Source organism: Amycolatopsis sp. NBC_01488, from assembly GCF_036227105.1.
Taxonomy (GTDB): Bacteria; Actinomycetota; Actinomycetes; order Mycobacteriales; family Pseudonocardiaceae; genus Amycolatopsis.
Map to the genome: position 1 here is coordinate 3,367,233 of NZ_CP109434.1, position 57,671 is coordinate 3,424,903.

The 57,671-nt window shown below is 69.6% G+C and carries 49 protein-coding genes and 2 pseudogenes (2 of these 51 cut by a window edge); 37 read left to right on the forward strand and 14 right to left on the reverse strand.

What is annotated here, in order from left to right:
• The 6 genes from OG738_RS16370 to OG738_RS16395 form a co-directional block, all read left to right on the forward strand.
• Positions 1–1,113, forward strand: partial view of an ABC transporter ATP-binding protein gene (locus OG738_RS16370; RefSeq protein WP_329054883.1) — the 3' portion only. It extends 3 nt beyond the left edge of the window; only the last 1,113 of its 1,116 coding nucleotides appear in the window; its start codon lies beyond the left edge, outside the window; the stop codon is at positions 1,111–1,113.
• Positions 1,110–2,090, forward strand: coding sequence for an ABC transporter permease (locus OG738_RS16375; RefSeq protein WP_329054885.1), 981 nt, complete (start codon positions 1,110–1,112; stop codon positions 2,088–2,090). The genes OG738_RS16370 and OG738_RS16375 overlap by 4 nt, the downstream gene beginning before the upstream one ends.
• Before the next feature lies 1 nt (position 2,091).
• Positions 2,092–3,084 carry an ABC transporter permease gene (locus OG738_RS16380; protein WP_329054887.1) on the forward strand — a complete coding sequence of 331 codons (993 nt, stop codon included), beginning with the start codon at positions 2,092–2,094 and terminating at the stop codon, positions 3,082–3,084.
• On the forward strand, positions 3,081–4,076 hold the full coding sequence (locus OG738_RS16385) for an ABC transporter ATP-binding protein (protein ID WP_329054889.1): 996 nt from the start codon (positions 3,081–3,083) through the stop codon (positions 4,074–4,076). The genes OG738_RS16380 and OG738_RS16385 overlap by 4 nt, the downstream gene beginning before the upstream one ends.
• 41 nt (positions 4,077–4,117) lie before the next feature.
• Positions 4,118–5,521 (forward strand): GH1 family beta-glucosidase, encoded by a 1,404-nt coding sequence (locus OG738_RS16390; protein WP_329054891.1) that lies wholly within the window; start codon positions 4,118–4,120, stop codon positions 5,519–5,521.
• Between the two features lie 121 nt (positions 5,522–5,642).
• Positions 5,643–6,353 carry a DUF2306 domain-containing protein gene (locus OG738_RS16395; RefSeq protein WP_329054892.1) on the forward strand — a complete coding sequence of 237 codons (711 nt, stop codon included), beginning with the start codon at positions 5,643–5,645 and terminating at the stop codon, positions 6,351–6,353.
• Here the strand turns inward: OG738_RS16395 and OG738_RS16400 are convergent.
• Entirely contained in the window at positions 6,298–7,464 is a 1,167-nt protein-coding gene (locus tag OG738_RS16400; protein WP_329054895.1) for an acyl-CoA dehydrogenase family protein, read from the reverse strand. The two genes, OG738_RS16395 and OG738_RS16400, sit on opposite strands and share 56 nt — an antisense overlap.
• Positions 7,461–9,803 (reverse strand): bifunctional salicylyl-CoA 5-hydroxylase/oxidoreductase, encoded by a 2,343-nt coding sequence (locus OG738_RS16405; protein ID WP_329054896.1) that lies wholly within the window; start codon positions 9,801–9,803, stop codon positions 7,461–7,463. Before OG738_RS16405 ends, OG738_RS16400 begins: the two co-directional genes overlap by 4 nt.
• Before the next feature lie 67 nt (positions 9,804–9,870).
• Between OG738_RS16405 and OG738_RS16410 the strand changes: the two genes are divergently transcribed.
• A complete protein-coding gene (locus OG738_RS16410; RefSeq protein WP_329054897.1) occupies positions 9,871–10,269 on the forward strand; it encodes a RidA family protein in 399 nt (132 codons plus the stop codon).
• A gap of 50 nt (positions 10,270–10,319) precedes the next feature.
• On the opposite strand, the gene OG738_RS16415 is transcribed toward OG738_RS16410, so the two are convergent.
• The 3 genes from OG738_RS16415 to OG738_RS16425 form a co-directional block, all read right to left on the reverse strand.
• Positions 10,320–11,174: a PaaX family transcriptional regulator gene (locus tag OG738_RS16415; protein ID WP_329054898.1), complete on the reverse strand. Its 855-nt coding sequence runs from the start codon at positions 11,172–11,174 to the stop codon at positions 10,320–10,322.
• A 131-nt stretch (positions 11,175–11,305) separates the two neighbouring features.
• Complete coding sequence (locus tag OG738_RS16420) at positions 11,306–11,545, reverse strand: helix-turn-helix transcriptional regulator (protein ID WP_329054900.1); 240 nt, start codon at positions 11,543–11,545, stop codon at positions 11,306–11,308.
• A gap of 470 nt (positions 11,546–12,015) precedes the next feature.
• Positions 12,016–12,234 carry a hypothetical protein gene (locus OG738_RS16425; RefSeq protein ID WP_329054901.1) on the reverse strand — a complete coding sequence of 73 codons (219 nt, stop codon included), beginning with the start codon at positions 12,232–12,234 and terminating at the stop codon, positions 12,016–12,018.
• Positions 12,235–12,799: 565 nt separating this feature from the next.
• Between OG738_RS16425 and OG738_RS16430 the strand changes: the two are divergent.
• From OG738_RS16430 to OG738_RS16450, 5 genes and pseudogenes are all read left to right on the forward strand, one after another.
• Positions 12,800–12,949: pseudogene (locus OG738_RS16430) on the forward strand (helix-turn-helix domain-containing protein); the annotation flags it as partial.
• Positions 12,950–13,839: 890 nt separating this feature from the next.
• Positions 13,840–14,399: pseudogene (locus OG738_RS16435) on the forward strand (HD domain-containing protein).
• 291 nt (positions 14,400–14,690) lie between these two features.
• Positions 14,691–15,365 carry a GNAT family N-acetyltransferase gene (locus OG738_RS16440; RefSeq protein WP_329054903.1) on the forward strand — a complete coding sequence of 225 codons (675 nt, stop codon included), beginning with the start codon at positions 14,691–14,693 and terminating at the stop codon, positions 15,363–15,365.
• 43 nt (positions 15,366–15,408) lie between these two features.
• Positions 15,409–16,179, forward strand: a complete 771-nt coding sequence (locus OG738_RS16445) for a hypothetical protein (RefSeq protein WP_329054904.1) — start codon at positions 15,409–15,411, stop codon at positions 16,177–16,179.
• 36 nt (positions 16,180–16,215) lie between these two features.
• On the forward strand, positions 16,216–16,575 hold the full coding sequence (locus tag OG738_RS16450) for a PLDc N-terminal domain-containing protein (protein ID WP_329054905.1): 360 nt from the start codon (positions 16,216–16,218) through the stop codon (positions 16,573–16,575).
• A gap of 5 nt (positions 16,576–16,580) precedes the next feature.
• Here OG738_RS16450 and OG738_RS16455 read toward each other — a convergent pair whose 3' ends face one another.
• On the reverse strand, positions 16,581–17,045 hold the full coding sequence (locus OG738_RS16455) for a MarR family winged helix-turn-helix transcriptional regulator (protein ID WP_329054907.1): 465 nt from the start codon (positions 17,043–17,045) through the stop codon (positions 16,581–16,583).
• Positions 17,046–17,148: 103 nt separating this feature from the next.
• Here OG738_RS16455 and OG738_RS16460 point away from each other — a divergent pair, with 103 nt between their 5' ends.
• On the forward strand, positions 17,149–17,571 hold the full coding sequence (locus OG738_RS16460) for a nitroreductase family deazaflavin-dependent oxidoreductase (RefSeq protein ID WP_329054908.1): 423 nt from the start codon (positions 17,149–17,151) through the stop codon (positions 17,569–17,571).
• Between the two features lie 48 nt (positions 17,572–17,619).
• Here OG738_RS16460 and OG738_RS16465 read toward each other — a convergent pair whose 3' ends face one another.
• The gene (locus OG738_RS16465) at positions 17,620–18,897 is read right to left on the reverse strand and encodes an FAD-binding oxidoreductase (protein WP_329054909.1); all 1,278 of its coding nucleotides are present in this window, start codon (positions 18,895–18,897) and stop codon (positions 17,620–17,622) included.
• Positions 18,898–18,985: 88 nt separating this feature from the next.
• Here OG738_RS16465 and OG738_RS16470 point away from each other — a divergent pair, with 88 nt between their 5' ends.
• From OG738_RS16470 to OG738_RS16480, 3 genes are all read left to right on the forward strand, one after another.
• Positions 18,986–19,864 carry a LysR family transcriptional regulator gene (locus OG738_RS16470; protein ID WP_329054910.1) on the forward strand — a complete coding sequence of 293 codons (879 nt, stop codon included), beginning with the start codon at positions 18,986–18,988 and terminating at the stop codon, positions 19,862–19,864.
• Between the two features lie 32 nt (positions 19,865–19,896).
• On the forward strand, positions 19,897–20,694 hold the full coding sequence (locus OG738_RS16475; protein ID WP_329054911.1) for an oxygenase MpaB family protein: 798 nt from the start codon (positions 19,897–19,899) through the stop codon (positions 20,692–20,694).
• 82 nt (positions 20,695–20,776) lie between these two features.
• Positions 20,777–21,736: a DNA polymerase domain-containing protein gene (locus tag OG738_RS16480; protein WP_329054912.1), complete on the forward strand. Its 960-nt coding sequence runs from the start codon at positions 20,777–20,779 to the stop codon at positions 21,734–21,736.
• Here OG738_RS16480 and OG738_RS16485 read toward each other — a convergent pair.
• Entirely contained in the window at positions 21,733–22,491 is a 759-nt protein-coding gene (locus OG738_RS16485; RefSeq protein WP_329054913.1) for a CDP-alcohol phosphatidyltransferase family protein, read from the reverse strand. The genes OG738_RS16480 and OG738_RS16485 overlap by 4 nt on opposite strands.
• Positions 22,492–22,569: 78 nt before the next feature.
• Between OG738_RS16485 and OG738_RS16490 the strand changes: the two genes are divergently transcribed.
• From OG738_RS16490 to ribA, 6 genes are read left to right on the forward strand one after another with little or no spacing between them, the layout of a single operon-like run.
• A complete protein-coding gene (locus OG738_RS16490) occupies positions 22,570–23,532 on the forward strand; it encodes a zinc-dependent alcohol dehydrogenase (protein ID WP_329054915.1) in 963 nt (320 codons plus the stop codon).
• A gap of 31 nt (positions 23,533–23,563) precedes the next feature.
• Positions 23,564–23,962, forward strand: coding sequence for a 6-pyruvoyl trahydropterin synthase family protein (locus OG738_RS16495; RefSeq protein ID WP_257920749.1), 399 nt, complete (start codon positions 23,564–23,566; stop codon positions 23,960–23,962).
• On the forward strand, positions 23,959–25,026 hold the full coding sequence (locus tag OG738_RS16500; RefSeq protein WP_329054920.1) for a glycosyltransferase family 4 protein: 1,068 nt from the start codon (positions 23,959–23,961) through the stop codon (positions 25,024–25,026). The genes OG738_RS16495 and OG738_RS16500 overlap by 4 nt, the downstream gene beginning before the upstream one ends.
• On the forward strand, positions 25,023–25,853 hold the full coding sequence (locus tag OG738_RS16505; protein ID WP_329054921.1) for a class I SAM-dependent methyltransferase: 831 nt from the start codon (positions 25,023–25,025) through the stop codon (positions 25,851–25,853). Before OG738_RS16500 ends, OG738_RS16505 begins: the two co-directional genes overlap by 4 nt.
• A complete protein-coding gene (locus OG738_RS16510) occupies positions 25,850–26,869 on the forward strand; it encodes a lysylphosphatidylglycerol synthase transmembrane domain-containing protein (RefSeq protein ID WP_329054922.1) in 1,020 nt (339 codons plus the stop codon). Before OG738_RS16505 ends, OG738_RS16510 begins: the two co-directional genes overlap by 4 nt.
• Entirely contained in the window at positions 26,866–27,519 is a 654-nt protein-coding gene (gene ribA, locus OG738_RS16515; RefSeq protein ID WP_329054923.1) for a GTP cyclohydrolase II, read from the forward strand. The genes OG738_RS16510 and ribA overlap by 4 nt, the downstream gene beginning before the upstream one ends.
• Here ribA and OG738_RS16520 read toward each other — a convergent pair.
• Complete coding sequence (locus tag OG738_RS16520) at positions 27,508–28,206, reverse strand: creatininase family protein (RefSeq protein WP_329054924.1); 699 nt, start codon at positions 28,204–28,206, stop codon at positions 27,508–27,510. The genes ribA and OG738_RS16520 overlap by 12 nt on opposite strands.
• 28 nt (positions 28,207–28,234) lie before the next feature.
• Between OG738_RS16520 and OG738_RS16525 the strand changes: the two genes are divergently transcribed.
• The 5 genes from OG738_RS16525 (at position 28,235) to OG738_RS16545 (ending at position 33,363) form a co-directional block, all read left to right on the forward strand.
• A complete protein-coding gene (locus tag OG738_RS16525) occupies positions 28,235–29,035 on the forward strand; it encodes an inositol monophosphatase family protein (protein WP_329054925.1) in 801 nt (266 codons plus the stop codon).
• Positions 29,036–29,175: 140 nt separating this feature from the next.
• Positions 29,176–30,660 (forward strand): serine/threonine-protein kinase, encoded by a 1,485-nt coding sequence (locus tag OG738_RS16530; protein WP_329054927.1) that lies wholly within the window; start codon positions 29,176–29,178, stop codon positions 30,658–30,660.
• Between the two features lie 39 nt (positions 30,661–30,699).
• Entirely contained in the window at positions 30,700–31,839 is a 1,140-nt protein-coding gene (locus OG738_RS16535; protein ID WP_442875942.1) for a glycosyltransferase, read from the forward strand.
• 39 nt (positions 31,840–31,878) lie between these two features.
• The gene (locus OG738_RS16540) at positions 31,879–32,403 is read left to right on the forward strand and encodes an SLATT domain-containing protein (protein ID WP_329054928.1); all 525 of its coding nucleotides are present in this window, start codon (positions 31,879–31,881) and stop codon (positions 32,401–32,403) included.
• Between the two features lie 36 nt (positions 32,404–32,439).
• Positions 32,440–33,363 (forward strand): RNA polymerase subunit sigma-70, encoded by a 924-nt coding sequence (locus OG738_RS16545; protein WP_329054929.1) that lies wholly within the window; start codon positions 32,440–32,442, stop codon positions 33,361–33,363.
• A gap of 39 nt (positions 33,364–33,402) precedes the next feature.
• Here the strand turns inward: OG738_RS16545 and OG738_RS16550 are convergent, their stop codons facing one another.
• Entirely contained in the window at positions 33,403–36,642 is a 3,240-nt protein-coding gene (locus OG738_RS16550) for a GH92 family glycosyl hydrolase (RefSeq protein WP_329054930.1), read from the reverse strand.
• A 360-nt stretch (positions 36,643–37,002) separates the two neighbouring features.
• Here OG738_RS16550 and OG738_RS16555 point away from each other — a divergent pair, with 360 nt between their 5' ends.
• On the forward strand, positions 37,003–37,179 hold the full coding sequence (locus OG738_RS16555) for a hypothetical protein (RefSeq protein ID WP_329054933.1): 177 nt from the start codon (positions 37,003–37,005) through the stop codon (positions 37,177–37,179).
• Positions 37,180–37,221: 42 nt separating this feature from the next.
• Here OG738_RS16555 and OG738_RS16560 read toward each other — a convergent pair whose 3' ends face one another.
• Positions 37,222–40,119, reverse strand: a complete 2,898-nt coding sequence (locus OG738_RS16560; protein WP_329054934.1) for an AfsR/SARP family transcriptional regulator — start codon at positions 40,117–40,119, stop codon at positions 37,222–37,224.
• Positions 40,120–40,329: 210 nt separating this feature from the next.
• Between OG738_RS16560 and OG738_RS16565 the strand changes: the two genes are divergently transcribed.
• The 5 genes from OG738_RS16565 to OG738_RS16585 all read left to right on the forward strand — a co-directional run bounded on the left by OG738_RS16565 (position 40,330) and on the right by OG738_RS16585 (position 48,093).
• Complete coding sequence (locus OG738_RS16565) at positions 40,330–40,866, forward strand: vWA domain-containing protein (RefSeq protein WP_329054936.1); 537 nt, start codon at positions 40,330–40,332, stop codon at positions 40,864–40,866.
• A 41-nt stretch (positions 40,867–40,907) separates the two neighbouring features.
• The gene (locus tag OG738_RS16570) at positions 40,908–41,834 is read left to right on the forward strand and encodes a hypothetical protein (protein ID WP_329054938.1); all 927 of its coding nucleotides are present in this window, start codon (positions 40,908–40,910) and stop codon (positions 41,832–41,834) included.
• Between the two features lie 185 nt (positions 41,835–42,019).
• Positions 42,020–44,542 (forward strand): SEC-C metal-binding domain-containing protein, encoded by a 2,523-nt coding sequence (locus OG738_RS16575; protein ID WP_329054939.1) that lies wholly within the window; start codon positions 42,020–42,022, stop codon positions 44,540–44,542.
• A 411-nt stretch (positions 44,543–44,953) separates the two neighbouring features.
• The gene (locus tag OG738_RS16580) at positions 44,954–47,341 is read left to right on the forward strand and encodes a type ISP restriction/modification enzyme (protein WP_329054941.1); all 2,388 of its coding nucleotides are present in this window, start codon (positions 44,954–44,956) and stop codon (positions 47,339–47,341) included.
• Complete coding sequence (locus tag OG738_RS16585; RefSeq protein WP_329054943.1) at positions 47,338–48,093, forward strand: type ISP restriction/modification enzyme; 756 nt, start codon at positions 47,338–47,340, stop codon at positions 48,091–48,093. Before OG738_RS16580 ends, OG738_RS16585 begins: the two co-directional genes overlap by 4 nt.
• Positions 48,094–48,190: 97 nt before the next feature.
• Here the strand turns inward: OG738_RS16585 and OG738_RS16590 are convergent, their stop codons facing one another.
• Positions 48,191–48,682 (reverse strand): DUF5710 domain-containing protein, encoded by a 492-nt coding sequence (locus OG738_RS16590; protein WP_329054944.1) that lies wholly within the window; start codon positions 48,680–48,682, stop codon positions 48,191–48,193.
• Positions 48,683–48,862: 180 nt separating this feature from the next.
• Between OG738_RS16590 and OG738_RS16595 the strand changes: the two genes are divergently transcribed.
• The 4 genes from OG738_RS16595 (at position 48,863) to OG738_RS16610 (ending at position 56,178) form a co-directional block, all read left to right on the forward strand.
• Positions 48,863–50,152: an IS256 family transposase gene (locus OG738_RS16595; RefSeq protein ID WP_329054946.1), complete on the forward strand. Its 1,290-nt coding sequence runs from the start codon at positions 48,863–48,865 to the stop codon at positions 50,150–50,152.
• A 101-nt stretch (positions 50,153–50,253) separates the two neighbouring features.
• Positions 50,254–51,000, forward strand: coding sequence for a C-terminal helicase domain-containing protein (locus OG738_RS16600; protein ID WP_329054947.1), 747 nt, complete (start codon positions 50,254–50,256; stop codon positions 50,998–51,000).
• Positions 51,001–51,047: 47 nt separating this feature from the next.
• Positions 51,048–53,588, forward strand: coding sequence for a GmrSD restriction endonuclease domain-containing protein (locus OG738_RS16605; protein ID WP_329054948.1), 2,541 nt, complete (start codon positions 51,048–51,050; stop codon positions 53,586–53,588).
• Between the two features lie 1,981 nt (positions 53,589–55,569).
• Positions 55,570–56,178, forward strand: a complete 609-nt coding sequence (locus tag OG738_RS16610; protein ID WP_329054950.1) for a hypothetical protein — start codon at positions 55,570–55,572, stop codon at positions 56,176–56,178.
• Between the two features lie 642 nt (positions 56,179–56,820).
• Here the strand turns inward: OG738_RS16610 and OG738_RS16615 are convergent.
• Entirely contained in the window at positions 56,821–57,492 is a 672-nt protein-coding gene (locus OG738_RS16615; RefSeq protein WP_329054952.1) for a YdcF family protein, read from the reverse strand.
• Between the two features lie 17 nt (positions 57,493–57,509).
• Positions 57,510–57,671, reverse strand: partial view of a GntR family transcriptional regulator gene (locus OG738_RS16620; RefSeq protein WP_329054953.1) — the 3' end only. It continues 603 nt past the right edge of the window; only the last 162 of its 765 coding nucleotides appear in the window; its start codon lies beyond the right edge, outside the window; it ends in the stop codon at positions 57,510–57,512.

The window sequence follows — 57,671 nt, forward strand, 5'->3', positions numbered from 1 at the left end:
ACGGAACACGGGGACGGCCGCGGCGACGCGGCCGCCCCCGCCCCCTCCGACCCCATCGCCGTCGGGTCGGAGGGGGACCTCCCCGTGGTGCTCGAAGCGGCGGGGCTCACCAAGCACTTCCCGGTCCGGCGAAGCGGGCGTGCGGCGCTCACCGGCCCGCGGCGCGCGGTCCAGGCCGTCGACGACGTCAGCCTGACGCTGCGGCGGGGCCGGGTGACGGCGCTGGTCGGCGAGTCCGGCTCGGGCAAGTCGACGGTCGCCCGCCTGCTCGCGGGGCTCTACCCGCGCACCGGCGGCGACATCCGGTTGCACGGCGAGACCGTGAACGTCAAGCACGGCAAGGCGTTCCGCGCCTACGCCCGCCGGGTGCAGATGATCTTCCAGGACCCGTTCGCGTCGCTGAACCCGGTGCACACCGTGCGCTACCACCTGACGCGGGCGCTGAAGATCCACGGCCGCGCGGGCGACGATCTCGAGAAGTCGTTGCACGACCTGCTCCTGCGAGTCCAGATGACACCGCCGGAGCGGTACATCGACAAGTTCCCGCACGAGCTGTCCGGTGGGCAACGCCAGCGCGTCGCGATCGCGCGGGCGCTCGGCGCGGACCCGGAGGCGCTGCTGGCCGACGAGCCGGTGTCCATGTTGGACGTCTCCATCCGGCTCGGCGTGCTGAACCTGCTGCGGGACCTCAAGGAACGCCTGCACCTGGCGATCCTGTACATCACGCACGACATCGCGTCGGCGCGCTACTTCGCCGACGAGACGATGGTGATGTACGCGGGCCGGATGGTCGAAGGCGGCGACAGCGAGACCATCACGCAGAACCCGGCGCACCCGTACACCCGGCTGCTCATCGACTCCGCTCCCGACCCAGACCGGCTCCAGGCCGGGGCCGGGAGCGGCTCCACCGAACTCGCCCCGGGCGCGGTGCCCGCCGAGCGCGGGGCCGGCGAGCCGCCGAGCCTGATCGACCCGCCGTCCGGGTGCCGGTTCCACCCCCGGTGCCCGGTCGCGATGGAGCGGTGCAAGACCGAGCTGCCGCCGCGGTTCGAGGTCGACGACGCGCCCGGCCACTGGGCCGCGTGCTGGCTGTACGACGGGGCCGCCCGATGAGGTACCTGCTGCAACGGCTGGCCTTCTACGTCTTCACGGCCTGGGCCGCCGTCACCATCAACTTCTTCATCCCGCGGATGATCCCGGGCGACCCGGTGCAGTCGCTGATCGCGAAGAACCAGGGCATGATCAGCGCGGACGCGATCCAGTCGCTGTATGTCCTCTTCGGACTCGACAAGAACGAAAGCCTGATCTCCCAGTACTTCGACTACTGGGGTCAGCTCTTCCGCGGCGACCTCGGGATTTCGTTCACGTTCTTCCCGACACCGGTGTCCGACCTGCTTTCCGACAGTCTGCCGTGGACGATCATCCTCGTCGGCATCACCACGATCGTCGGCTTCGCGCTCGGCACCGGGCTCGGCGTGATCGCCGGCTGGAAGCGTGGCTCGTGGGTCGACGGCCTGCTGCCGGTGACGACGTTCCTCTCGTCGATCCCGTACTTCTGGCTCGGCCTGATCGCGCTGACGATCCTGGCCGGCCCGGGCAGTTTCTTCCCGTCGTCCGGTGGGTACGACCCGGGCGTGGTGCCCGGCTGGGACGGTGGGTTCATCGGCAGCGCGATCCAGCACAGCCTGCTGCCCGCGCTCACCATCCTGATCAGCTCGATGGGCAGCTGGATCCTGGGCATGCGCAACATGATGGTCACCGTCGCGTCGGAGGACTACGTCACCGTCGCGCACGCCAAGGGCCTGCCCGAGCGCCGGGTGATGGTCGGGTACGCCGCCCGCAACGCGCTGTTGCCCAGCGTGTCCGGCTTCGCGCTCGCCCTCGGGTTCATCGTCGGCGGCACGCTGCTGGTGGAGATCGTCTTCTCCTACCCGGGCGTCGGCTACCAGCTGTTCCAGGCGGTCGGCTCGCAGGACTACCCGCTGATGCAGGGGATCTTCCTGATCATCACGCTGTCGGTGCTGGTGGCGAACCTGTTCGCCGACGTCGCCTACCTCGCGCTCGACCCCCGCACCCGGAAGGAGGGCTGACATGGCCGTACCCGCGGCGGACGTCAAAGCCGCCCAGGCCCTCCCCGTCGACGCGATCGCCGGGCGCGCCAAGCGGCGCCGGTTCCGGTTCCTCACCGGCGGCAAGGCGGTCACCGGCCTGAGCGTGCTCGTGTTCTTCGTCGTGATCGCGGTCATCGGCGAGTGGATCGCGCCGTACGACCCGTCGGCGCGCAGCAACGACCTGCTGGAGGGGCCGTCGGGCCGGCACTGGTTCGGCACCACCCACCTCGGCCAGGACATCTTCAGCCAGGTGGTGGTCGGCACCCGCAGCGTCATGCTCGTCGGGCTGACCGCCGGGATCGTGGCGACGATCCTCGCCGTGCTCGTCGGCGTGACGTCCGGCTACCTCGGCGGCACGCCCGGTGAGGGGCTGTCCGCACTGTCCAATGTGTTCCTGGTGATCCCGGCGCTGCCGCTGATCATCATCATCGGCAGCGCGGTCCCCACCGGTGGCGACTACCTGGTGGCGGTGATCATCGGGTTCACGTCGTGGGCGTGGGGCGCGCGCGTTCTCAGAGCACAGACGCTTTCGTTGCGTGGCCGGGAATACGTCGAAGCGGCCCGGGCGACCGGCGAGTCGACGTGGCGGATCATCTTCTTCGAGATCCTGCCGAACCTGACCGCCGTGATCGCGTCCAGCTTCGTCGGCACGGTGATCTTCGCCGTGATGTCGGAGATCACGCTCGCGTTCGTCGGCGTCTCAGGACTGTCCAACTGGAACTGGGGCACGATCCTGTTCTGGGCGCAGAGCCAGCAGGCCCTCGCGCAGGGCGCGTGGTGGTGGTTCGTGCCGGCCGGGCTGGCGATCGCGATCCTCGGCACCGCGTTGTCCCTGCTCAACTTCGGCATCGACGAGTTCGTCAGCCCGCGGCTGCGCGGCAGCGGCAAGGCCCGCGTCAAGGGCGCCGACGGGCGGACGCATCGCATGCGCGTGGGCTTCACGCCCGTGCTCGGGCGGGAGGAACAGCCATGATGGACCCGGTCCTGGAGATCAAGGGCCTGGACGTCGACTACGGCGTCGGCGACGAGGCCGTGCGCGCGGTCCGGGACGTGCACCTGACGCTGCACCGCGGCGAGGTCCTCGGCCTGGCCGGGGAAAGCGGCAGCGGGAAGTCCACTTTGGCCTACGGGCTGACGCGGCTGCTCGCGCCACCGGGTGTGATCCGTGGCGGCCAGGTCATCTACCACCCGGCCGATGGCGAGCCCTACGACGTCCTGCAGCTGACGGACAAGCAGCTGCGCGACTTCCGGTGGGCGGAAACGTCCATTGTGTTCCAGGGCGCGATGAACTCCCTGAACCCGGTGCACAAGGTCGTCACGCAACTCGTCGACGTCATCAAGGCGCACGAGCCGCGGTCGACGAAGGCCGGCCGGCACGCGCGGGCGAAAGACCTGCTCAAGCTGGTCGGGATTTCGGCCGACCGGCTGGAGGCGTACCCGCACCAGCTGTCGGGCGGCATGCGCCAGCGCGTGATGATCGCGATGGCGCTCGCGCTCGAACCGCGGGTCGTCATCATGGACGAGCCGACCACCGCGCTCGACGTCGTGATGCAGCGGCAGATCCTGGGCCAGCTCGTGGAACTGCGCGAACGGCTGGGCTTCTCAGTCCTGTTCATCACGCACGACCTTTCGCTGCTGGTCGAGTTCTCGGACCGGATCGCGATCATGTACGGCGGCCGGATCGTCGAGCAGGCCCCGGCGTCGGCGCTCTACCGGGACGCGCTGCACCCGTACAGCTTCGGTCTGCTGAACTCGTTCCCCGCGCTGCGGGGTCCGCGCCGCGAGCTCAGCGGGATCCCGGGGTCACCGCCGGACACGCGCGGGATGCCGGCCGGCTGCGCGTTCCACCCGCGGTGCCCCAAGGCCTTCGAGCCGTGCGACTCGAAGGTGCCCGTGCTCGGCCTGCCCGGCGGGGACCCGTCGCGCGAAGTGGCGTGCTTCCTGCATCCGGTCGCCACCCCCTGAACGCCGTCTGTCCTATCCGGTCCACCTGGAGGAGACCCGCCTTGACCGAGACCACAGCCGCGACCGCCGAACAGCAGGCGCTGATCGACACGCTGCCGCCGGACTTCCGCTGGGGCGTGGCCACCGCCGCGTACCAGATCGAAGGCGCGGTCGCGGAAGACGGGCGTACTCCGTCCATTTGGGACACTTTCTGCCAGGTCCCGTGGGCGATCGACAACAATGACAACGGTGACATCGCCTGCGACCACTACCACCGGATGCCGGCGGACATCGAGCTGGTCGACGAGCTCGGCGCGGACACCTACCGGTTTTCCGTGGCGTGGCCGCGGGTTCAGCCGCGCGGGCGTGGCGGCGTCAACGAGGCGGGTCTCGGGTTCTACGACCGGCTGGTCGACGAGACGCTCGGCAAGGGCATCACGCCGTGGCTGACGCTGTACCACTGGGACCTGCCGCAGGAGCTGGAGGACGCGGGCGGCTGGCCGGCGCGCGACACGGCGTACCGGTTCGCCGACTACGCGATGCTGGTGTTCGACCGGCTCAAGGATCGAGTCCGCCACTGGACGACGTTGAACGAGCCGTGGTGCTCGGCGATGCACGGGTACGTCCACGGCGTGATGGCGCCGGGCCGCCGTGACTACACGGCCGGGCTGCACGCGGTGCACCACCTGCTGCTGGGTCACGGCCTCGCGACGCAGCGGATGCGCCAATCAGCACAGCTCCCCACCGAGTTCGGCATCACGCTCAACATGTGCACGGCCGACCCGGCGACGGATTCCCCGGAGGACGTCCGCGCGGCGCGGCAGGCGGACGCCCTCGGCGTCCGGATCTACCTGGACCCGCTGGTCCACGGCCGCTACCCGGCGGACGTGGTGGACGACCTGGCCGCGCGCGGCGTCAAGCTGCCGATCCAGGACGGCGACCTCGACGTGATCTCGACCCCGCTGGACTTCCTGGGCGTGAACTACTACTTCGGCCAGCAGTTCTCGGGCGTGGACGAGACGGGCCGCGCGGTGGACGACGACGGCGTCCCGGCGTCCCGCACGATCCCGTTCGGCGAGCCGACGACGGCGATGGGCTGGGAGATCCTGCCGGACAAGTTCACCGAGCTGCTGACCCGCCTCGGGCGTGACTACCCGGGCCTCCCGATGTACATCACGGAGAACGGCTCGGCGTTCGACGACGACCCGGACTCGTCCGGCTTCGTCCGCGACGAGCAGCGCACGGCGTACCTGGCTTCGCACATCGCGGCCGTGGCGGCGGCGCGCAATGCCGGGGCGGACGTCCGTGGGTACTTCGCATGGTCCCTTTTGGACAACTTCGAGTGGGCGTACGGGTACGCGAAGCGGTTCGGCTTGATTCGCGTGGACTACGAGACGCAGGAGCGGACGATCAAGCAGAGCGGCTACTTCTACCGCGACACGGTCCGGCGGGTCCGCGGCAGCTGACGATCACCCGGTCGGGGGTGGGGTACGCCCCACCCCCGCGGCGGTGGTGCGCACCATGGTCCGCCACCCCTGGACACCCCTAACGTCGGCGGGGACAGATCCCGAACGGCGGAGGGGAACCATGGCGGTCCGAACTGAGGTCAGGCCCGTACCTCGAACGGCGCAAAAGGCCTGGTGGCGGCGGCCGTGGATCGGGCCGCTGGCGCTCGTCGTGCTCGCCTTCCTCTCCTTCTCGCTGCCGCCCTACCTGGCGCTCGACCCGGCGCAGTCGCGGGTGCCGGCGCCCGCGGGGTTCCCGGCGCACTACTGGTTCCTGGTCGGGCACGTCGTCTTCGGCTCGGTCGCGATGATCGGCGCCGTGCTGCAGATCTGGCCGTGGCTGCGCCGGACGCACCCGGTGATCCACCGCTACGCCGGCCGCGCGTACGTCTTCGCCGGCGTGCTGCCGTCCGGGCTGATGGCCCTGACGATCGGGTCGCAGAGCCCGTTCGGTCCGGCGACCCGCGTCAGCGACGTGCTCGGCGCGGTGCTGTGGATCGGGTGCACCATCGCGGGCTGGCGGGCGGTGCGCGAGCGGCGCTTCGGCGACCACCGCAAGTGGATGATCCGCAGCGTCACGCTGACCTTCTCGATCATCGTCAACCGGGTGATCTCGCCGATCGCGATGATCGTGCTGGCCCCGCAGATCCCGACCACCTTCGGCGGCAGCGAACTCGCCTACGGCCAGAGCGTCGCGGCCATCTCCGCCTGGGGCGGTTTGGCGTTCGCGCTGATCGTCAGCCAGCTGTGCCTGGAGCGGCGGCCCGCGCGGAAGCCAGCCAGCGTGCGATGATCGTCCGCTGGATCTCCGACGCGCCTTCGTAGATGCGGGGCGCCCGGACTTCGCGGTAGAGGTGTTCGAGCAGGTGTCCGCGACGCAGGGCGCGGGCACCGTGCAGCTGCACGGCGGAGTCGACGACGAACTGGGCGGTTTCCGTGGCGAACAGCTTCGCCATCGCCGCGCGGCCGCCGAGGTTCTGCTCGCCCGCGTCGTACGCGCCCGCCGCCGCGTAGACCAGGAGCCGCGCGGCTTCCGTGCGCGTCGCCATCTCCGCCAGCGCGTGCGCCACCGCCTGCTGCTTGATCAGTGGGCCACCGAAGGCTTCCCGCTCGCCCGTGTAGTCCACAGTGGCCTCGAGCGCCGCCTGGGCCATCCCGACGGCGAACGCGCCGACGCTCGGGCGGAACAGGTCGAGCGTCCGCATCGCCACCGCGAAGCCACGGTTCTCCTCGCCGAGCAACTCCTCGCGCCGGACCTCGACGCCGTCGAACGTGACCGTGCCGATCGGGTGCGGGCTCACCAGGTCCAGGTGCTCGCCACCGAGCCCCGGCCGGTCAGCGGGGACGACGAACGCGCTGACTCCGCGTGAACCGGCCCCGGGAGTGGTCCGCGCGAAAACCGTGTAGAAGTCGGCCTCGGGGGCGTTCGAGATCCACATCTTCTCGCCCGTGAGGCGCCAGCCGTCGCCGTCGGGTTCCGCGGCCAGCGACAGCGCGGCCGCGTCGGAACCGGCGTCCGGCTCGGTCAGGGCGAACGCCGCCACCGCGTCCCCGGCCGCCACAGCGGGCAGCCACTTCGCGACCTGATCGTCCTGTCCGGACTGGAGGATCGGATAACTTCCCAGGCCCTGCAACGCCAACGCGGTCTCGGCCTCGGTGTTCACCGTGGCCAGGTTCTCCCGCAGGATGCACAGGTCGGTCGCGGCCGCCTGCCGTGACGGCTTGCCGGAAGCGACGCCGGGGAAGAGTCGCGCGAGCAGGCCGAGTGCGCCCATCTCCTTGAGCAGTGGGCGGTTGACCGCACCCTCCACTCCGGACTCGGCGAGCGGGCGCAGCTGCTCCGAACCCAGCCGCCGCACCTGCGCGGCGAATGCCTGCTGAGCAGGATCGAGGGCGAAAGTCATGACGAAGCTCCCGGTCGCCAGCGGGCATGGGCGGTCCCGGTCGGCCCCGACCGGACGAGGTCGAGCCGCGGTTCCGGGCCGTCGGTGCGGCCGGACTGCGGCTTCCGGCTGCCCGCGGCGAACGGCTTCGGCCACGGCATCGGGTAGCCCTGCTCGGCCGCCGCGTGTAGTGTCCACTGTGGATCGTAGAGGTGCGTTCGGCCCAGCGCGCAAAGGTCCGCGCGCCCGGCGAGGATGAGCGAGTTGACGTCGTCGTAGGACGAAATCGCGCCGACGGCGATCACCGCGATGCCGTACTCCTCGCCGATCTCGTTGCGGATCCGGTCCGCGTACGGCGTCTGGTAGCTGCGGCCGTACTGCGGCTTCTCGTCGCAGACGACCTGGCCGGTCGAGACGTCGATCCCGGCCGCGCCGTGGGACGCGAAGGCGCGGGCGATCTCGACCGCGTCGTCGGCGTCGATGCCGCCGTCCGCCCAGTCGGTCGCCGAGATCCGGACGGTCATCGGCCGCTCGGCGGGCCAAGCGGCTCGCACCGCGTCGAAGACTTCGAGTGGGAAACGCAGCCGGTTCTCCAGCGAGCCGCCGTAGTCGTCACTACGCTGGTTGGTGAGCGGAGAAAGGAACGACGACAGCAGATAGCCGTGCGCGCAATGCAGTTCGAGGACGTCGAACCCGGCGCGAGCGGCCGCCCGCGCACACTCGACGAACTCGTCGCGGATCGCGGCCATGTCCGATGTGGACAGTTCGCGCGGGACTTGGTTCCGGTTGGAGTAAGCCAACGCCGAAGGAGCGCAGACTTCCCAGTTTCCCGACGGGAGCGGCTCGTCGATGCCCTCCCACATGAGCTTCGTCGAGCCCTTGCGCCCCGAGTGTCCCAGTTGGACACCGATGCGCGCCGGAGTCTGCGCGTGGACGAAGTCGACGATCCGCTTCCACGCTGCTTCCTGTTCCGCGGTGTACAGACCACCGCAGCCGGGCGTGATCCGGCCTTCGGGGGAGACGCAGACCATCTCGGTCATCACCAGCCCGGCGCCGCCGAGGGCCTTGCTGCCCAGGTGGACCAGGTGGAAGTCGCCCGGCACACCGTCCACAGCGGAGTACATGTCCATCGGGGACACGACGATCCGGTTGGGCAGCTCCAGCTCGCCGAGCTTGAACGGCTGGAACATCGGCGGCCGCGACGTCGTCCCGAGTGACGTCGCGAACCAGTGGTCCAGCTCGGCCGCGAACTCCGGATCGCGCAGGCGGAGGTTGTCGTAGGTGACCCGGCGGCTGCGCGTGAGGATGTTGAACGCGAACTGCGGCGGTTCCTGGTGGGCGTACTGCGCGATGTTTTCGAACCACTCCAGGCTCGCCTGCGCGGCACGCTGCGTCGACTGGACGACCGGGCGCCGTTCCAGCTCGTACGCCTTGAGCGCCTCGGCGACGCCGTCGTTTTCGTGCAGGCACGCGGCCAGCGCGAGCGCGTCCTCCATCGCCAGCTTCGTGCCGGAGCCGATCGAAAAGTGCGCGGTGTGCGCGGCATCGCCGAGGAGGACGACGTTGTCGTGCACCCACGTCTCGCACCGGACGGTGCCGAACGTGACCCACTTCGAGTTGTTCACCATGATCCGGTGGTCGCCCAGGACGTCGGCGCACAGCTCGCGGATCAGCGCGATCGACTTCTCGTCGCTCTGACCGGGCGGCAGCGACGTCGCGGCGATCGGCCCGAACGTCCGCTGCCAGACGTCCTCCTGCACCTCGAGGATGAACGTGCTGCCGTCGCGGCCGTACGGGTAGCCGTGGATCTGCATGATCCCGGCCGGCGTCTCCAGGACGTAGAACTTGAACGCGTCGAACACCAGGTCCGTGCCGAGCCAGATGTAGCGGCACCGGCGGGTCTCGACGCTCGGCCGGAACGTCTCGGCGTGCTTCGCGCGCATCGCGGAGTTGACGCCGTCGGCCGCGATGACCAGGTCGTAGCCGGAGAGGTCCGCCGGGGCCTCTTCACGGAAGTGCAGGCCGACGCCGAGTTCGGCGCAGCGGCTCTGGAGGATGCCGAGCAGGCGCTTGCGGCTCATCGCCGCGAAGCCGTGGCCGCCGGAGGTGGTGACCGTGCCGCGGTAGTGGACGTCGATGTCGTCCCAGCGCGCGAACTCGGCGCGCATCGCTTCGTGCACCGCCGCGTCGGCGTGCTCGATGCCGCCGAGCGTCTCGTCGGAGAACACGACGCCGAAGCCGAACGTGTCGTCCGGCGCGTTGCGCTCCCAGACGGTGATTTCACGTCCGGGACCGAGTTGTTTCGCCAGCGCGGCGAAGTACAGACCCGCCGGGCCGCCACCGATGACCGCGATACGCACGCCGTCCAGGGTATGTCGTCAGCGGTACGACCGTCAATAAGGCGAAAGATGGCGTACGGTGTCCCGCATGGAACGCATCAACCCGCCGGAGCTGGGCAAGCCGTCCGGGTTCTCGCACGCGGTGGTGGCCGAGGGCCGCGTCGTCTTCCTCGCCGGGCAGACCGCGCTGGACGCGTCGAACGAGATCGTCGGCGACGGGGTCGTCGAGCAGTTCGAACGCGCGCTCGGCAATCTGCTGACGTCGCTGCGCGCGGCGGGCGGAACGCCGGAAGACCTGTGCAGCGTGACGATCTACATCGTCGACATGGCCGACTACCGGGCCCACGCGCGCGAGATCGGCCGGGTCTGGAAGCGGCTCGCGGGGACGGAGTACCCGGCGATGGCCGGCATCGGCGTCGACCGGCTCTGGGACGACGAGGCCCTCGTCGAGGTGCAGGGCTTCGCCGTCGTCCCCGCTCGTGAGTGAGAAACAGTGTGCTAACCCTGTTTCTCACTCACGACCACTTGCGCCGGGACTCAGCCGAAGCTGATCGACTTCGCGACGAACGCGCGGGCCGGGCCCTCCAGCCGCGCGTGCAGTTCGAAGAACACCTCGGCCGCGCGGATGCCCGACCAGTCGCCGGGCAGGAACTCCGCGGGCAGGCCGGGGTCGAGGTAGGGCATCCGCCGCCAGCCGGTCAGCACGCGGACGTAGTCGGCGAAGGCCTCTTCGTCGGCGACGGACTTGCGGCGCTGCCAGCGGCGCAAAGCGGGGCCGTGCTCGTCGAGGAACGTCGTGTACAGCTCGTCGAGCCGGTCGAGGTCCCACCAGTCGCGGACTTTCGCGCGGACGTCGCCGAAGGCCAGGTGGTCGGCGCGGAACAGGTCGGCGTACCCGGCCAGGCCGAGCCGGGTGAGCGCCTCGGCGGTCGTCGCGTGCAGGTGCGCCGGCGCGATCCAGACGCCGGACGCGGCGGTGCCGAACCCCATCCGGGCGAGCTGGGTGCGCAGCAGGTGACGCTTGTGCCGCTCGGTCTCCGGCACCGAAAACACCGCGAGCAGCCAGCCGTCCGCCGCCGTCGCGCGCCCGCGGCGGAAGATCCGCTCGTCACCCTCGCGCAGGATCTCGCGCGCGTCGTCGGACAGCTCGTACCCCGCCGTCGCGCCACGGCGCACCGCTTCGAGGATCCCGCGCCGCTTCAGCCGCGAGATCGACGAGCGCACCGCGGGCTCGTCGACGCCGACGGCGGCCAGCAGGTCGATCAGCGAGGCGACCGAGAGCCAGCCGCCTTCGGTGCGCGAGTAGAGGCCGTACACCGTCACGATGAGCTGGCGAGGCTGGGCCGCACGGCCGGAGCCGTCCAGTTCGGTTGCCTCGGGTACGGCCGTCATCGGGCCACAATAACGAACCCTGGCGCACCTGGGGATACGCGTTGGGCAGCAGTTCGAGATCGGCGTGGCCCATCGACCGCTTGACGGCCACCACGTCCGCCGCGCCGTCGATGGCCCGTGTGGCGTAGCCGCTACGGCTTGGCGAGCTCGCGCCGACCCTCGTCGGTAAGTACGTAGTAGCGGTGGGTCTTGTCGGGTTCGTCCCACCCGCCCGTGAGCCAGCCGCGTTGCTCGAGCGTGTCCAGCATCGGGTAGAGCCGCCTGCTGTGCACCTGCGCAGCGCGGCGCAGGTCCTCGGGATAGAAGCGGGCCTCGGCAGCCCCTTTGAGCAGTACCGTCACCAGCCTGCGCATTTCCCGGGTCGACCGCATGGCTCGATCCTAGCTCTCGTCGTCCCGCGCGGGCGGTCCCAGCGACCAGCGGAACAGGCTCGATCGGTAGCCGGCGCCGGGATGGGTCGGGCCGGTCGGCTGCGGCGGGGGGTGGCTTCCCGCCGAGCCGCCGAAGGCCACGTTGCCTGCCTGGCCACCGGCGAGGCAGCTGCGGCGGTCGCGTCGGCGAGATCTCGGCCTCTTCGGCATTGGCGTCTCCTACCGCTTCGGCGGTTTCGGCTGGATGGGCCGGGGCTGCGGGCCGGGGTTGTCACGGGTGGGTGATGTGGGCGTGTCCTTGCCCGGTCCCGGCCTTGTCGGTCCTGGTCCAGCGGGGTTGCGCGGCATTGACCGTCCTTCGGTTCAGGGCGTGGGCACGCGCACCCGATCTCGCCGCGCACTGCACGGTGGGGGCGGCGATCTGGAACCCGGCCGGCGCGCGGGGGAGGGCGAGCGCGCCGGCCGGGGGCCTATCGAGGTTCGGCGGGATCGAGCGCCCGGCCGTCGAGTTCAGTCGCGCGTGCGGCCAGCTCGGCGCCGATGCCGACGAGCTGGCGGCCGAGCATGCGAAGCCCGTCCGCGTAGGCGGCGTCATCGGGCTGCAGGTTCAGCAACTCGACAGTCACGCGCCCGATCTCGGTGTTCACCTTCGCCAGCCCCGCGAGCAGCCGGCGGTCACGCGCGTGCATCGCGGGTCACCACCTCGAACAGGTTGCCCACGAACACGCCGCCGAACTCAGTTCCGGCTCGTGGGTGCGGGATGGCGGCCCAGCCGTGCGCACCGCACGCGGGGCACGTCCCGGCGCTGTTCGGCCGAGGGCCGGAACCGGCCGGGGATCGATGCTCTCCCGGTGGTGTTCGAGTGGGAAGCGAGCGCCGAGCAGACACCACGGCCGCAGCAGTTCCAGCCGCAGGTTCGCCAGCTCGGTGACCCGGTACAGGTGCGCCCACCCGTCCGCCTCGAACAGGTGCCACTCCCACCGGTTGCGCGCCGAAAGGACCAGGTGGGCGTCGGCGGCCGCTCGTCGTCGGTTGCTCGTCGTTCGGTCCTCGTGAGCAATCACGTCCCGTCGTGTTTTGGCTGTTCAGAGGCGGTCCCGCAACCCCGGTAATGACGCTACGATCAGCGGGGAGAGGGCAGAACGGACCGCGAGTACGGGTGTGGTCCGTGGGGAATGGGCCAGACCGGGAGCGTCCGTGAGTGGAAGATCGGCAACGCTGACCGGGAGTCAGGGTTCCCGTTCGACGGGCATCGTGTCCGGCTACGCTCTCAAGCTCGCGCGCCAAGCCGCGGGGTTTACGCAAGAGCGGTTCGCGGAATCTCTCACGGTGGACGTGAGCACCATTCAAGGGTGGGAATCGGGGCGGCGTCCGCTCGCCGCGATGAACGCGGGTGACTTCGTCCGGCTGTGTGCCCGACTGCCCCGGCTCGGTGCACCCCCGGCCACGGGCCGGCACCTGCGCGCAGCCGTTGAGGCCGATCTGGTCCTCTCGACCGGGGTCACCGCCGGAAGCGCATGGGTCGACCCCGGCATGCACCCGCTCGCCACGAGCGTGCACCGCAAGACGCTCACCAACCTGATCACGTGGCCGTTCACCGGGCACCTACCGCCGGAGCTGAACGCCTTCGCATCGAAGGTGCCCCGCCGCGGACCCGTCGCGCCCGGCCCCATGCTGAGTGTCGACGAGCGAACCCGGTTCTTCGATCATCTGATGACCGTCGCGGAACGCGGCGTACACCCCGACGAGGCACTATTACGCCGACAAGCGGTGTACCTGCTCGGCTTCGACGAACGCGACCAGACAGCCGAATGGCTGCGCGACGAATGGAAAAGCGCGGGGCGTCGGCCGATCGCCGACGGCGACGTGACCAACTTGCTCGAAGCCCGCTCCGCGTCGGTCGCGCTGGCCTCGACCGGCGACGGCACCCACCTACACGACTTCGTCGCGCGCACCACGGACACGCGCGCCGAGCTGGCGAACCTCAACTACTGGGCGCACTGGATCGGCGAACTCGGCGATGATCAGGCCAACGACAGGTTCATGGTTGAAGACGACACCAAAGCCTGGTCCGGCGTGCGGCTCTTTCACCACCTGGTCAGCCGTCTTGATCCGTTCTCGCCACACCTGCCGCTGAACCTGCACACCGTGCACACTCTGGTGGCCAGCCGTCCCGCGCTGCTGGCCGAACGGTCCTCGGCCCGCGACGCACTGGCCGGGGCTCTGGACCTACTCACCGCCGGCGACGTACTAACTACGCACTCCGTCTCGCCGACCGCTAGGGAGAACACCTCATGCCAGACGAGCCCGCCGCTCTCGCCGCGTTCGGCTACGAACTCGGCTTGCTCAAGCGCATCCGGCGCGCGGGGTGGTGGCACGTCGGCGTCCGTGATCCTGAATCGGTCGCCGAGCACAGCTTGCGCACCGCTCAGATCGCGGCTCTGCTCGCCGCGGAGGAAGGCGCAAGTCCTGAGCGGGCCGCGTTCCTCGCGCTCTGGCACGACACACAGGAGACCCGAACCGGGGACATTCCGCACACTGCGGCCAAGTACCTGGGCAAGCCCAACCCGCGCGAGATCACCGCCGACCAGACGGCTGCCCTGCCAACGGGCTCCCGCGAACTCGTCCGGGCCGCAGTAGACGAGTACGAGGCAAGGGAGACCCTTGAAGCACGGTGCGCGAAGGACGCGGACAAGCTCGAAATGCTGCTTCAAGCCGTCGAGTACCGGGAGACCGGAGTTGAGCGCGTCGCCGGATGGATCGACTCCGCCCGCAAAGGACTCGCGACCGAGACCGCTCGACGTATCGCCGAGGTAGCCGGCACCCGTCGCCGCTCGCTTGCCGGGACCGTTGAGCTTCCGCCATCAGTAAGCAAGCCGCGGGCGGGCGGGCCGGCCGCCGCGAGCTGCCGCCGTGCCGCGCAATGCTCGAATGCCGTGCAGCCGACCACTGCTCGGCACGTCGCCTTTGCGGGCCTCGAGGTAGAGCGCGCCGCGGCCGCGTTCGTGTGGGAGCGCATTGGGGCCTCTCGTAGTAGGCCCTTCGTCCCACGATCATCGCGTTCCCGCTGGTAGCGGCCAGAGGCCCCGTCATCGGGCCACAATAACAACTCCCGCGCCGATCGCTCCGCTACGATTTCGCCGCGATGCTGCCAGCCACCAAGGGGATCTTCGACCGGCTCACCCGCCGCGGCCGCCTGATGACCAAGCGGACCTGCGACCGGCAGGGCCACGTGCTGCGCGACGGCCGGTTCCTGTTCCGGACGCCGACCGCGTGGGAGTACGCCGCCGCGGTCGCCTGCGGTAGCGACCCCGCCGCCCAGCGCTGGCTCGGCTGGCAGCGGGAGTCGATCGTTGCCCGGGGCGCGCGGGCGGACGCGCTGCGCGTCGTGCCCGGCACCGGGCCGGACTGGGTGTCGCCCGATCCGCAGTCGATCGACCTGGTGATGATCGACGTCGAGGCCAACCGCTGCGTCGGGCTGGTGAGCGTGCACACCGGCGAGGATGGCGGCCCGGAGACCGGCGGCTACCTCGCGCCGGACTACCGCGGCCGCGGCAACGGCCGGATCCTCTTCGCCGCCGGGCTGACGCTCGCGCACGAGCACCTCGGCCTGCCGCGCGTTCGCGCCGGCGCCGAGGTCGGCAACGTCGCTTCCGCGCGCTCACTGCAGGCCGCCGGTCTCGCCCGCGTTGCCGGGCCGCCGACGTACCGGCTGCCGGACGGCCGCGTCACCGAGGCGTGGTGGTTCGAGCACGCCGTCCCCCGGACCACGCGCTGCGGCGGTCCGCAGGCGACGTGGTTCCCGGCTTCGCTGCTCTGACGCTTCGGCCGTCGCCGACGTTTCCGGTGGTTAGCGTCGTCGCATGACTTCGCTTTCCGCTCCGGTTCCTTCGGTGCCCACTGACGTCGTTCTGGGGAGTGTCGCCTGGTTGCGGGCTTCGGTCGCCCGGTTCAGCAATGGTCCCGACCACGCCCGGCGGCGTTCGCTGGCCGTGGACCTCCTGGCCGGCGTCGATGCGGATTCCCTGCGGGACAAGGCTTTCGCGCGTACTTCTCAGCTCGTGAGTGCTCTTGCGGACTTCGACGTGCTGGCCGTGATCGCGCGTCCGGTGCCGGTCGGGGTGCTCGCCGAAGCGCTGGGCCTGCCGGACGTCTCGGCGGACGTCGTCCCGGTCGCGGCCGCGTACCACCCGCACGTCACGCCCGATGCCGAAGCCGAAACCGCGCTGGGACGGCTGATCGCGGCGTGCGGCGGACCGACGGAACTCGCGGCGGCCCGGATCGGCCTGCTGGTCCAGGCCTGCGACGCCACCGCCGGACTGATCGGGAACGCGGTTTCCGCATTCCTGGCGGGAAAGCCCGGGGAATTGCTCGCCGACCCGCCGGTGTTGTCCACGCGCCGCCGGATCGACGGCTCGGACGTCTCGGTGCCGCTGGCCGGAACCCCGTTCGGCGCCGGGCCGCGCGCGTGCCCGGGTTCGCGGCACGCGCTCGCCCTCGCGACCGGTGTTCTCCAGGCGCTGCACGGGTTTCGCCTGACAGAAACGGAAACGACGTGGGTGTCGTCGCCGAATCTCCGGATGCCCGCGGTGCTGCGGGTGACCCGCGGCCGAACCCGCGGCGGGTTCTGCTAAGAATTACCGCGTTCATCTTCTGGGGAAGGCGCGGAAATGCTGTATTTCGATGGTCTGCTGGGCGTGGTCACGTTCGGGTTGTGGATCTTCTGCCTGGTCGACGTGATCACGACGGACGAGTCGTCGTGCCGCAACCTGCCGAAGGGGCTGTGGCTGCTCCTCGTGCTGGTGGTGCCGCTGGTGGGGTCGATCGTCTGGCTGGTGGCGGGGCGGCCGCAGCACGCGACGCGGGCGCGCGGCCCGTACGAGCGCGCCACGCCGGCGTACCCGGAGTACGACCGCCCGGGCCGGTTCGCGGCCGGCAACCCGGACGACGACGAGGAGTTCCTCCGCAAGTGCCGCGAACGCGCGGAGGCGCAGCGGAAACTGGCCCGGGACAAGAACACCGAGGACTGACGCGCCTAGCAGCCGGGGCCTTCGCACGTGCCCTGTTCGTAGGCCTCCAGGGTCGAGATCACCAGCCGGCGCTCGGCCGGCGTCAGCGGCGCCAGCGCGTTGCTCCACGCCTGCGCGCCGCGCGCCAGCCACGCGTCCACCGCCTGACGGCGGTCCGGCGTGATGCTCACGATCGTGCGGCGCCGGTCCGCCGGGTCCTCGTCGCGGTTCAGGACGCCCTGGCGGCTCAGGTCGCCGACCATCAGGCTCGCCGTCGTCGGAGCGACCTCGAGGCGGCCGGCCAGCTCGGTGACCGTCATCGGGCCGTCGAACAGCAAGATCGACAGCAGTGACAGGTGCCGCGGCGCGAGCGTGCAGCCGGTCAGCTCGTCGGGGACCGGCGTCCGCTTCGCGCGGCCGACCAGGCGCGGCATCAACAGCAGGAGCCGGCGCACGCCGTCCTCCAGGCTCAAGCCCGCTTCCGTTGACACCGCCCGCCTCCCGTCGGTAGCTTTGTTTGCAAAGCAAACGCTTCGGGCTGACCCGAGCGTATCTCACGTCAGGTCGAGCGTACCGGCCAGAACAGGGGAATCCATGACGGCGCCAGCTGACATGAACGCGTTCAACAACCAGGTCGTCGAGGAGTTCCGGGCCAACGAAGGCGTGGTCACCGGCATGTTCGAGGGCAAGAACGTGCTTCTGCTCACCACGATCGGCGCGAAGAGCGGCGAAACCCGCCTGTCGCCGCTCGTCTACACCCGCGACGGCGACCGGCTCGTCATCGCCGCGTCCATGGGCGGCGCGCCGAAGAACCCGGCCTGGTTCCACAACCTCGTCGCCAACCCGAAGGTCACCGTCGAGGTCGGCACCGAGAAGTTCGAGGCCACGGCCACCGTGATCGAAGACCGCGCCGAGCGCGACCGCCTCTACGCGGGCATGGTCGCGCACGCCGAAGGCTTCGCCGACTACGAGACGAAGACCACGCGGGTCATCCCGATCGTCGTCCTCGAGCGCTGAGGTCCTCCTCCCGCCGGCCGCCCCCCGCGCGCGGCCGGCGGAAGCCGGTCAGCCGAACCGCCCCGCCGGGTCGTACGCCGCCTTGAGCCGCTTGAGCCGGGCGACGTCCGCGGCCGGGAAGGCTGCCGCCAGCTCGTCGGCGGAGTGCTCGCCGTAGAGGAACGGCAGCAGCCGGCCCGTCGACCACGGCGCCAGCGCGTCGAACAGCTTCGCGTGCGCGCGGCGGACCGGGTCGACGCCGTCCTCGACCACCGACAGGGCCCGCACGACGAACTCCGCCGCCGAGTCCCAGCCGACGCCGGCGGGCTTCCGGCGGGCGAGTTCGCCGCCGAGACGGTCGATGATCAGCACCGTCTCCACCGGCGCGCCCGGGCCGGCGTGCTCGAGGATCGACGTCAGCATCCCGTCGTTCAGCACCTCCACCGTCGCGTTCGTCCCGTGGTAGGGGTGCGGGTTCGGCGGGTCACTCGCGATCGACCCGGAATCCGTGTACGGCAACCGCTTCAGCGTGTCCAGCAGCACCGGCGCGGCGGCCCGCAACGGCGCGACGAGCCGGTCGCCGTCGTCGCCGAGGTACGCGATCCGCAGGTTCGCGACGTGCTTCCCGCGGATCGGCTCCGGCAGGAACGGCAGGTCGGGGAGCGGGACCAGGGCGATCGACGTCGTCAGCTCGTCGGGCGCGGTCATCGCCCACGTCCGCCACGCGCGCAGCACCGCCGGCAGGTCGGCGGCGTCGAAGTACAGCCCGCCGCCGTACAGCTCGGTCACCGGGACCAGGCCGAACTCCAGCGCCGTCACGACGCCGAAGCTCGCGCGGCCGCCGAGCAGGGCCCAGAACAGGTCGTCTCCCGGCGTCACGGTGCGCAGTTCGCCGTCCGCGGTGACGACGTCGATGGCGCGCACGTGATCGGCCGCGCGGCCGAACCGCCGGGCCAACAGGCCGAAACCGCCGCTCAGCGTGTAGCCGACGACGCCGACGTCGGGCGATGAGCCGCTCAGCGGCGCCAGCCCGTGCTTCGCGGCGGCGTCGATCACCGCGCCCCAGCGCACGCCGGCTTGCACTCGCGCGGTCTTCGCGGCGGCGTCGATCTCGACGCCGGTCATCCGGCGCGTGCTGACCAGCAGGCCGTCGGTGCCGGCGGTCAAGCCGTGTCCGGTGGCCTGGACGGAGACCGGCAGGTCGTGCTCGGCGGCGTACTTCACCGCCGCGACGACGTCCTCGGCGGACTCGGCGGCGACCACCACCGCGGGCTGGGTGTCGATGGACGTCTGGAAGCCGGCGACCTCTTCGGCGTAACCGTCCTGACCAGGGCGAAGGGTGTGCATTTCCTGGCTCCTTTCGTTGCTTCCAGCTTCGGGCCGCGACGATCAGAAGTCCAAGATCTGGTTTGTCTGGCAGCTAGAATCACTGCTTATGGAACTGCACCAGCTCACGTACTTCGTCGCAGTCGCCGAGGAAGGCAACTTCACGCGCGCGGCGGAACGGCTGCACGTTGCCCAGCCCGGCGTGAGCGCGCAGGTCCGGCGGCTGGAGCGCGAGCTGGGGCAGCAGCTGCTGGACCGGTCGGGCCGGATGGTCCGGCTCACCGACGTCGGCGCCGCCGCGCTGCCCCACGCGCGGGCGGCGCTCGCGGCGGTGAGGGGCGTGCGCGAAGCCGTCGACGAGCTGGCCGGGCTGGTCCGCGGCCAGGTCGCGATCGGCGCGGTGACGTCGGCGGGCCCGGTGAAGCTGCCGGACCTGCTCGCCCGCTTCCACGAGCGCTACCCGGCGGTCGAGATCACGCTGTCCGAGGCCAATTCGGACAGGATGCTGACGGCCCTGCGCGAGGGGCGGCTCGACCTGGCGGTGGTCGGCCTCTCGACGGATCCGCCACCCGGCATCGCGACGCAGGTGCTGATCGACGAGCCGTTCGTGGCGGTGTCGGCGGGTTTCCTGGCCGACCGCGCGGAGGTCGCGATCGACGAGCTGGCCGGCCTGCCGCTGATGGCGTTGCCGAAGGGCACGGGCCTGCGTACGGCGCTGGACGCCGCGTTCGCACGCGAGGGACTGACACCGCGGATCGCGTTCGAGGCGGCGGACCCGAACGTCCTCGTGCAGCTCGCGACGCGGGGGCTCGGAGTGGCGGTGGTGCCGGAGTCGCTGGGCCGCTACCACGAGGCGGAGCTGCGAGTCATCACGATCGCCGGGCCGGGGTTGCGGGGAGTGCTGGCGCTGGCGTGGCGCACCGACGGCCCGCTCAGCCCGGCAGCGCGGGCGCTGATCGCGTTCGCCCGGGCGAACTACCGCTCTTGACACATCGTCAACAGTGTCGTTCCCTGAAGAGCGTGACCGAAACCGCTCTTCAGGACGCCGTCATCGGCGCGGGGCTGCTCGCCGGTAGCGCGAACGTGATCATGCAGCTTTCTCGCGCGCCCGTCGGCTACGGCGTGCTCGAGAGCAAGGTCGACACCGGCAACCTCTTCCGCCACCCCATGAAGCGCACGCGGACCACGCTCACCTACCTCGCCGTCGCGACGATGGGGACCGACGCCGAGCGGGCCGCCTACCGGCGCGGCGTCAACGCGGCGCACGCCCAGGTGCATTCGAGGGCCGGGAGTCCCGTCGCCTACAACGCCTTCGACACCGACCTTCAGCTGTGGGTCGCGGCCTGCCTCTACAAGGGCTTCGAAGACGTCTACCTCGCCTTCGCCGGCGGCGAGCCGACGCACTTCTACCGCGAGGCCGCGGCGCTCGGCACCACGCTGCAGGTGCGACCCGAGATGTGGCCGGCGGACCGCGAGGCGTTCGAGAGGTACTGGACCGCGGGGCTCGCCGAGGTCGGCATCGACGACACCGTCCGCCGCTATCTCACCGACGTCGTCGACCTGCGCTTCCTCCCGCCGCCGATGGCCGCGCTCGGCCGGCGGTTCAACCGGTTCGTCACGACCGGCTTCCTCCCGCAGCACTTCCGCGACGAGATGCGCCTGCCCTGGACGGCTGCCGACCAGCGCCGCTTCGAGACGCTCCTCGCGGCCATCGGCCGGGTGACGCGCGTGCTGCCCGGCCCGCTGCGGCGGTTCCCGTACAACCTCTGCCTCTGGGACCTGCGCCGCCGGCTCCGCACCGGGCGTCCGCTGGTCTGACGCACCCCGGTTACAGTGTCGGGTCGGCACAGCTGCCCTTCTGAGAGTTGACCGCTTCGCGTGGGGGCGCGAAGGTGGGCCGATGAGCGGCGACGAGGTCAGGCACGGCGTCAAGCTGAGCAGTCTCGACCAGGAGGTCTTTCCCGGTGCGGGTGCGACCAAGCGGGAGTGGCTGGACTACCTGGAAGCCGTCGCCGACCGGATGCTCCCCGAACTGCGCGACCGGCTGCTGACCGTGCTGCGGGTGCTGCGCGGGCAGGGCCCGTTCATGCAGAAGAACCTGCCGAAGTACACGCCGGACTGGGTTGAGCGGGTGTCCGTGTGGGCCGAGACGTCCAAGCGGGACGTCTCCTACGCGCTGTGCAACGACCTCCGCACGCTGATCTGGTTCGGCAACCAGCGCGCGATCGAGTTCCACACGTCGCTGTACCGCGGCGACCCGTCGCACGGGCCGACCCATCTGATCCTCGACCTCGACCCGCCCGCCGACGGGCCGTTTTCGCTGGCCATCGGCGCCGCCGGACTGGTGCGCGAAGCGCTGCGCAACGACGGGCTCGACGGCGCCGTGAAGACCAGCGGGTCCAAGGGCGTCCACGTCTTCGTGCCGCTGGCGCCGGGCCAGTCGACGGAGGACATCGCGGCGGCCACGCGGGCGGTCGCGGCGCGCGCCGAGCGCATCGACCCGTCACTGGGGACGACGGAGTTCGTCAAGGACCGTCGCGAGGGCAAGGTGTTCCTGGATTCGACGCGGGCGGGCGGCGCGACGGTGGTGTCGGTCTACAGCCCGCGTCACCGGCCGGGCGCGCCGGTGTCGTTCCCGGTCCGCTGGGCCGACCTGGACGGCGTCAAGCCGGGCGACTTCACAGTGCACACCGCTCCGGGTCTGCTCGGCGACGGCGAGGACGCGTGGACCGCGGAGATGCCGGAGCCGTTCGTGCTGCCGGCGGACCTGGTGGCGGAGGGGCACACGATCCCGATCGCCCGGGTGGTGGCGATGCACGAGGGCAAACGCCGAGCCCGTGCGGCCCGCGAGTCGGGCTAAGCCGCCTGGTCGTGGCCGCGCCAGGCCGGGCCGTGCGGACGGCGCAGCGTCGCGCGGGTCAGCTCCACGATCCGGCCCGGCGTCTTCTCGACGCGGTGCCGGGCGAGCCACCCCGTGTCCCGGCCGAACGACCAGACCAGCGACGCCAGCGCCGCCACCACGAAACCGAACGAAACCGCCGACGGCAGCAACCCGGAAACCGCCACCACCAGCACCACGCCCTGCACCGCGGCCACCGTCTTCCGCGCCATGCTCGGGTACAGCGGCGCCGTCAACCAGGGCAACGCCCACGAAGCCGCGACGAACGCGTAGCGCATCAAGCCGATCGCGAGCACCCACAGCCCCAGCGTCCGGGACACCTGGATGCACAGCAGGAGGATCAGGAAGGCGTCGACCTCCATGTCGAACCGCGCGCCGAACTCGGACGCCGTGCCCGTGCGGCGGGCGACCTGGCCGTCGAAGCCGTCCATCGCCAGAGCCACCGCGGCCAGCCCGACCAGCCACCAGAGCGGACTACCGCCGTCGGCGACGAGCTCGGCCACGCCGCCCACCAGTACCGCACGGGCGAACGTGATCCAGTCCGCCGGGCCGAACTTCCCGCGGCCGCTCTGCCGCAGGCCCCAGCCCGTCAGCAGCACCAGCGCTAGCCCGTAGACGGCTCCCGTGGCCCAGGCGAGCGGGGACAGGGAACCAGCCCCCGCGGCGAGTGCCCACAGCGGGACCGCCGAGCGTAGGAGAAGTCCGTTCTTGATCATCGTTTACTCCGCGAATCGGCACGGCTGCTCATAGGGTGGCGGCGACACCAGCCTCCGGTCGCCTGCAGAGGAGAACACGTGGAACAGGCTTTCTGGGTTCAAAGTCCCGGCGAAGGCGCGCTCCGGCCGGTGACCTTGCCCACCCCCGGCGAGGGTGACGTCCTCGTCCGGACGCTCTGCTCCGGCGTCTCCCGCGGCACCGAAACCCTCGTCTTCCGCGGGGGCGTCCCGGTCAGCCAGCACGACGTCATGCGGGCGCCCTTCCAGGACGGCGAGTTCCCCGGGCCGGTCAAGTACGGCTACCTCAGCGTCGGCGTCGTCGAGGAGGGGCCGGACGCGCTCACGGGCCGGACGGTCTTCTGCCTCTACCCGCACCAGACCGCGTACGTCGTCCCCGCGAGCGCCGTGACGCCGGTGCCGGACGCCGTCCCGCCTGGCCGCGCGATCCTCGCCGGCACCGTCGAGACCGCGGTCAACGCCATCTGGGACGCGAAACCGAAGCTCGGCGACCGGATCGCCGTGATCGGCGCGGGCATGGTCGGCTGCAGTGTCGCGAAGCTGCTCCAGGGCTTCCCGGCCACCCGCGTCCAGCTGATCGACGTCGACCCGTCACGCGCCGAGATCGCCGAAGCCCTCGGCGTCGACTTCTCGACCCCCGAAGCCGCAAACGGCGACTGTGACCTGGTCGTGCACGCGAGCGCCAGCGAAGCGGGCCTCGCCAGGGCGCTGGAGCTGCTCGCGCCGGAAGGCGAGGTCGTCGAGCTGTCCTGGTACGGGGACCGCCGGGTGCGTGTGCCGCTCGGCGAGAACTTCCATTCGCGGCGTCTGACGATCCGCAGCAGCCAGGTCGGGACGGTCGCGCGGCCCGACCGCGACTACGCCCAGCGGCTCGGTCTCGCCCTCGAGCTGCTGGCCGATCCGGCGTTCGAAGCGCTGGTCAGTGGTGAGTGCAGGTTTGAAGATCTTCCGAACGTGCTACCCAGGCTCACCGCGAATGAACTTTCCGCCCTCTGCCTCCGTGTCATGTATCAGCCGCAGTGACCACGTCCACCCGAACGCATCGGAGGTCTTGGTGTTCAGCATCACCGTCCGTGACCACGTGATGGTCGCCCACAGCTTCCGCGGGGAAGTCTTCGGACCCGCGCAACGCCTGCACGGCGCGACCTTCGTGGTGGATGCGACCTTCCGCCGCGCCGAGCTCGACGAGGACAACATCGTCGTGGACATCGGCAAGGCCACGGAAGAGCTCGGGGCGGTGCTGAGCGACCTGAACTACCGCAACCTCGACGACGAGCCGGTGTTCAAGGGCATCAACACGTCCACCGAGTACCTCGCGAAGGTCATCGCCGACCGCCTCGCCGACGCCGTCCACGCCGGACGACTCGGCGAAGGCGCGCGCGGCCTCGAAGGCATCGCCGTCTCGCTGAAGGAATCGCACGTCGCGTGGGCGAGTTACGAGCGTGCCCTGTGAACTCCCTCTACGTCGTGCTGCCCGGGGACATCGACGACGCGTCGGTCCCGAGCGGCGGCAACACCTACGACCGGCGGATGTGCGATCGCCTGGTCGAGGCCGGGTTCGAGGTCCACGAGATCGCCGTCTCCGGCACCTGGCCGCGCCCGGACACCGAAGCCCGCGCGGTCCTCGGCCACCTGCTGTCCGCCCTGCCCACCGGCTCGGCGGTGCTGCTCGACGGCCTGGTCGCCTGTGGCGTGCCCGAAGTCGTCGTCCCGCAGGCGCGCCGGCTGTCGCTCTCGGTGCTGGTGCACCTGCCGCTGGCCGACGAGACGGGCCTGCCGCCCGCGCTGGCCGCCGAACTCGACGCGCTCGAGCGCGACACGCTGCAGGCCGCGAGCTCGGTCGTCGCGACCAGCGAGTGGGCCGCGCGCCGGCTGGTCGAGCACCACGGCCTCGCCTCGCACCGCGTGCACGCCGTACCGCCGGGCGTCGACCCGGCGCCCCCGGCCATCGGCACCGACGGCATGTCCCGGCTGGTCTGCGTGGCCAACGTGACCCCGCGCAAGGGCCAAGGCGTGCTCGCGCAGGCCTTGGAAACCGTCGCCGACCTGCGCTGGACGTGCGAGTGCGTCGGCGGGATCCGGCGCGAGACGAAGTACGTCGAACGGCTGCGCGAGCACCGGCTCGGCGCCCGCTTCACCCTCACCGGCCCGCGCACCGGCGCCGCGCTGGCCGCGACTTACCACACCGCCGACCTGCTGGTGCTGCCTTCGCGCGCCGAGACCTACGGCATGGTCGTCACCGAAGCCCTCGCGCGCGGCGTGCCGGTGCTGACCACCGACGTCGACGCGCTGCCCGACACCGTCGGCGTCGCGCCGGACGGCTCGGTCCCGGGAATGCTCGTGCCCGGCGACGACGTCGAAGCGCTCGGCGCCGCCCTGCGCCGCTGGCTCACCGAGCCCGAGCTGCGGACGCGGCTGCGCGCCTCGGCGAAGCTGCGCCGCGAGACCTTGACCGGCTGGGACGACACGGCCCGCCGGATCGCCGACGTCCTGCAGCGGCAGGAGGCGGCGGCATGACCGCGTTCGCACCGGACTGGCTGTACCTGCGGGAGCCCGCCGACGCCGCGGCCCGCGCGGCCGAGCTCCTCGAACCGCTGCGCGCCCACCTGCCGGAAGGCGAAGACGTCGTCATCCGCGACCTCGGCTGCGGCACCGGCTCGCTCGGCCGCTGGCTGGCCGCGCGCCTGCCCGGCACCCAGCACTGGATCCTGCACGACCACGACACCGAGCTGCTGACCCGCGCCAAGGCGTCCCTGCCGGCCACCGCGCTGGACGGCAGCCCGGTCGACGTCGTCGCCGAGCAGCGCGACGTCACCGCGCTGCGGGCCGCGGACCTCGCCGGGACGTCGCTGGTCACCGCGTCCGCGCTGCTCGACCTGCTGACCAGGGACGAGGTCACGACGCTGGCCACGGCGATCGCCGAAGCGGGCTGCGCGGCGCTGCTGATGCTTTCGGTCACCGGCGTGGTCGAGCTGTCGCCCGCCGACCCGCTCGACTCGGCCATCGCCGCCGCGTTCAACGCCCACCAGCGCCGGCTCACCGGCGGCAGGCGGCTGCTCGGCCCGAACGCGGTTGACGTCGCGGCGACGGCGTTCGGCAGGCTCGGCGCCACGGTCGTCCGCGGCCACAGCGCCTGGCGGCTCGGTCCTGACCAGGCCGAACTGCAGGCGCGGTGGCTCGAGGGCTGGGTCGGCGCCGCGGTCGAGCAACTGCCGGAGCTGCGCCCGGTCGCCGACGTCTACCTGCAGCGCCGGCTGGAAATGGCCCGGGCCGGCGAGCTGCACGCCGTGATCCACCACGGCGACCTGCTGGTCCTGCCGCCGAGCATGGAGGCTGCGGCGTGAAGCGCGCACTGGCGTGGCTGCGGATCCTCGGCGCGTTCGCCATCCTCGGCGTCCTCGTCTGGCAGCTCGGCAGCGCCGCCTTCCTCGCCGGCCTCGGCCGGATCAGCGTGCCCGGCGTGCTGGCCGCCCTGGTCATCGGCTTCGCGACGACGCTGTTCAGCGCGGGCCGCTGGCAGATCGTCGCCACCCGGCTCGGCCTGCGGCTTTCGCTGCGGACCGCGGTCGCCGACTACTACCGCGCGTTGTTCCTCAACGGCGTGCTGCCCGCGGGCGTCCTCGGCGACGTCCACCGCGCGGTGCAGCACGGCCGCGACTCGGGCGACGTCCCGCGTGGCGTGCGCGCCGTCGTCCTGGAGCGCACCGCCGGGCAGCTGGTGCTGATCGCGTCCGCGGTCGCCGTCGTGCTGGTGTCACCGGACATCGTGCCCGGGGCGTTCCGCGAGGTCGTGACGGTGACCGGGGTGGTCGTCGTGCTGGCCGCCGTCGCCGCGATCGTCGCCGGCCGGCTGTTCGGCGGGCGCTGGATCCACAGCCCGTCGAAGGTCCGCCGCGGCTTCGCCGTCACCCTCGCCGACCTGCGGCTCGGCCTGTTCACCCGCGAGACCTGGCCCGGCGTCGGCTTCCTGTCGGTCGCGACGCTGGCCGGGCACCTGGCCCTGTTCGTCGTCGCCGCCCGCGTCGCCGGGGTTGACGCGCCGGTCGGGCAGCTCGTGCCGCTGATGGTCCTCGCGCTGCTCGCGATGGGCCTCCCGCTCAACGTCGGCGGCTTCGGCCCGCGCGAAGGCGTCTGCGCCCTGCTCTTCGGCGCGGCCGGCCTGGGCGCCGCCCAAGGTGTCACCGTCGCCGTCGTCTACGGGGTGCTCACGCTCGTCGCGAGCCTGCCCGGCGCCGGTGTCCTGCTCGTCCGGAGCGTCGCCGGGTTCCGCGTGACCCGCGCTCCGCACACCGGCGTCGTGCCTGCTCCGCGCACCGCGGCCGACACCGGGATCGAATCGGAAGTGGGGTTGAAGTCATGACCGCAAGCGATGTCGTCGGGGATCTGCCGCGCCGGGCCGTGGTCGAGCGGGTCGTCGAAACCCGGCTGCCGACCCGGCACGGGACGTTCCGCGCGGTCGGCTACCTCGACCGCACCGGCACCGAGCAGGTCGCGCTGGTCCACGGCGACGTCGCCCCGCTCGGCGCGCTGGTCCGGGTGCACAGCGAATGCCTGACCGGCGACGTCTTCGGCTCGACGCACTGCGAGTGCGGCGACCAGCTGGCGGTGGCGCTGGACCGGATCGTCGAGGAGGGCTCGGGCGTGCTCGTCTACGTCCAGGGCCACGAGGGCCGCGGGATCGGCCTGCTCGCGAAGCTCGAGGCGATGCGGCTGCAGCAGGACGAGGGCCTCGACACGGTCGACGCGAACGTGGCGCAGGGCCTGCCGGTCGACGCCCGCGACTACCACGCGGCGGCGGGCATCCTGACCGACCTCGGCATCCGCTCGGTGCGGCTGCTGTCGAACAACCCTCAGAAGGTGGAACAGCTCACGCGCTACGGAATCCGGATCAGCGAGCAGGTTCCGCTGCTGGTTCCGCCGAACCCGGAGAGCCTGCGGTACCTGCGGACGAAGGCCGAGCGGATGGCCCACCTGCTGCCGCACCTGGACCAGGCGTTCTCAGGCGCCTAGCGCATCGAGGACGCCGGCGAAGCGCTGGACCAGCGTGTCCAGCACGACGTGCCCCTTCGCCGCGGTCGCCAGCGACGGACGGCCGACCACCCCCGACTCCGTGTACGCCCGCAGGCCCAGCGTCAGCAGGTGGTCCCGGTCGGTGACGTGGTCGGCCGTCTCGTGGCCCGGCCGGACCAGGTGCGGGTGCGCGTGCAGCAGGATCGACGTCTCCAGTTCGCCCGCGTGCATGTCGTCGTCCAGCGACGTCCGCAGCCCGGCCGCGGTGTGCGCGGCCTGCCAGTCCGGCACGCCGGGGAACAGCGCCATCGCGCCGGCGGCCTCCTGGACCACATTGGACAGTACGTAGTTGCCGCCGTGCCCGTTGACCAGCACCAGCCGCTCGACGCCGGACGCGCGCAGCGACGCGGCGACGTCGGTGACCACGGCGTGCAGCGTGCGGGCCGAGATGCTCACCGTGCCGCGCCACGCCGCGTGCTCGTGGGAGCACGAAATGGTGATCGGCGGCAGGTGGAGCACGGGGTACGCCGCGGCGACGGCCTTCGCGAGCGTCGCCGCGATGACCGTGTCGGTCGCCAGGGGCAGGTGGGCGCCGTGCTGCTCGAAGCTGCCGACCGGCAGCACCGCGACCTCCGCGCCCCGCCGCTGCTCGTCGGCCGTCGTCGCGAGCGGGAACAGGTCGGTCATGAGCACGTCCCTTCACTAGGTTGGACTCATGAGCGAGCATGCCGCACTACTCGACGTCGCGCGCGAAGCCGTGGCGAAGGCGACCGAGATCGTCCGGTCGCGCCCGGCTTTTTCCGTTTCCGCGAAAGGTGATCGCGACCTGGTGACCGACGTCGACACGGCGGTCGAGGACGCGCTGCGGGAGTTCCTCACGGCCGAGACGCCGGAGATCGGCGTCCTCGGCGAGGAGCGCGGCCGCAGCGGGGACGGCGGCGGCCGCTGGTGGGCGCTCGACCCGATCGACGGCACCGCCAACTTCGCCCGCGGGATTCCGCTCTGCGGTATTTCCCTGGCGCTGGTGGACGGCGAGCACAGCACGGTCGCCGCGATCACCCTGCCGTACCTCGGCGTCACGTACACGGCGTCGCGTGGCGAAGGTGCGTTCGCGAACGGAGAGCGTGTCGGCGCTTCGCCCGCGACGGAGATGTCGGACGCCATGATCGCCGTCGGCGACTTCGCGATCGGCCGGCTGGCCGAAGAGAAGAACGCGGCGCGCCTGCGGCTGCTTTCGGACCTCGGCGCGCGGGCGCAGAAGATCCGGATGCTCGGCACCGCGGCGATCGACCTCGCCTGGGTGGCGGACGGAAAGCTCGACGCCGCACTGATCCTGTCCAACAACCCGTGGGACACCATGGCCGGCGTGCTGCTCGTGCGCGAGGCCGGCGGGGCCGTCGTGGACCGCGACGGCAGCGAGCACACGGTCGGTTCGTCGTCGACGATCGCCGTCGGTACCGGGCTGCGCAAGGAGATCGTGGACGCACTTGATCGGGCGTACGGGGTTGTTCGTTAGGATTCCGGGTACCCGGTGGGCAGCGCCACAGTGCCCGATTGCACTGTCCGTCCAAGGTTTTCGGTTACGTTGGTACCGGCCGGCGGACGATACTGGCATGCTGGCCGGATCTCGTCGGCACACTTTGTCAAGAATGGTGGATGCTCGTGGAAAGTCGCCGGATCCGCGATCGGTACCGGCTGCTCGAGCCGATCGGCGGCGGCGCGATGGGCACGGTGTGGCGGGCCCAGGACGAAATGCTCGGCCGCACCGTGGCGATCAAGGAACTCCTGCTGCCGCACGACCACGACGAGCACCGCACCGAAGAGGCGAAGAACCGCGCGATGCGCGAGGCACGGATCGCCGCCCGGCTGCAGCATTCCCACGCGATCACGGTGTTCGCCGTCCTCGAGGAGGAGGACCGGCCGTGGTTGATCATGGAGTACCTGCCGTCGAAGAGCTTCGCCGTCCTGGTCCGCGAGGAGCCGGTCTCGGTCGACGACGCCATCCGCGTCGGCGCGCAGATCAGCTCCGCGCTGGCCGGCGCGCACCGCGCCGGGATCGTGCACCGCGACGTCAAGCCGGCCAACATCCTGGTGTCCGAGGACGGCACAGCGAAGATCACCGACTTCGGCATCTCCCGCGCGATCGGTGACGTCAAGCTGACGGCCACCGGCGAGATCGCCGGCACGCCCGCGTTCCTCGCGCCCGAGGTGGCCCGCGGGGAGGACGCGGACTTCGCCGCCGACGTCTTCTCGCTCGGCGCCACGCTGTACGCCGCCGTCGAGGGCCAGCCGCCGTACGGCACGGCCGACAACCCGATCGCCTTGCTCTACCGGGCCTCCAGCGGCGAGATCGAGCCGCCTGCCAAAGCGGAGCGGCTGACCCCGCTGCTGCTGCGGATGCTCGCGACCGACCCGGCCGAGCGGCCGTCGATGGACGAGGTCGAGCAGGAGCTGCGGGCCCTGCTGCCGGACGCGGAGCCGGGCGAGTCGGTGCTCGCGGCGACGGTGCCGGAGGCCGAGCCCGCGGCGGTGCCGACTGTGCCGGCGACGGTCGCCGTGCCGCCGGCCGGCGAGGTCGCCGCCGTGACGCCGGGTGCGCGCAAGGGCCTGATCGCCGTCGGCGCGGGCGCGGCGCTGCTGTGCGTCGCGGTCGTCGTCGCGATCCTGCTGGTCGTGCGCCAGCAGCCACCGCAGAACAACGCCGCTCCGCCGGCCACGTCGCAGCCGCCGGCCCCGGCGTCCGTGACCCCGTCGACCACGGCGTCGTCCTCGCCCGCGCCGTCGCAGACCCCGCCGACCACGGCGTCGCCCACGTCGCCGCCGGTCTCGCCGGTGTCGTCGACGAAGACCGCGGGCCAGGCTCTCTCCGCGTATTACGCGCTGCTGCCGAACAACCTGCCGCAGGCGTGGAACCTGCTGACGGATCACTTCAAGGCGTCCAAGCACCAGACCCTCGCGACCTACGAGGCGTTCTGGAGCAAGTACAGCCGGGTCAGCGTCTCGAACGTCGCGGACAACGGTTCCGGCCAGGTGACCGCCCACGTCACCTACGTGACGAAGGGTGGCGGCACCGAGACCGACACGAACACCTTCAGCCTGGTCCAGTCCGGCGGTGTCTGGATGATTGATTCGCAGAGCTGAACCGTCTCGCTCCCGGCCGCGTGTGACAGATGAGCCGTCATCGTCGTCGACCGCGCTGGAGGTAGCCGTGTCCTGTCCCACCGCTCTGCTCCGGCGCTCGCGATGAGGCCCGCCGACCCGATGGTGTTCATCCTCCCGGCCGCGCCGCCGGGGAGCGACACGTACGACAAGCGCATGTGCCAGAACCTGCCCGCCGTCGGCCAGCCGGTGCTGGAGCTGCCGATGACCGGCGGCTGGCCGGAGCCGGACGCGACGGCTCGGCGTCGCCTGGCCAGATCCTTGGCCGCGTTGCCGGACCGGACGGTGGTGCTGCTCGACGGCGTGATCGCGTCGGGCGTGCCCGAGATCGTCGTCCCGCACGCGCGGCGGCTGCGGCTGGCCGTGCTGGTGCACCAGGCCCTCGCCGACGAGCCGGGCCTCGACCCGGCGCACGCGGCGGAGCTGGACGCGTGCGAGCGCGAGACGCTGCGGATGGCCGGGATGGTCGTCGCGACCAGCCCGTGGCTCGCCCGGCTGCTGATCGACCGCCACGACCTCGACCCGGGCCGCGTCCACGTGGCCAAGCCCGGCACCGACGCGGCGCCGCTCGCCGCCGGGGCCGACGGCGTCTCCCGGCTGCTGTGCGTCGGCGACGTCACCCGCCGCAACGGCCAGGACCTGCTGGTCCAGGCCCTCGGCGAGGTCGACCACCTGGCGCTGTCGTGCGTCATGGCCGGTTCGCTGGGCGGGGACCCGGGGTACGTCGACGAGCTGGGCTGGTCGATCGAGCGGCTCGGCCTGGGCGGTCGCATCACGCTCGCGGGCGACGCGGTGGACCTGGGCGCCGCCTACAACGCGGCCGACCTGCTGGTCATCCCGGCGCGCGCGGCGACGTCCGGCATGTTCGTCGCCCAGGCGCTGGCCCGCGGCATCCCGGTACTGGCCACCGAGGTCGGTGGGGTGTACGACGCCCTCGGCGTCGACGCGGACGGCGAGATGCCGGGCCTGCTCGTCGAGCCGAACGACCCGTTCGCACTGGCCGACGCCCTGCACCGCTGGTACGCCGACCCGGAGCTGCGCCGATCGTTGCGAACGGCGGCGCTCGGCCGCGGCAGCGCACTGGAGGAGTGGGACGTGGCAGCGCGGCGGCTGACGCAGGCGCTGTCGAGACTGGCGTCGGAGCCGCGCATCGTCGCCTGACGCTTGCCGCGGGGCGGTGGGGTCCGAGAACCTGACGCGATGGCGTCCCCTCTCGATTCCGAACGCGGGTTCCTCGAAGTCGCCGGGCGGGACCCGGACCGCCCACTGCGCGACCAGCTCCTCGGGTTCCGCGACCTGGTCTCGGCCGACATGGACTGGGCCGACAGCCGCAAGCGGATCTTCCGGCGCAACGCGTCGGTCGTGCGCATCGCCGCGCTCGTGCTGACCGCGGCCTCGACGGTGGTGCTCGGCATCCAGGAGATCCCGGCCCGCGCGTCGATCGCGCTGCCGATGGTCGCGCTGGTCACGGTGCTCGGCGGGCTCGAGACCTTCTTCAGCTGGCGTGCCCGGTGGGTGCTGATGGAGGAAACGCGATACCGCTTCAACCGGCTCCGCGACGAACTCGACTACTACATCGTCGCGACCCCTGCCGCGGAGCTGAGCCGCGACCGGCTGCAGGAGTTCTTCGACCGCCACCAGGTGACGTGGGCCGACGCCAGCCGCCAGTGGGTCGAGTTCCGCCGGCTCGACCGCCCACCGCAGTCACCCGAAGTCCGGGCCTGACCGATTCCTTTCGCCGTCCGCGCCGGTCGAAGGAGGGTGACCGTGGATTTCGAGACGTACCGCCGTGAACTGCTGGCCCACTGCTACCGCATGCTCGGCACGCCCGACGAGGCCGAGGACGTCGTGCAGGAGACGTACCTGCGCGCGTGGCGGGCGTACGACCGCTTCGAGCATCGCGCGTCCGTCCGCTCGTGGCTCTACCGGATCGCGACGAACGCCTGCCTCACCGCGCTGGAGCAGCGGGGACGGCGGCCGCTGCCGTCCGGGCTGGGCGCGCCGACGGCCGACCCGGACGCCCCGCAGGCCCCGCCCGACCCGGCCGACCTCTGGCTGCGGCCGATCCCGGACGCGTTGATCACGTCCGAGTCGGACGACCCGGCGGAGATCGCCGTGGCCCGCGACGGCGTCCGGCTGGCCCTGGTCGCCGGCCTGCAGCTGCTCCCGCCGCGTCAGCGCGCGGTGCTGATCCTGCGGGAGGTGCTGGCGTTCCCGGCGGCCGAGGTCGCGGAGATGCTCGGCACCACGGTCGCGGCGGTGAAGAGCACCCTCCAGCGCGCCCGCGCGACCCTCCACGACGCCCCGGACGTCGACCCGCCCACCGAGCCCGAGCAGCTCGAACTCCTCGACCGCTACATGAGCGCGTTCATGAACTCGGACCTGGCGGCCCTGGAGAGCGTCCTGCGCGACGACGCGGTGATCGAGCCGGTGCCGTCGCGCTCGTGGTTCGCCGGGAAGCGGACGTGCGTCGCGTTCGTCCGCCACTTCCTCGGCGCGCCGGGCGAGTGGCACATGACGCCGACCCGCGCGAACGGCCAGCCCGCGGCGGCGGCCTGGTACCGCGGCGAGCCGTTCGGCATCGCCGTGCTGACCCCGGGGAAGGGCGGCATCGCGCGGATCACCGTGTTCGGCTTCCCCGACCTGGTGGAGCGGTTCGACTCCGCCGCGGCCGGTCGTGAGTGAGAAACAGGGTTGGAACACTGTTTCTCACTCACGACCGGGTCAGGTCAGGGTGAGCGCGTAGATCTGGACCCGCGGGTCGTTCGGCAGGCTCACCGACTGCAGCGTCTTGCCGCCGTCCAGCGTTGCCTGGATGCCGAACAGGCGCACCGGCGGGCCGTCGACGCCGCTGCCCGCCTTGATGCGGTGCGGCATGTCCAGCACCACCGATGCACCCGCGCCTGCCCAGTCCGCGAACGTCACGGCGAGGTCGGCGCTGGTGCCGTCCGTGTAGTGCGCGGTCAGCGTCGTCGACACCGGCCCGTTGTGGGACGACCCGACGAGCCGCAACGCGCTGTGCTGACCCGTCGGCAGCAGCAGCGACTGACCCCGCGCCTCGACGAAGTTCGCCGCCGTGCCCGAGGGGTCCGGAGCCGCGTACGTGACGCCGTCCCAGGTCACGGGGCCCGCCGGGGGCAACAGCGAGGCGTCGTAGCTCCAGCCGCCGCCGTCGAAGTTGCCCTCCGAAGACGCCGCCACCGTCGCCGTGCCGTCGTGGTTCAGGTCGCGGCCGAGGTCGACCGCGCACGAACTACCCGGCGAGACGCACGCCGACGGCGTCCGGACCTCGACCGTCGCCGAGCGCGTGACGCTGTTCGCGCCCAGCCCGGACACCTTGACCTGCACCGGGTACGTCCCGAGCGCGGTCCCGGCCGGCACCGTCACGGTGATCGGCAGCGTCTTCTGCACCGGCAGCCGTCCCGACCAGATCAGGTCGATCGGCGCGACCTTGGTCTTCCACCCGGACGGCGCGGTCACCGAAACGGTCACCGGCTGCAGCGCCGGGTTCTGCGCGAGGACGTCCAGGTCGAGGTGCACCTGCTGCGCCGAGCCCGACGGGATCACGACGGACGTCTGCCGCAGCGACGCGTCGACGTGCCGCCGCGAGTCGCCGGCGGCGTTGTTCACCGACGGCGGTTCGCTGCCGACACCCCACGAAGACGGCTTCGACCCGAGCTTGTGGTTCAAGACGCCGCCGTGCGCCAGGGCAGACCAGTCGAGCGACGTCTGCCGGACGTCCCGTCCGTTGAGCGACACGCTCTGGACGTACCGGTTCGTGTCGCTCGCCCCCGGTGCGTCGACGGTCAACGTGCCGCCCTGTGAACGACCGTACTGTCCGATGCGGACAGTGGCCGACTCGAACTGCGGGCTCGACAGCGCGAGGAAGTTCGCGCCGCTCATCGTCGGGTACAGCCCGAGCGACGAGAAGACGTACCACGCGGACATGGTGCCGAGGTCGTCGTTGCCGGTCATGCCGTCCGGGCCGGTGGTGAACAGCGTCATCGCCGCGCGGACGACGGTCGCGGTCTTCGCCGGCGCGCCGACCCAGTTGTACATGTACGGCGCGAGCAGGTCGGGCTCGTTGTTCGGGTTGTACGTCGGCTTGCCGTAGTAGTCGTACGGGCTGGCGATCCAGTCGTTGCGCGCAGTGCCCGCCGGATCCTTCAAGAGATTGCCGTAGGCGAAGAACGAGTCGAGCCGCTTCTCCGTCGCGGGCTTGCCGCCCATCAGCGAGACGAGCCCGGCCGGGTCCTGCGGCACGAGCCACTGGTACTGGTACGCGCCGCCTTCGTGGAACTGGTGGTCGGCGTCGACCGGGTTGTACGGCGTGAGGAAGGTGCCCTCGGTGGTGCGCGGGCGGAACGCCTGCGTCGAGGAGTCCCACAGGTTGCGGTACCACTGGCCGCGGTCGGCGAACATCTTCGCGTCGCCCTGGTGGCCGAGCCCGCGAGCCATCAACGCCAGCGCCGCGTCGGCCGCCGAGTACTCCATGGTCGCCGACGCCGGGTGCTCGCAGTCGTTGTCGCCGCCCTTGGCCGCGCAGTCGGTGCCGAGGGTCAGCCCGCTCGGGATGTAGCCGCGGTCGTTGTAGTAGTTGACGCCGGAGCGCCCGTTGTACGGCGAATCGGCGGGCGGCGTGCTCGTCGCGTTCTTCTTGAGCAGCGCGTACGCCTCTTCTTCGTGCCCGGCGAGCAGCCCCTTCGACCACGCTTCGACGAGGAACGGCGTCACCGGGTCGCCGGTCATGATGTTGGTTTCGCTCCCGGCCAGCGCCCAGCGCGGCAGCCACCCGCCGTCACGGCCGATGGCCACGACCGACAGCGCGACGTCCCGCGCGACCTGCGGTTCGAGCATTTCGAGCAGCTGGTTCTGCGGCCGGTAGGTGTCCCAGAGCGAGAAGTTCTGGTACGGCGTGTAACCGCTCGCGGTGTGCACCTTGCCGTCGAAGCCGGTGTACGCGCCGTCGGTGTCGCCGGCCAGATTTGGGTGCAGCTGCGCGTGGTAGAGGGCGGTGTAGAACGCCGTCTGCCGCTCGGTCGTGCCGCCGCCGATCTTGATCGCGCCCAGCTTGTCGACCCACTGCTGGTGCAGCGCGGTCTTCGTGGCGTCGAAGTCGAAGTCCTTGGTTTCGGCGGCGAGGTTCTTCCGCGCGCCGTCGAGACCGGTGTAGGACAGGCCGACCTTGAGGACGACGTCGTGGTCGGTGGTGGCGTCGAAGCTCGCCCAGGCGCCGTTGCCGCCGGTGCCCGCGGCGTCGCGGCTGCCGTCGGTGCGGGTCGAGCCGCGCCAGGTGCCGAACGAGCTGAACGGCCGGTCGAAGGTGGCGGTGAAGTAGACGGTGTGCTCGTCGTGCCCGGCGCAGAACCCGCCGGCGCGGACGCGGCCTTCGAGGGTCCGGTCGCCGACGACGTGGATCTCGGAGTCCTTCACGGACTGGTTGGCCTGACCGGTGTTGAACAGGACGTTCGCCTGCCCGGTCGAGGGGAAGGTGTAGCGCTGCCAGCCGGTGCGCGCGGTCGCCGTCAGCTCCGCGTTGACCCCGTACTTCTTGAGGCCGACGCGGTAGTAGCCCGGCTCGGCGTGCTCGTCGTCATGGCTGTACTCGGACTTGTAGGCGTTCTTGTCAACGTTGTCGACGGCGCCCGTGGTCGGCATGATCGGCAGCTCGCCCATCACGCCGCAGCCCACGCCGGACAGATGCGTCTGGCTGAAGCCGTAGATCGCGTTCTGCAGGTAGTCGTAGCCGCCCTGACCGCCGGTGTCCGGGCTGACCTGCACCATGCCGAAGGGCGCGCTCGCGCCGGGGAACGTGTTGCCGAAGTTCTGCGTGCCGACGAACGGGTTGACCAGGCTCACCGGATCGGCCGGCACCGGTGCGGCCTGCGCCACGGCGGGCGCCAGGCCGACGACCACCACCCCCGCGGCCACCGTGGCGGCCAACCGTCTGCTCTGCGACCACATGGGCGCACCTCCAGGAGATGACAACGTTGTCAGAAGTGGACCGGGGATCGGATCCGCGGTCGGTGAGCAGCTTTCCACCTCGATGGGCGTTTGAGAAGACCTCAACTGGCAGCTTCGCGCGGCAACCGGGCGGCGGTGCTGACAGCGTTGTCGGCGAGGTTGCCGTAGCCGAGGCCGAGGAACGGCGGCCGGCGAGGAGCAAAAGGCGTTTGTCGTTTCCCAAAAACGTTTCCTGTTTCCTATTCGCGCAGGCAACAGGAAACGTCTTGAAGGTGCTATCCGCCTGACGAATCCTGGGTGCAGGGCCCGGAAATCCTCCGGAATCCCTGAAAACCCCACCATTCCCTTGGAGGATTCGTCATGTCCATGCCCAAGAAGCTGGCCAAAATCGGGGGACCCGTGCTCGCGCTCTGCATCATCGCCGCGGCGCCGATCATCGGTTCCACCACGGCATCCGCGGACGGTGGCGGCAGCACCCCGCCGTCGAGCAGCACCCCGCCGCCGGCGGGGACCGACGGCAACCCCTGGCACGGTTGACGTGCACCGGGCCGGCCGTGCCCCGGCCGGCCCGGGAACGCGTCACCCCGAAGCGCAGGCGCAAACCATCGCCGCACGTTCGTCGCGCACTTCTCCGGCTTCCGGCAAATCGAGCGCGTCGAATTCGTTCTCGGCGGAAACCCAATGCGTGACGGCCCGTTCGTGCTCGCCCATCGCGTGCAGCGTTTCCGCGACACCGCGATGGGCGCGGGCCTGGTAGGCGCGATTTCCGCTGCCGTCAGCCAGGTCCAAAGCCGCTTCGCACGCCGTGAGCGCGTCTCGCCGGGCTCCCCGGGCGAGCGCGGTCGCCCCGCGGTCGAGGTACAGCTGCGTGCGCAGGTCGGCGTCGGGCACGTTCGCCGCCACCTCGCGCGCCTTGTCGTGGTAGCGCACCGCCTGCGGGAACCGGCTCTGCTGCCGGTGCACGTTGCCGATGTTGTTCAGCGCGTAGGCCTCGACGCAGTGGTCGCCGACCTCGGCGGCGTGCGCGTGCGCCTCCGTGTAACTGGCCAGCGCTTCGGTGAGCAGGCCGAGGTTCTCCTGCACCGACCCGAGGTTGTTCAACGCGTGCGCAACGCCCTGGACGTGCCCGACTTCGCGCAGCATCCGCGCCGCCGCCGAGTGCTGGCGCAGCGCGACGTCGAGGTTGCCGTGCAGCTCGTTGAGGTAGCCGAGCATGCTCAGCGCGTGGGCCTCGCCCCGTCGGTCCTCGCTCTGCTCGTACTTCGTCAGCGCGACCTCGAGGTGGGCCATCGCCTGCTCGTGCTTGCCCAGCTCCATCGTCGGGATCGCGAGCGCGCACAGCGTCGCCGCTTCGCCGCGCGGATCGCCGAGGCGACGCCATTTCGGGAGCGCCTGGGCAGCCAGCTCCAGCGCCTCCGAAAGTTGCCCGCGCCGGTCGTGCGCCGTGGCCAGCCGCAGCAGGACGTGCGCCTGGCCGTAGTCGTTGCCCGGATCCGCCGAGACGGTCTCCCAGGCCAGGTCGAGGGTGCCGATCCAGTCCTCGAACTGGTTCGTCGTGTTGAAGTAGCGCCACAGCAGCACGGCCAGCCGCCACGTGTGCTCGGGCAGCTCGTGCCGGGCGGCGTACCGGATCGCGGCCACGAGGTTGTCGCGCTCGGCGGCGATCCACCGCAGCCCGGCGCCGGCGTCGGCGAAGTCCGGCGTCACCGGGCAGGTCCGGTCGGACGCGGGCAGCTGCGCCCGGTCGAACGGGTACGCGGCGCCGACCGCGGCCGCCAGCGTGACGAGGTAGAAGTCGAGCAGCCGCACCAGAGCCGGCTCTGGCGCCGGCGCGTCGGCGGCGAACTCCTTGAGCGGGTCCAGCATCTGGTACCGCTCCGGCGCGGCTTCCTCCAGCAGGCTGACCTCGTGCAGGTCGTCGAGCAGCAGCCGGGCCTCGGCGACGCCGCAGCCGGCGAGCGCGGCGCCGCCCACGACGTCGACGTCCGGCCCGGGCAGGCTGCCGAGCAGCCGGAACATGGCGCGCTGTGGCTCGCCGAGCTGCTGGTAGGACACCCGGACGGCGGCGATGCCGTCCTCTTCGCCCCAGGGGCCGTTCTCTTCGAGCAGGTGGAGCAGGTGCTCCAGCGGCCACCGGTCGTGCCGCCGGAACAGCGCGGCGGCGACCCGGATCGGCATCGGCAGGAACCCGCACCGCTTGACGACCAGCGCGACCTCGGCCGCGCGCCCGCGTACCCGCGGCGGGTCGGCCAGCGCGTGGAACAGTTCGGCCGATTCCTGGGGCGGCAGCGGGGAAAGCCGGATGTGCTCGCCGGTGTCCGCGTCGCCCATCCGCCGGCTGGTGACGATGGCCAGGCAGCCGTCGGCCTCGGGCAGCAATGGCCGGATCTGCTCCGGCGACGCGGCGTTGTCCAGCACGACGAGCGTGCGGGTGCCCCACAACGTCGTCTGGTAGAGCGTGACCTTCCGGCCCACGGTGGCCGGGATCTGCTCGGCCGGCACGCCGAGTTCGACCAGCAGCTCGGTGAGCGCGTCGCCGACGCTGGTCTGGGCCACGCCGGGGGTGAACCCGTTCAGCCGGGCGAGGAGCTGGCCGTCGGGGAAGCGGTCGCGCAGCCGGTGCGCCGACTCGACGGCCAGGCCGGTCTTGCCGACGCCGGGCGCGCCGCTCACCCAGACCGCGCGGCGCCCGGCCGCGGCGGCCGTCTCGAGGGCGGCGAGCTCGGCGGCGCGGCCGGTGAACCCGCCGGGCCGCGACGGCAGTGAGCTGGGCGGTTCGCCGTGTTCGGCGCGCGCGGCGAGGTTGCGCAGCACGGGACCCGGCTCCATGCGCAGCCCGGCGAGAGCGTCGCGGGTGCCGTGGAAGACGCGCAGCGCGCCGACCCGGTCGCCGCCCGCGATCAGGGCGCGCATGAGGAGTTCCGCGTACTTCTGACTGGCCGGGTCGGACCGGACGAGCGGCCGCAGCCGGTCGCGCGCCGAGCGGTGGTCGCCGGTGTCCAGTTCCCATTCGGCGAGGTCTCCGACGGCGTCGGGCAGGCTCTCCTCCGGGAACCCGACCTCGGGGCCGCCGACGCGGTCGATGTCGATGTCCTCGAGGAACCGCCCGCGCCACAGCCCGACGGCCTCCCGCAGCAGCTCGATCTTCCGGCGCGGGTCGTCGGTCCGGCCTGCTTCGGCGCGCAGCCGCTCGAACCGGACGGTGTCGAGCTGGTCCTCGCCGACCCGCAGGAGATAGCCGGTCGGCGTCGTCTCGATGCCCACGCCGACGTCGCGCAACCGCTTGACGTAGCTGCGCACCAGGGTGGGTTTGGTTTCCCGGCCGGTCCAGACGATCTCGGCGAGGCGGGCGCTCGACACCGGCTTGTTCGCGTTCAGGAGCAGCACGACGAGGACGAACCGCTGCTGCTGGTCGCCCAGCGGCACCGGGGCGCCGTCGTGCCACGCCTCCAGCGGGCCGAGCATCCGAAACTCCACGCGGCCTCCCCGGCGTCAGCTTGCTTTCCCCGGATGTGTCGCGCAATCGGCCGTTGGAGTTTCGGTAATCCGCATTTCTTGCACGTTCGATACACACCGGGTTGCCAGACTTCCGCCGGTCGAATCAGGGGTGAAGGAGAAACCGGTATGGGGTCCGACGTGTTGCCGTGTTACGTGGCATGCGACGTATCGCTTTCGATGGCCGACCACATGGAGGAGTTGAACAAGGGACTACGAGAGTTCCGGGGGGCGGTGCACGCCGACGCGTCGGTCGCCGACCGAGTGCTCTGCAGCGTGATCGGCTTCGGGGAGGAGCCGGAGGTGGTGCAGCGGATGCTGCCGATGGACGGCCTGGTGGACCTTCCCGCGCCCGGGGCGTGCGCGGGAACGAACTTCGGGCCGGTCTTCACGTGCTTGCGCTCGGCGATCGACTCTGATGTGGGCGCGTTGGCTGCGCACCGCGTCCGGGTCCACCGCCCGTTGGTGTTCTTCCTTTCCGACGGCCAGCCGACGGACCCGGTGACCTGGCCGTCGGCGTTCTCGTCGTTGTGCGACCCGACCTGGGAGCACCGCCCCCGGGTGGTGGCGTTCGGAGTGGGCGACGCGGACGAGGAGGCGCTGAGCCGCATCGGCACGTTCCGCATGTACCTGAGCCGCGACGGCGTCCGCCTGGGGACGGCGCTGATCGCGTCGGTGATGCACGTTCTGTCCACTTCCGGTCCACCGCCCGGCCGCACGCTGTCCTGAAGGGGGTGCCGGCCATGGAAACGCACTGAAGGAGAAGGACCGTGGAGCGTGCTGAGCTGGTCCAGGAGCTGAAGACGCTGCGCAAGGGCCGAGGGCTGGCCGGCCGCGTCGAGGACCGGGTGGGGCCGCTGTTGCGGTCGGCCTGCGCGGTTTCGGAGGAGGACGGCCTGGTGGCGATCCGGAAGAAGGTGTCGGACCGGTTGACGAAGTGGGCATCGGACCTCCCGGACGACTTGCGCCTGGCGGCGCTGGCGGCCTTCGCGATTTCCGCGGAGGCCCGCCAGCCGCTGTACCAGGACCGCGTCCGTTGGGCGGCCTCGCGGGTGGACCGCGACCCGCGGACGGTCCGCCGCCGCGTGGACGAGGCGATCGACCTGCTGGCGGAGCTGGCATCGTCAACTTCGTCGCCGCCGGCTGTTCCTGGCGATCGCTGGCACACGTTGTCGTTGTCCGTCGCTCTCGTGGTCGACGAGCCGTTGGTTCTCGAGCAGCGTCGGATCGTGGCTGATCAGGACGGTGTCGGGTCGGTCGACTTGGCGGTTTCGCTGCCGGCCGGGCGTGCGGACCTCTCGGTGACGGTCTTGTACGGAGGGACGTTGGTGGACCGGGGGATGGAGACATCCTCGCGTTGGGGCTACGGCCTGGAACTGCCCCGGCCGCTGTCCCGAGGCGAGGTGTGGGAGTGGGCGGTGCTGTTCCGGCCGCCGTCGCTGCGGCCGTACCTGGTTTCGGTGCCGCGGCAGCGATGCGACGAGTTCGACCTGCGGGTTCGCTTCGGCGGTGCTCCCCCTGCGGAGATTTGGGTTCTGGAGGGCGCGTTTCAGCGGGACGTGTCGGATCCGGGGTACCAGGGGCGTCCGGAGCAAGTGGACTCGTCGGGTGAGGTCCACTTGCGATTCCGTGGTCTTGCGCCGGGCCTGGCGTATGGAGCGCGGTGGACGGCCGGGCGACCCGAGCCCAGGACGTAGGAGGACGCGCCGCTCAGGGCAGCTCGGGATCGGCTCCGCGATCCACGAGTGCGCTGCCGGTAAGCCATTGCACCGCGAGGCGGCGCCTGCCGAGGAACTCACGGACCTGACGGAAGCCTGTTCCATCAGTTCGGGCCGAGCCGCCGCTGAGCCCTGAAGTGCCCAGGTGGGTACCATACTGGCCCGTGGTCGCTACCTCGCTCGCGGATTCGCCGCTCGTCGACGTAATCGCCGCCGTGCTGGCCGAACGTGGGCCGATGGCCGAAGAACAGCTCATTGCCGCCCTGTGCGACGGCGGTGTGGCTCTGGACGACGATCCGGAGGAGGCCCTGATCGACGCGTTGGAAGACGGTGAAGGGTTGCTGACGGTGCTCGCGGACGGCAGGTGGGCGTCGGCACCCGCACTGCTGACCGGCCGGGTGTTCACGCATCGGCTGACCGGGCCTGAGGTCGAGCACGGCGTCCTCGGTCTGGAACCCGACCTGACCGTGATCGAGACGCTGGTCCGGCGGGCCGGGCACCAGCGGCTGACGGACGGCTCACCGGTCGTCCCCGTGTTTCCGGACCTCGACGGCGAGACGCCGACGGAGCGAGGTGTCCCGCCGGAGGCGATCGCCGATGGCGGTGCCCTGCTGCTGCCGCCCGGTTGGCTCCGCGAACGGGGGCTGTCCGAGGGCGACGTCGTCGCGTTGCGCGTCGCCGAAGACGGGTTGCTGCTGGAAGCCGGCACCGGCGAGGCTATCCCGGAGGATCGGCCGGCCGCCTTGGGCCGTGCGCTGAAAAATGTGCTGGCCGAGAGCCCTGATAGGCCGGTGGAGCTTCATTCCGCGGTTTGGGCGGCATGTGCGAGCGATCGGGCGTTGTTCACGGAGCCGCTTCTTCCGTTGCGGGAGGCATTGGCTGCCTGCGGGCTGGCGTATGACGACGAATGGCTGGCCCCCGCGGGGTTCGATTTCCGGCGGTGGCGCGCCGGCGTGCGCCGGACGACAATTGCGCGGCAGCATGGCCTCGACGACGAAGCGGCGTTCGCGGTCTTGGCGATCCTCACGTACTACGAGAAGGTTGCCGAGTCGCATGCGGCGGCCTCCGAAAGCCTCGGCAACGGCGTCGTGGCCGCCGGGCTCAGCGCAGCCGTTTCGCGCCTGGCCGAGGTGCCGATCGCCGAGGCGGTCCTGGCCGAGATCCCCGCGACCGACCTGGAGAGTGCGGCGGCGCTGGAAATGTTCGCCGAGACACTCGAGGAGACGGCACCACGCGCGGCCCGGCCGGCGTTGTGGTGGCTGCGAGGCAAAGCCCACGAACGACTGGGTGACGTGGCCGCCGCGCAGGCTGCTTACGAGACCGCCGAGTCGCTGGATCCGCAGTGGTCGCCGGCGCTGTACGCCCTTGCCCGCTTCGCGGGCGAGCGCGGCGACGCCGTCCGAGGACTCGCCTTGCTGCGCCGTGCCGACACCCCGCCGGACGACATTCTGGTCGAACTCCTCGAGCGGTTCCAGGCCGAGCCGCGTTCCGACGTCGGCCGCAACGATCCGTGCTGGTGCGGGTCCGGGCGCAAGTACAAGAAATGTCACCTCCACGGCGAAATGCTGACCTTGGACGAACGGGCGCAGTGGCTTTACCAGAAGGCGGGTCTGTTCCTGGACGACGGTCCATGGAGCACCGCGATGCTGGCGGCCGCCGAGGCGCGAGCCGAGTTCTCCGCCGACGATCCCTATGCCGTGCTCGATGCGCTGGACGACCCGCTGACCGCGGACGCGGTCCTGTTCGAGGGCGGCGCGTTCGCCGAATTTGTGGCCGTCCGAGGCGGCTTGCTGCCCGAGGACGAGCGGCTGCTGGCCGAGCAGTGGCTGCTCGTCGAACGGTCGGTGTTCGAGATCGAGCAGGTCCGTCCCGGCGAGGGCTGCACGGTCCGCGACGTGCGCACGGGCGACGTCCACCAGGTCAACGAACGGATCGGCAGCCTGCAGCTCAAGACAGGCATGCTGATCTGCGCCCGGGTCGTGCCTACCGGCGAGACCGAGCAGATCTTCGGTGGCATCGAGCCGGTCGCGCTGCACGAGCGCGACGCGCTCATCGCGCTCCTGGATTCCTCTCCGGATCCGATCACGTTGATCTCCTTCCTGAGCAGGCGGTTCGCCCCGCCCGTACTGGAAAACGCCGAAGGTGACCCGCTCGTCCTCTGCGAAGTCACCTTGCGGACCGACGACCCGGCGGCGCTCGCCGCCGAACTGGACGAGACCTACGAGCGCGACGACGACACCTGGCACGAGTACGTGACCACCAACGGCACGAAGCGCATACGGGCCACCCTCCGCCTCGACGGCCACGAACTCACAGTGCACGCCAACAGCGACGCCCGCATCGACCGTGTGCTCACAGTTCTCCGCAAGCTCGACCCGAAGCTCACTGTCGTGAACGAGTCCCGCCAACCCGCGCAGGAGGCAGTCCGCAGCTCGTCCTTCGCAGAGTCGCCGCCTCCCTCCGTTCCCGAGGCTGCGGCGATCCTTGACCAGTTCATCCGCGACTACGAGCAGAAGTGGCTCGACGAGCCGATCCCCGCACTCGCCGGGCACACGCCCCGCCAGGCCGCCGCAGATCCAACCCGCCGAGACGACCTGATCCGGCTCCTCGGTTCCTTCCCCGACACTCACGGCGAGCCTGGCGCCATGGATCCCGACCGCCTACGCGCCGCCCTCGGGCTCCAGTAGACACCTACCGGTGAGCTGCGACGGCAGGGCTGTGTCGCCGGATTGTGGTGGTTGACACCGCGCTCGGCCGTTTGGTCGGTGATCGCCTGACACGCAGGAAATCCCGACCGAGTTTGGCGCCAAATTACGTGCTGGTGCTCTATTTCATTCAGTCGTAGCTGTTGGCTCTTGTCGCTCAAACGGCGGTATGATCGCGCGATCAAGTTTGCTTCTGGTGTGGAAGTGAAGAAAGGGAAACACTGGGAACGGCGCGTGATTCCTGGGGATCGCATTCGTACCCGTTTGGCCAGATGACATCAGAGCTGTGAAGAGGTTGGTTGAGAAAGGGGTCGCGTCGGTGGCAGGGAGGCGGGCATGCGTCGAAATGGAGGAGGAGCCGCTGCGACGAACGGCGCGCCCAGCTTGGAAGTGGTGATCTCCGACTTCGGTCGCGCGGTGACTCGAAAACTTCTCACCGGTCACGGTTCCCGGGAAGATCATTTGCGCGGGCCGTTCGAGAAGATGCTTGCAGCGATCGCCGCAAGCGTCGGGTTACCGGTCACGACCATTGGCGAGACGCGCTTGCCGGATTTCTCCCTCCGTCCCGACTACGCGGTCGACGTGGCTGGTGCCCGCGTCGGATACGTGGAGTTGAAGAAGCCAGGGCACGGCGTGCCCGGGACTTGGTCGACGCCCTCTCCGCACGACAATAAGCAATGGGAGAAGTTGCAGTTGCTGCCGAACGTGCTCTACAGCGACGGCGAGCAGTTCGCGCGCTACGAGTTCGGCAAGTTGCGAGGCGAAGTAGCTCGGTTGACGCCCGGGCTTGATCGCGCGGGCGAGAAACTGCATGCGGAGAGCGGCGCTTTCGCCCGCGTCCTGACTGATTTTCTGCTATGGGAACCCGAGCGGCCGCGGTCGCTGAACGGCCTCGTGCGGTTGACATCGAATCTTTGCCGGCTCCTGCGCGACGACGTCACCGTCGAACTGGAGCGGGAGCGAACCGGGCGTGCTCGGCAGCAGACGTTCAGCAGGCTGGCCATGGACTGGCGCCAGGTTCTCTTCCCAAGTCTTACCGATGTCCAGTTTGCGGACCAGTACGCGCAGACGATCACGTTCGCCCTGCTGCTGGCCAGGGTCGAGGGCGTGAGCTTCCAAGGACGTTCGATCGGCGAGATCGCCCGCTTGCTCGGAAAGAAGCATTCGCTGATGGGGCGGGCCCTTACCGTGCTCACCGATCAGCCAGAGGATGAGCTGAGCATCGCGCTCACGACGATGATCAGAGTGCTCAGCGTTGTCGACTGGACGGAGTTTCCCGACGAGTCCTATTCGATGTTGTACGAGAATTTCCTCGAAAACTACGACTCGTCGCTCCGCCGCAAGAGTGGGGTCTATTACACGCCGGCGGCGTTGGTCTCCTTCAGCACCCGCTTCGTGGATGAGGTGCTCCGCAAGCAGCTGGACCGTCGGCTCGGGTTCGCCGAGCGGGACGTGATCGTGGTCGATCCGGCAATGGGAACCGGAAGCTTCCTCGCTGAGGTCGTCAACACAGTCGCCGCGACCATTGCCGTAGAGGAGGGACCTGGCGCAGTCGCGCCACACTTGCGAGAGCTCGCAAGCCGGTTGATCGGTTTCGAGAACCAGGCTGCCCCATACGCGGTCGCCGAGCTACGGGTACACAGCCTGTTGAAGAAGCGGCACCGGTCCGAGGTGCCCCACAGCGAGCGCCGATTTCTCGCGGACACCCTGGACGACCCGGATGCCCAGACTCTGCCGCTGGGCAAGATGTACGAGGCGATTGACCGATCCCGGCGCGGCGCCAACCAGGTGAAGCGCGAAGAGCCCGTCATGGTGGTGATCGGTAACCCGCCCTACGCCGACAAAGCGGGTGGTACCGCACCATGGGTGGAGAAGTCTGGGGCCGGCAGGGATGCTCCGGGCTTGAAAGCGTTCCGAAAGGCGGAGAACGGCCGCCGGGAGTACGTGTTGTCGAACAAGTACGTTTATTTCTGGCGTTGGGCGACGTGGAAGGCGTTCGAGGCGCACCCTGGTCATCCGTCGGGAGTCGTTGCTTTCGTCTGCTCTGCGGGTTTTCTGGCGGGCCCAGGCTTCGCGGGCATGCGTGAGTACCTTCGCCGGACAGCCGACGAAGGATGGATTGTCGACCTCATCCCGGAGGGGCACCAGCCGCCTGTCAACACCAGGTTCTTTCAGGAGAACCAGCAGCCGATCTGCGTCGCGGTGTTCATCCGTCGCGGCGGTCCAGATCCGAAGGTTCCCGCCCGGGTGCACCGCACCTTCGTCGAGAGGACTGTGGGGGACAAGGAAGGTGCGCTGGCAAGTTTGACGATCGGCGATGCGCGGTGGCGGCAATGCGCGAGCGGTTGGGATGCCCCGTTCGACGTCGGCAAGTCCGAATCCTGGTCCGCGATGCCCGCCATCCCGGATCTCATGCCCTGGGCGATACCGGGAGTGAAGCCGAATAGGACTTGGGTCTACGCACCGGAGCCTGAGACGTTGCGTGAGCGCTGGACCACGTTGACTCGAGCGCCGCAGCCTGATAAGCCGTTGCTGTTAAAAGAAACTGACGACAGCAGGGTGAATGCGGAGAAGGCTCGGACACCGGGAATGAATGAGCATTCCGGTTCTATCGGAGCCGAGGTGGGATCGTGTCCTTTGTTGTGCCGTATCGCACACAGGTCCTTCGACAGAAAGTGGGTGATTCCGGACAGTAGACTTCACGACAGGGCGCGGCCGCCGCTATGGTATACGAACTCGGATAATCAGATCTTCGTAGTCGAGCAGCACGCACACCCGTGACTGCGGGGCCGGCATTGGTTTTCTCCGCGCTGATCCCGGACATGCATTTTCATTCGGGCCGTGGCGGCCGGGTGCTGCCGCTGTACCGCGATGCCCAGGCGATCTCGGCCAACGTCAGCCCCGGCCTGCTCGACTATCTCTCGCGACGGCTGAAGTGTGCGGTCACCGGCGAGGACCTGATGGCCTACCTGGCCGCCGTCACTGCACACGAGGGCTTCACCCGCCGCTTCGTCGAGGAATTGAAGCATCCCGGGGTGCGGATTCCCCTGACGGGAAGCCAGGTCTTGTGGCGGACGGCGGTGGACTTGGGCGGGGAGGTGCTTTGGTTGTACACGTATGGTGAGCGAGGGGTGAACCCGGAAGCCGGTCGCCCGGCGGGCGTTCCGAGGATGGATTCCGAGCGGCCGGCTGTGCAACTCGGCATCCCCGACACATCGGATCGGATGCCTGGGAGAATTCGATACGACGAGCCAACCCGTGCGCTGCATGTCGGCGATGGCGTCATCGCTCCGGTTGCCCCGGCTGTTATGGCATTCGAAGTTTCCGGGATGCCTGTTGTGAAGCACTGGTTCGGATACCGGAAGAGGAAGCCGGACGGCACCCACTCGTCCCCGCTCAACGACATCGTCGCCACTAACTGGACTCCTGCCATGACGACTGAGCTACTTGACCTGCTGACGCGCTGGGACGCTGTGTGGCCATTGCGCCCGAGCAAGACAGACTGTTGGCGAAGATCGTTGCCGGCCCTCTGATCACGGTGGAGGATCTCGTGTCGTCGGGGGTCCTGCCCGTGCCCAGCTCGGCGAAGAAGATGCCCAAGCCTGATCAGGAGAGCGATCTCTTCAGCCCTCAAGGCTGAGGTTCGGGCGGGAGCCACCGAGCGACCAGCGTTCGGGGAGTGGCCGCGTCGACATACCAAAGCCGGTGTTCCTGGTCCCATCGGGCCCGGGTCGTTCGCTTGGCTTCTTCCTTCTCCTCGTACGGCACATCCAGGTACAGCCGACCATCGATCAGGGCACCGGGACCGACCTGGGACCGGGACCCGGTTCGCCGACCGGCGCCGTCCCGGTGCCTCGACGCGAGGGGCCGATCCCGGCGTGCCTTGGTCATGATCCGCCGTACCTGCTCACATGCGCTCGCGTCGGTGACCCGCATCATCAAGTCCGTCGGTCCGACGTTCGCGAGGAGATTGAGAGAACCGTGCCACAGCAAGGTCTCATCCACGATGACAACCTTCTCGTGCATCCGTTCCCGGTATGACACCTCGCAACCGGCTTGTCGCAAATCTGCTACGAGCTCGGCTTCGACCGAACCGTCGTCGGGCGGCCGGGTGTAGACCATTACCTGGATTCCGCTGGAGATCCGTGGCTCGAGCTGGCGTAGCCAGTGGCGTACCGATCGTCGGCCGGAGCAATGCTTGAAACCTGTGGATGGCTGGGAAGGGGGCGTACCTTCCCGGTGACCGGTTGAGGTTTCCAAGCATGGCCGACGCGCCAACGTCGGCCGGGAAGGCACGACCCGATGCTGAGCGTAGTCCCTGATCCTGCTGCTGGTGATGACGGTGCGGCGGGCGGCTCGTCCGCGTCGTCGGTGATCGATGAGCTGGTGCGTGAAGGCGCGCGGCGGATGCTGGCCGAGGCGTTGCAGGCCGAGGTCGAGGCCTACATCGCCCGGTTCGCCGGCGAGCGTGATGAGAACGGGCATCGCCTGGTGGTCCGCAACGGTCACCACGAACCGCGCGAGGTGCTGACCAGCGCGGGCGCGGTGCAGGTGACCGCGCCGCGGGTCAACGACAAGCGCATCGACCCCGACACCGGCGAACGCGAGCGGTTCTCCTCGGCGATCCTGCCGCCGTGGGCACGCAAGACCCCGAAGATCACCGAGGTGCTGCCGCTGCTGTACCTGCACGGCCTGTCCTCGGGGGACTTCGTGCCGGCGCTGGGTCAGTTCCTCGGGTCGGCGAAGGGCCTGTCGGGTCCGGTGATCACGAAGCTGACCGAGCAGTGGAAGGCCGAACAACGCGCCTTCGCCGAACGTGATCTGTCCACTGTGGACTTTGTTTATCTGTGGGCGGACGGGATCCACGTCAACATCCGCCTGGAAGAGCAGAAACTGTGCCTGCTGGTGATGATCGGGGTGCGCGCCGACGGCCGCAAGGAGCTCGTCGCGCTGGCTGACGGGTACCGCGAGTCGGCCGAGTCCTGGGCGGATCTGCTGCGCGATGCCCGCCGCCGCGGGATGCGTGCCCCGGTGCTGGCCGCGGGCGACGGGGCACTGGGGTTCTGGGGCGCGCTGCGGGAGGTGTTTCCCGAGACCCGGGAGCAGCGCTGCTGGTTCCACAAGATCGCCAACGTGCTGGCGGCGCTGCCCAAGTCCGCGCATCCCGGGGCGAAGAAGGCCCTCGCGCAGATCTGGAACGCCGAAGACCGCCGGCACGCCCTGGACGCGGTGAAGGCGTTCGATGCCGCCTACGGCGCGAAGTTCCCCAAGGCCGCCGCCAAGATCACCGACGACATTGACGTGCTGCTGGCGTTCTACGACTATCCGGCCGAGCACTGGATCCACCTGCGGACCACGAACCCGATCGAGTCAACCTTCGCCACCGTGCGGCACCGCACCAAGGTCACCAAGGGTCCTGGCTCCCGCGCGGCGGGGTTGGCGATGGCATTCAAGCTCATCGAAGCGGCCCAGGCTCGCTGGCGCGCGGTCAACGCGCCCCACCTGGTCGCCCTCGTCCGTGTCGGCGCACGGTTCGAGGCAGGCAAACTCGTCGAACGCCCCACCGAACACACCCCACCCGCAGCCGCCTAAAAGATCTTCATCCACAGGTCTTGACTATTGCTCTCGCTCGGAGGGTCGATGCTACTGATGCCCTCGCCGGGGCCAGGCGGTTCCGTCGTGCCGTAGCACCGGTGTATCTGCGACGCAACCAAGAGGACGTACTCACCGAGTTGCCCGAAAAAATCGAGGTCGAGGACTGGGTGCGGTTCACCTCTGCTGATGACGCCGCCTACGCCGCGACCGTGCGATCGCGCAATCTGATGCAGATGCGTCAGGCGGCTTTCCACGCTACCGAACCCGCCAAACTCGATCGGCTCGCCGAAATCGTGGACGAGGCCCGCGAGGACGGTCACAAGGTCGTGGTGTTCTCCAACTTCCTCAAGGTTCTCGACACCATTCGGAAGAGGCTCGGAGACGCGGCGATGGGGCCACTGACCGGATCGGTGGCACCGCCGGCGCGACAAGAACTCGTCGATGCTTTCACCCGGCACGAGGGGCACGCCGTGTTGCTCAGCCAGATCGAAGCCGGCGGTGTGGGGCTGAACATCCAGGCTGCATCCGTGGTGATCATCGCCGAGCCACAGTGGAAGCCCAGCATCGAGGAACAAGCGATCGCCCGCGCCTACCGGATGGGGCAAATCCGCAAAGTGCAGGTGCATCGCTTGCTTGCCAAGAGTAGCGTCGACGAGCGCCTCCGCGAGATTCAGGAGCGCAAGAGCTTGCTCTTTGCCGAGTTCGCGCGCAAAAGCGATGCCAAGGAAGCGGACAGCCGAGCTGTCGACACCAGCGAGCATCGACCGGCCGTCCTCGACGACGAGGCCGTGCCTCTGGAACGACGCATTGTCCTCGCTGAGCAGCACCGACTCGGGATCATCTGACGAAACGAACCATCGATCATCCGGCGAAACCGAGAGAGGACAGAACGTTGGTCGCGGCTCGCGAGACGACACTGCAGGAACTCCTGGAGGGATCCAAACAGTACCAGGTTCCGCTGTACCAGCGGACGTACTCCTGGAAAACCGCGCAACTGGACCGGTTGTGGGAGGACATCACCCAGCTCGCTGCCGACCGGGCGAAAGACCCTGAGCTCACCCACTTCATTGGTTCCGTAGTGCTCGCGCCCAGCCCGTCCAACGGTCCCACCGGAGTGCAGGAGTTCCTGGTGATCGATGGACAGCAGCGCCTGACCACGCTGTCCATCCTGCTCTGCGCCATTCGTGACCAGCGGGCCAAGGAAGACGGCGCGGAGCACCGGGAGCGCATCGACCAGCAGTACCTCGTCAACAGATGGAAGCCTGAGCGGCAGCGGCTCAAGCTCGTACCCACTCAGGCGGATCGGCCTGCTTATCAGGCCTGTCTCGACTCCGCCCCGCAAGCGGGCGGGACCGATCCCATCGGTGCCGCGTACCGGCACTTTTCCTCGAAGCTCGCCGCGGCGGACGATCCGGAAGACCCCGAAGACATCGAGCGGATCGAAGACGCCGTGATCTCCGGGCTCGCTCTGGTTTCGGTCACGGCGCAGCGCGGCGACAACCCGCACCGCATCTTCGAGTCATTGAACAACACTGGACTGAGCCTCAGCCAAGCCGATCTCCTGCGGAACTACCTGTTCATGCGGTTGCCCACGCGTGGTGAAGCCGTCTACCAATCGCTGTGGCTGCCGCTGCAGCAGCACCTTGACCGCGACCAGCTCGAGCTGCTCTTCTGGCTCGATCTCGTGCAACGCGATCCGCGGATCAAGCAGACCGACACCTACGCCGGCCAGCAGCGCCGTCTCGATCGGATGCGCACCGAGGAAGAGATCGAGCAGGAGGTAGCGCGGCTCTGCCGGCTCGGACAGCTCCTGCGCACGATTCTCGATCCGTCCCTTGAACCAGATACGGCTGTGCGGCAACGGTTGGCCCGACTCCACGCGTGGGGTACCACGACCGTCTACCCGGTACTGCTCTACCTGCTCGATCGGCGGGATCGCGGCTCGGCCGACTCAACGCAGATCGCCACGGCGTTGCTGTACCTGGAAAGCTACTTCGTCCGCCGCCTCCTGGTCGGCCGTGCCACGGCCAACATCAACCGCGTCCTGCTCGCGATCGTCACGGAAATGGATGCTGAGCAGCCGGTCGATCAGGCCTTGCACCGCTACCTGTCGACCGGCCGCAAGTATTACGCGACCGACCAGGAACTCCGGGCGGCGATCCGGTCGATTCCTTACTACTTGAACGGCCGGGCACGTCAGCGTTCTCTGGTGCTGAGTTGGCTGGAGGAGACCTATGCCAGCAAAGAGCCGCTCGCGCTTTCGGATCTCACCATCGAGCACGTGCTTCCCCAGACGCCTACCGACGACTGGCGGCAGATGCTGGGTGAAGACCTCGAAGCCGGCGAGGAGTTCGGCCAAGCACATGAGGCTCTCGTGCACACCCTGGGGAACCTCACCCTCACTGGATACAACGCCAAACTGAGCAACAGCTCGTTCCCCGTGAAGCGGCCGCAGCTGGCCGCCAGCGGCGTGCGTATGAACCAGGAGATCGCAGAGCAGGAGCGTTGGAGCCGTCCGCAGATTCACGCCCGCGCCGACGCATTGGCCGAACGCGTGATCGCCGCTTGGCCCGCTCCCGCCGAACGTGCCGCCGAAAACTCCGGCCCGGCGTGGGACTTGATCAATCAAGTGCTGGCCGCTCTGCCCGCCGGTTCGTGGACAACTTACGGCGATCTCGCGGCATTGATCGGAAGCCATGCGGTTGCCGTCGGGCAGCGTTTGACGACAGCAGCCATCCCCAATGCCCATCGGGTGCTGCAGTCGGACGGCAAGTTGTCGCCGAACTTCGCCTGGGTCGACCCGTCGCGAACCGAGGACCCAGGAGCTTTGCTCAAGGCGGAGGGCCTGCCATTCGATTCGCAAGGGCGGGCGGAACCCGAAAAGCGTTTTGCCACCGACCAGCTCGCCGAGCTGCTCGGTGCCGAGATCCCGGACCGGATGCCGGAGATCCCTCCCGGTCAGAACCCTCAGCTACGCGACCGGTTCCGCGCTCAGCTCCTCGATCGACAGGGTCCGGACATCACCCGTGCGGTAGCCGAAGTGATCAACGCGTGGGCGGACCTTGGTGGTCATCTGGAGTACGGGATCGAGGAGGAGACTTCGTGCTTCCTCATGTCGCGGGTCAAGTCCGAACCGGGAGGCGACATCTGGCCCGCCGTCGTTTACCCGAGCGGCAGGTTCGAGATCGTGTTCCAGCACCTCGTCATCCGTGTGCCCTTCCACGAGCGCAGCCGGCGCGAGGAACTCCGGCAACGGCTGAACCAGATCGACGGGGCCGACCTTCCCGAGACGAAGCTCGAGCAGCGTCCCGGCTTCCCGCTCGAAGTGCTCGCAGACCAGGCCAAGCGGCAAACGCTCGTCGAGGTTCTCGGCTGGTTCCACAATCTGGCCCGAAGCGATGCTCTTGCGAGTGACGGTCCGGCAGTTTGGTAGAGCAAGGTGGCGGCAGTCCGCAGCCTTTGAGGCGCTGTGGCCGGTGACAGTGGCATCGACCAGAAACGCGGGACGGACACAACCACGCCGCAGCGATTGTCAGTACGCCGGACCGCGAGGCGACCACGCTGTTCAACCCGGCGATAGTCGAGCCCGGCGGCGAGGTCAACTAGCAGTAGGGGGCTGGCTGTCGTTCTTCGACGTCCGCGTCAGTGCGCAACATGTTCGCCCGAGTTCGGCGCGCCGAACTCGGGCGACGAAACTTTCGTGCCCCTTCTTGTAGAGGTTCGGGTCCGAGCACCCAAGCGAATGGGCGCTGCGTCCTGACCTGACCCGCTCTAGCGCTTCGGACAGCTCCGCGAGCCCGCCCGGTCCGGAGGCCCCACCCTCGCGTTTACCGGGCCGCCCTCGCGCACCTCAGCGATGAACGCGTTCGCCGCGTCCAATCGGAAGGGGCGACACGTGCCGGACTGCGGCCATCACCCTGTATTTGCTCACGCCGAAATTGCACTCGTCGGTCATCGCGGCCGGAAATTCGGCTGTCGCCTTCGTGACGGCACCATCGAGGCCAGTGGTTCGCCCTTGGGGTCGGCCAGGCCGGTCTCGTGCAGGTACTAGAGGAACAACCCCGCGTTTTGGCCGCGAGAACGGCGGTGGCGTTCGAGGCAGGCGCGAGAGCAGAAATCCCGGACCAGCGAGGCCAACCAGTAGACGAGCCACAAGTAGTGAGGGGAGCCTGGTCGGCTGCCGGATTCATCGATCGTCCGTACAACGGCCCAGGTGCACGGCCGTACCCGGAGCACACCGCAAGGTCTCTCGCCACCAGTATTTCGGCTGGTAGGCGGGCGACGTGCACTGTCCTTGGCGGTGCCCCCGGCAGGATTCGAACCTGCGACACCCGCTTTTGTGGATCATGCTTGCCATCGACCGTCGATAGTGATCGACATACTCCGCCACCTGGCGATCCTTCGGCTACGGCGAGCCTGTACCCCGTGGTCATTTGTGGTCATCTCGCGACCATTGGCAAGGGTAAAGCGTGGGCGACGGGCGTGGTGTTCGGTGTTCGGTCACGACAGAACGCCGAACACCTGACCCGAGGGCCCCTTGCACTTATTCGGTGCCTCTCCGACCTTGCGATCATCGCCCCTTTCCCTTTGCAGCAGGAGAAACCCCCATTGATGATCATGGTCATTGGCTGTCGTTCGCTGGTGCGGTGTGGGCAAAATGTGGGTTCCGGTCGTCGCTGCCTGCTGGCTTGCGTCGGCAAGACTAGCGCTTCGAACGCGTGTTCGCTGTGGGTAGTGGTGGCACTACCTATGGGTGACCCCGTCACCCATAGGTACTACATGTGGTGTCGGTCCCTGAAAATGTCCGTGATGTGGGTTACGCTTCCAGTGACGCGAACAGGAAAGACCCCGACCGGGGTCGACACCTCGGTCGGGGCCAGTGCATTGGCGATGCTCTGCGACCGTACCGGCCGGTAGCGGTTGGCGACAAGAGCCATCCGTAGGCGTGGTGTACGAGTTCGCAGGTGGGACATCCTTCAATGTCGTTTGAAATCAAGTTTGACCACGGAGCCTTCGACCGGGCAATGAGAGACGCAGTCAGAGACGGTGTCGAGTCGATCAGGAACGACTATCAGGCGCTGTTCGATCGTCTCTCGCAGACTCACAAGGGCCGCCCCGTGGCGGAGATCGAGTCCCTGCTCACTGCGGAGTTTCGTCAGCGTGGCGGTGACATGCCTCCGGCGGAGGTCAAGCAGTACGCGGAGTGGGTCGCAGAAGGACGGCACATCGAATTCCAACTCGACAGTAGAGGTCTTTAGCCTGCTGGTTTTCAACTAGTGGGTGGCCTCTTCGCCATCTCGTCGACCTGACAGCGCCGGGTCAAGGGGGCGCCTTCAGCCTTGCTGAGCGCGCTGCAGCGAGTCGCCCCCTTGACCTTGCGCTCCGGCGTAGCTGTGAATCTCTAGGATCTCATCATGAACGCGATCGCGACGGCTAGCCTTGCCACCTGGCTTGCATCGATGAATCCGCAGGTCGAAGCAGCTGTTATCTCGGCTTCCGCCACGATCGTCGGCCTGGCTGGGACGACCGCCGTGGGGTTCTTTGGGTTTCGGCATGCACGGTGGGTTGCTGGAGCGACACTCGACGGACAGCGTCAACGCGACGTCGACGAACGTCGGTTTGCTGTATACGAAGATGCGGTGAAGTACCTGCTGCGGCTTACCCGTCTTCGCCCGCAGAACTACAACTTCTGGCCTGAGATTAGTGGGTTTCCAGCAGAGCCTGAGGTCCCTGCCGAAGAGCAGGCAGAAGTCGACGCGCGGATCGTCGCGTGGGCATCTGACGAGATCAGGACACTGTGGGAGGAGATGCGAGACGGCGATCATGCCGTGGACGTTGGCCGCCAGCATCTGGCTATTTTGAGCGGTAAGACAGACCTTGTTCCGGCATCCCCGCCTTCTCCTGATTATCTCGAACAAACCAGAGATAAGATCAACACCTCCACCCATGAAGCGCATCGGCGGAGGCAAGCAACCATCGAGGCAATCCGGAAAGAGCTGATCGGGTCGCAGCCTTCGAAATAACCAACTAGTGGGTGGCCTCTTCGCCATCTCGTCGACCTGGCAATGCCCGATCGCGCCGGGTCAAGGGGGCACCTTCCGCCCGGCTGAGCGCGTCTCTGAGAGTCGCCCCCTTGACGCGGTGTGATAGCCCTCCGGGAGGTCGGCGAGATGGCGACAGGCCGCTCACGGACGCGACTTGCGCGCACGGCGGGCCATCTCGGAGACCTGCCCGTCCGGCGAGGACATTCTCTTCTTCTTGAGCTGCGGTCCCCGGTGCAGCCGCCGGCTGGTCGCGTGGGTGCCGGAGGCGGGCCCCGCGCGTGCCAGCCGATAGCGGCGCGGCCCCGGAGGGGCCGCCTTGAACAAGAAAAGAAACTCTGAACACACCGATCCCGTGGGGCGGGCTTCGGTCACGGCGACTCGGTCGGCTGAGAGCGGATCTGGGTGATGTGGCCTTTGCTGATGCCGAGAGAAGCGGCAATCTCGGTGTAGCTCATCCCGGCGTCGTGGGCCTGCTCGAATCGCGTCCTTGCGTAGACGTGACCGCTCGGCCATCCGGTCCCGGTAGGTCTCGATCAGTGCCGTTGAACGCTTCGCCCGGCGGATCGGGTCGGGGTCTTGGCGAACGCGGTCGAACTCGTCCGCTTCCACGATTCCCGGGTCCTAATTGGTCGGAATCAGGCGGCTGTCGTAGCCTGCCGCGATCAGTCTGTTGTACGCCGCCTCGACGTCGGCCGGGATGTCCTGGGGGATCGCATACCCGGCGTCGGCGTAGATCGTCAGCCGTTGGGTGTCGCCGACGAGCATGTCGATCACTCGCTTGGGGTCGCCGATGCTCTCGACGTAGTCGGCCAGTGGCTGCTGAATCGCGGAACAGAGGAAGTCGACCTCTGGCCATAGCTTCTTCGCGGTCGTATAGGCCCGGCGCTGCTGGTACGGCCGACTGAGGATCAGGGCAATGCTGACCTCGGTCCCGTGCTGGCGGAGTAGGTCTCGGGTGAACTCGAAGTTCTCCGCCGTGTTCGTGGCCTTCGGCTCAACGAGAATGGCGGAGTCCGGGACGCCCCTGTCCATCGCGATCTCTCGATAGTGGACGGCCTCGCCGCGAGGAAACCGGTCGACTGTGGTCGGTGCGTTGGCGCCGGTGAAGGCGATCAGCGGGAAGAGGTGCCGGCCGTACAGCTCGGCCGCGTAGACAGCGACGCTCGGGTCATGGCTTCCGAGTCCGATCGCGACATCGACGGGGCATAGGGGGTCGTCGATGCGGTGGAAGTTCCACAACGTCTCGACGTCTTCCCGAAGCTCATGGGGGATTTCCGTCGTCGGCGTCGGCACAGGCGTCTCCTCGCGGACTAATCGGGGATCTCGAACGTGTACGACCAGGCGAATCGGGAAGCCGCGTGAACCCCGCGTGCGAACTCGACCGGCGTGCCGTCCGCCGTTCGGGTTGTGCGCTCCAGGATCATCACGGGCTCACCGGCGGGGAGTTCCAGTTGATCGATCTCCTCGGGGGT

Coding starts and splice junctions, on each gene's coding strand:
- OG738_RS16555 (WP_329054933.1), top strand. CDS start 37,003: ATGTCCATGCCCAAGAAGCTGGCCAAAATCGGGGGACCCGTGCTCGCG.
- OG738_RS16410 (WP_329054897.1), top strand. CDS start 9,871: ATGGAACGCATCAACCCGCCGGAGCTGGGCAAGCCGTCCGGGTTCTCG.
- OG738_RS16425 (WP_329054901.1), bottom strand. CDS start 12,234: ATGCACGCGCGTGACCGCCGGCTGCTCGCGGGGCTGGCGAAGGTGAAC.
- OG738_RS16480 (WP_329054912.1), top strand. CDS start 20,777: ATGAGCGGCGACGAGGTCAGGCACGGCGTCAAGCTGAGCAGTCTCGAC.
- OG738_RS16375 (WP_329054885.1), top strand. CDS start 1,110: ATGAGGTACCTGCTGCAACGGCTGGCCTTCTACGTCTTCACGGCCTGG.
- OG738_RS16540 (WP_329054928.1), top strand. CDS start 31,879: ATGGCGTCCCCTCTCGATTCCGAACGCGGGTTCCTCGAAGTCGCCGGG.
- OG738_RS16460 (WP_329054908.1), top strand. CDS start 17,149: ATGACGGCGCCAGCTGACATGAACGCGTTCAACAACCAGGTCGTCGAG.
- OG738_RS16505 (WP_329054921.1), top strand. CDS start 25,023: ATGACCGCGTTCGCACCGGACTGGCTGTACCTGCGGGAGCCCGCCGAC.
- OG738_RS16530 (WP_329054927.1), top strand. CDS start 29,176: ATGCTCGTGGAAAGTCGCCGGATCCGCGATCGGTACCGGCTGCTCGAG.
- OG738_RS16465 (WP_329054909.1), bottom strand. CDS start 18,897: ATGCACACCCTTCGCCCTGGTCAGGACGGTTACGCCGAAGAGGTCGCC.
- OG738_RS16415 (WP_329054898.1), bottom strand. CDS start 11,174: ATGACGGCCGTACCCGAGGCAACCGAACTGGACGGCTCCGGCCGTGCG.
- OG738_RS16395 (WP_329054892.1), top strand. CDS start 5,643: ATGGCGGTCCGAACTGAGGTCAGGCCCGTACCTCGAACGGCGCAAAAG.
- OG738_RS16610 (WP_329054950.1), top strand. CDS start 55,570: ATGAACGCGATCGCGACGGCTAGCCTTGCCACCTGGCTTGCATCGATG.
- OG738_RS16440 (WP_329054903.1), top strand. CDS start 14,691: ATGCTGCCAGCCACCAAGGGGATCTTCGACCGGCTCACCCGCCGCGGC.
- OG738_RS16595 (WP_329054946.1), top strand. CDS start 48,863: ATGCTGAGCGTAGTCCCTGATCCTGCTGCTGGTGATGACGGTGCGGCG.
- OG738_RS16450 (WP_329054905.1), top strand. CDS start 16,216: ATGCTGTATTTCGATGGTCTGCTGGGCGTGGTCACGTTCGGGTTGTGG.
- OG738_RS16420 (WP_329054900.1), bottom strand. CDS start 11,545: ATGCGGTCGACCCGGGAAATGCGCAGGCTGGTGACGGTACTGCTCAAA.
- OG738_RS16380 (WP_329054887.1), top strand. CDS start 2,092: ATGGCCGTACCCGCGGCGGACGTCAAAGCCGCCCAGGCCCTCCCCGTC.
- OG738_RS16400 (WP_329054895.1), bottom strand. CDS start 7,464: ATGACTTTCGCCCTCGATCCTGCTCAGCAGGCATTCGCCGCGCAGGTG.
- OG738_RS16565 (WP_329054936.1), top strand. CDS start 40,330: ATGGAGGAGTTGAACAAGGGACTACGAGAGTTCCGGGGGGCGGTGCAC.
- ribA (WP_329054923.1), top strand. CDS start 26,866: ATGACCGCAAGCGATGTCGTCGGGGATCTGCCGCGCCGGGCCGTGGTC.
- OG738_RS16520 (WP_329054924.1), bottom strand. CDS start 28,206: ATGACCGACCTGTTCCCGCTCGCGACGACGGCCGACGAGCAGCGGCGG.
- OG738_RS16385 (WP_329054889.1), top strand. CDS start 3,081: ATGATGGACCCGGTCCTGGAGATCAAGGGCCTGGACGTCGACTACGGC.
- OG738_RS16550 (WP_329054930.1), bottom strand. CDS start 36,642: ATGTGGTCGCAGAGCAGACGGTTGGCCGCCACGGTGGCCGCGGGGGTG.
- OG738_RS16485 (WP_329054913.1), bottom strand. CDS start 22,491: ATGATCAAGAACGGACTTCTCCTACGCTCGGCGGTCCCGCTGTGGGCA.
- OG738_RS16525 (WP_329054925.1), top strand. CDS start 28,235: ATGAGCGAGCATGCCGCACTACTCGACGTCGCGCGCGAAGCCGTGGCG.
- OG738_RS16445 (WP_329054904.1), top strand. CDS start 15,409: ATGACTTCGCTTTCCGCTCCGGTTCCTTCGGTGCCCACTGACGTCGTT.
- OG738_RS16470 (WP_329054910.1), top strand. CDS start 18,986: ATGGAACTGCACCAGCTCACGTACTTCGTCGCAGTCGCCGAGGAAGGC.
- OG738_RS16590 (WP_329054944.1), bottom strand. CDS start 48,682: ATGGTCTACACCCGGCCGCCCGACGACGGTTCGGTCGAAGCCGAGCTC.